This is a genomic window from Dickeya oryzae (genome assembly GCF_020406815.2).
In the GTDB taxonomy this organism is placed as follows: domain Bacteria; phylum Pseudomonadota; class Gammaproteobacteria; order Enterobacterales; family Enterobacteriaceae; genus Dickeya; species Dickeya oryzae.
In genome coordinates, this window is record NZ_CP162670.1 from 2,998,914 (window position 1) to 3,056,584 (window position 57,671).

Annotated in this window: 26 protein-coding genes, 5 tRNA genes and 1 pseudogene (1 of these 32 only partly in view); 17 read left to right on the forward strand and 15 right to left on the reverse strand. The window is 55.6% G+C overall.

The features are described 5' to 3' along the window. Positions 1-1,061: the 3' portion of a methyl-accepting chemotaxis protein gene (locus LF929_RS13230; protein ID WP_210174250.1), read on the forward strand. 676 nt of this gene lie to the left of the window's left edge; 1,061 of the gene's 1,737 nt are visible here — the last part of the coding sequence; its start codon lies off the left edge, out of view; the stop codon is at positions 1,059-1,061. A gap of 49 nt (positions 1,062-1,110) precedes the next feature. Here LF929_RS13230 and dsrB read toward each other — a convergent pair whose 3' ends face one another. Both dsrB and LF929_RS13240 read right to left on the reverse strand, forming a co-directional pair. Continuing rightward, positions 1,111-1,299, reverse strand: a complete 189-nt coding sequence (dsrB, locus tag LF929_RS13235; RefSeq protein WP_038907545.1) for a protein DsrB — start codon at positions 1,297-1,299, stop codon at positions 1,111-1,113. A 50-nt stretch (positions 1,300-1,349) separates the two neighbouring features. Then, on the reverse strand, positions 1,350-1,769 hold the full coding sequence (locus LF929_RS13240; protein WP_038904959.1) for a VOC family protein: 420 nt from the start codon (positions 1,767-1,769) through the stop codon (positions 1,350-1,352). 367 nt (positions 1,770-2,136) lie between these two features. Between LF929_RS13240 and LF929_RS13245 the strand changes: the two genes are divergently transcribed. From LF929_RS13245 to LF929_RS13255, 3 genes are all read left to right on the forward strand, one after another. Then, positions 2,137-3,573 (forward strand): EmmdR/YeeO family multidrug/toxin efflux MATE transporter, encoded by a 1,437-nt coding sequence (locus tag LF929_RS13245; protein WP_210176444.1) that lies wholly within the window; start codon positions 2,137-2,139, stop codon positions 3,571-3,573. A 221-nt stretch (positions 3,574-3,794) separates the two neighbouring features. Continuing rightward, complete coding sequence (locus LF929_RS13250) at positions 3,795-4,172, forward strand: cytochrome b562 (RefSeq protein WP_012884188.1); 378 nt, start codon at positions 3,795-3,797, stop codon at positions 4,170-4,172. Between the two features lie 497 nt (positions 4,173-4,669). Continuing rightward, positions 4,670-5,944: a cellulase family glycosylhydrolase gene (locus tag LF929_RS13255; protein WP_226092948.1), complete on the forward strand. Its 1,275-nt coding sequence runs from the start codon at positions 4,670-4,672 to the stop codon at positions 5,942-5,944. A gap of 73 nt (positions 5,945-6,017) precedes the next feature. On the opposite strand, the gene LF929_RS13260 is transcribed toward LF929_RS13255, so the two are convergent. Beyond that, positions 6,018-7,295 (reverse strand): right-handed parallel beta-helix repeat-containing protein, encoded by a 1,278-nt coding sequence (locus LF929_RS13260; protein ID WP_038907541.1) that lies wholly within the window; start codon positions 7,293-7,295, stop codon positions 6,018-6,020. Positions 7,296-7,916: 621 nt separating this feature from the next. Here LF929_RS13260 and LF929_RS13265 point away from each other — a divergent pair. The 4 genes from LF929_RS13265 to lysC are packed head-to-tail and all read left to right on the forward strand — an operon-like array spanning position 7,917 to position 9,300. Next, on the forward strand, positions 7,917-8,228 hold the full coding sequence (locus LF929_RS13265) for a phage holin family protein (RefSeq protein ID WP_016940938.1): 312 nt from the start codon (positions 7,917-7,919) through the stop codon (positions 8,226-8,228). After that, positions 8,218-8,709, forward strand: coding sequence for a glycoside hydrolase family 104 protein (locus LF929_RS13270; RefSeq protein ID WP_210174244.1), 492 nt, complete (start codon positions 8,218-8,220; stop codon positions 8,707-8,709). The genes LF929_RS13265 and LF929_RS13270 overlap by 11 nt, the downstream gene beginning before the upstream one ends. After that, positions 8,706-9,146 carry an Rz-like lysis system protein LysB gene (gene lysB / locus LF929_RS13275; RefSeq protein ID WP_016940940.1) on the forward strand — a complete coding sequence of 147 codons (441 nt, stop codon included), beginning with the start codon at positions 8,706-8,708 and terminating at the stop codon, positions 9,144-9,146. The genes LF929_RS13270 and lysB overlap by 4 nt, the downstream gene beginning before the upstream one ends. Beyond that, a complete protein-coding gene (lysC, locus tag LF929_RS13280; RefSeq protein WP_318841890.1) occupies positions 9,031-9,300 on the forward strand; it encodes an Rz1-like lysis system protein LysC in 270 nt (89 codons plus the stop codon). Before lysB ends, lysC begins: the two co-directional genes overlap by 116 nt. A gap of 163 nt (positions 9,301-9,463) precedes the next feature. Here lysC and LF929_RS13285 read toward each other — a convergent pair. From LF929_RS13285 to uvrY, 6 genes are all read right to left on the reverse strand, one after another. Next, a tRNA-Leu gene (locus tag LF929_RS13285) sits at positions 9,464-9,550 on the reverse strand. Positions 9,551-9,558: 8 nt separating this feature from the next. Beyond that, positions 9,559-9,632: transfer RNA gene (locus LF929_RS13290), tRNA-Cys, on the reverse strand. A gap of 37 nt (positions 9,633-9,669) precedes the next feature. Continuing rightward, positions 9,670-9,745: transfer RNA gene (locus LF929_RS13295), tRNA-Gly, on the reverse strand. Between the two features lie 141 nt (positions 9,746-9,886). Next, entirely contained in the window at positions 9,887-10,435 is a 549-nt protein-coding gene (gene pgsA / locus LF929_RS13300) for a CDP-diacylglycerol--glycerol-3-phosphate 3-phosphatidyltransferase (protein WP_016940982.1), read from the reverse strand. 57 nt (positions 10,436-10,492) lie between these two features. Further along, a complete protein-coding gene (gene uvrC / locus LF929_RS13305) occupies positions 10,493-12,325 on the reverse strand; it encodes an excinuclease ABC subunit UvrC (protein ID WP_038907538.1) in 1,833 nt (610 codons plus the stop codon). After that, positions 12,318-12,974, reverse strand: a complete 657-nt coding sequence (gene uvrY, locus LF929_RS13310) for a UvrY/SirA/GacA family response regulator transcription factor (protein ID WP_019843896.1) — start codon at positions 12,972-12,974, stop codon at positions 12,318-12,320. The genes uvrC and uvrY overlap by 8 nt, the downstream gene beginning before the upstream one ends. A gap of 642 nt (positions 12,975-13,616) precedes the next feature. Between uvrY and LF929_RS13315 the strand changes: the two genes are divergently transcribed. After that, positions 13,617-13,841 carry a DUF2594 family protein gene (locus LF929_RS13315; RefSeq protein ID WP_016940985.1) on the forward strand — a complete coding sequence of 75 codons (225 nt, stop codon included), beginning with the start codon at positions 13,617-13,619 and terminating at the stop codon, positions 13,839-13,841. A 292-nt stretch (positions 13,842-14,133) separates the two neighbouring features. On the opposite strand, the gene LF929_RS13320 is transcribed toward LF929_RS13315, so the two are convergent. Continuing rightward, positions 14,134-14,209: transfer RNA gene (locus LF929_RS13320), tRNA-Lys, on the reverse strand. 338 nt (positions 14,210-14,547) lie between these two features. On the opposite strand from LF929_RS13320, the gene cycA reads away from it, so the two are divergent. After that, positions 14,548-15,951: a D-serine/D-alanine/glycine transporter gene (gene cycA, locus LF929_RS13325; protein WP_038907536.1), complete on the forward strand. Its 1,404-nt coding sequence runs from the start codon at positions 14,548-14,550 to the stop codon at positions 15,949-15,951. Between the two features lie 96 nt (positions 15,952-16,047). On the opposite strand, the pseudogene LF929_RS13330 reads toward cycA, so the two are convergent. Continuing rightward, a pseudogene (locus LF929_RS13330) lies at positions 16,048-16,311 on the reverse strand (LysR family transcriptional regulator); the annotation flags it as partial. A gap of 383 nt (positions 16,312-16,694) precedes the next feature. Between LF929_RS13330 and LF929_RS13335 the strand changes: the two are divergent. Continuing rightward, positions 16,695-16,770: transfer RNA gene (locus LF929_RS13335), tRNA-Asn, on the forward strand. 303 nt (positions 16,771-17,073) lie between these two features. Here the strand turns inward: LF929_RS13335 and LF929_RS13340 are convergent. Beyond that, entirely contained in the window at positions 17,074-17,448 is a 375-nt protein-coding gene (locus LF929_RS13340) for a helix-turn-helix domain-containing protein (protein WP_038904898.1), read from the reverse strand. Between the two features lie 103 nt (positions 17,449-17,551). Between LF929_RS13340 and LF929_RS13345 the strand changes: the two genes are divergently transcribed. The 3 genes from LF929_RS13345 (at position 17,552) to LF929_RS13355 (ending at position 19,762) form a co-directional block, all read left to right on the forward strand. Beyond that, positions 17,552-18,670 carry an NADH:flavin oxidoreductase gene (locus LF929_RS13345; RefSeq protein ID WP_210177060.1) on the forward strand — a complete coding sequence of 373 codons (1,119 nt, stop codon included), beginning with the start codon at positions 17,552-17,554 and terminating at the stop codon, positions 18,668-18,670. Beyond that, positions 18,633-18,902 carry a tautomerase family protein gene (locus LF929_RS13350; protein ID WP_226092949.1) on the forward strand — a complete coding sequence of 90 codons (270 nt, stop codon included), beginning with the start codon at positions 18,633-18,635 and terminating at the stop codon, positions 18,900-18,902. Before LF929_RS13345 ends, LF929_RS13350 begins: the two co-directional genes overlap by 38 nt. A gap of 239 nt (positions 18,903-19,141) precedes the next feature. Continuing rightward, positions 19,142-19,762, forward strand: coding sequence for a flavin reductase family protein (locus tag LF929_RS13355; RefSeq protein ID WP_038904901.1), 621 nt, complete (start codon positions 19,142-19,144; stop codon positions 19,760-19,762). Between the two features lie 456 nt (positions 19,763-20,218). Here the strand turns inward: LF929_RS13355 and LF929_RS13360 are convergent, their stop codons facing one another. From LF929_RS13360 to LF929_RS13370, 3 genes are read right to left on the reverse strand one after another with little or no spacing between them, the layout of a single operon-like run. Then, positions 20,219-21,082: an HlyD family secretion protein gene (locus LF929_RS13360; protein ID WP_038904902.1), complete on the reverse strand. Its 864-nt coding sequence runs from the start codon at positions 21,080-21,082 to the stop codon at positions 20,219-20,221. Further along, a complete protein-coding gene (locus tag LF929_RS13365) occupies positions 21,079-21,294 on the reverse strand; it encodes a DUF1656 domain-containing protein (RefSeq protein WP_210175913.1) in 216 nt (71 codons plus the stop codon). The genes LF929_RS13360 and LF929_RS13365 overlap by 4 nt, the downstream gene beginning before the upstream one ends. Beyond that, entirely contained in the window at positions 21,284-23,323 is a 2,040-nt protein-coding gene (locus tag LF929_RS13370; protein ID WP_226092950.1) for an FUSC family protein, read from the reverse strand. The genes LF929_RS13365 and LF929_RS13370 overlap by 11 nt, the downstream gene beginning before the upstream one ends. A 77-nt stretch (positions 23,324-23,400) precedes the next feature. On the opposite strand from LF929_RS13370, the gene LF929_RS13375 reads away from it, so the two are divergent. From LF929_RS13375 to LF929_RS13385, 3 genes are all read left to right on the forward strand, one after another. Beyond that, positions 23,401-24,195: a helix-turn-helix domain-containing protein gene (locus LF929_RS13375; protein WP_038904906.1), complete on the forward strand. Its 795-nt coding sequence runs from the start codon at positions 23,401-23,403 to the stop codon at positions 24,193-24,195. Positions 24,196-25,134: 939 nt separating this feature from the next. Next, entirely contained in the window at positions 25,135-55,812 is a 30,678-nt protein-coding gene (locus LF929_RS13380) for a non-ribosomal peptide synthase/polyketide synthase (protein ID WP_368678944.1), read from the forward strand. Positions 55,813-55,894: 82 nt separating this feature from the next. Continuing rightward, positions 55,895-57,559, forward strand: a complete 1,665-nt coding sequence (locus LF929_RS13385; RefSeq protein ID WP_210175408.1) for a cyclic peptide export ABC transporter — start codon at positions 55,895-55,897, stop codon at positions 57,557-57,559. Positions 57,560-57,671 lie beyond the last annotated feature (112 nt).

A 57,671-nucleotide genomic window follows, 5' to 3' on the forward strand; every position in this document is an offset into this window, starting at 1 on the left:
TCTTCTTCTTGCGTGGTACGCTGATTAAGCCGATGAATCGCCTGGTGCAACGTATTCAACGTATTGCTCAAGGTGACCTGACCCAACCGGACGAAGTCTATGGTAAGAACGAAATCGGCATACTGGGTTACAATATCCAGCAAATGCAGGTATCGCTGGTGCATACCGTTTCCACCGTCCGTGACAGCGCAGATTCCATTTATCAGGGAACCACTGAGATAACCGCCGGCAATACCGATTTGTCTTCACGTACTGAGCAGCAGGCAGCAGCAATCGAGCAAACTGCCGCCAGCATGGAACAGTTGACCGCCACCGTCAAACAGAACTCCGATAACGCGCACCATGCCAGCCAACTGGCTTCTAATGCTTCTGGCAAGGCGAAGCAAGGGGGTGAGATTGTCGAAAATGTCGTTAATACCATGAACAGTATTTCCGGCAGTTCACGGAAAATTTCTGAAATCACGAATGTGATCAACAGTATTGCTTTCCAAACGAATATTCTGGCGCTGAACGCCGCGGTAGAAGCGGCGCGTGCGGGTGAACAAGGTCGAGGGTTTGCGGTAGTGGCCGGTGAAGTGCGTAGTCTGGCTCAGCGCAGTGCCCAGGCGGCCAAGGAAATTGAAGGATTGATCTCTGAATCCGTTTCACTGGTGCACAGCGGTTCGGAACTGGTGGATAAAGCAGGCCAGACTATGCACGAAATTGTTCAAGCCGTCACCAATGTGACTGACATTATGAATGAAATCGCTTCTGCATCAGATGAGCAAAGTCGCGGCATCACCCAAGTCGGCCAGGCAATTTCAGAGATGGATAGCGTGACACAGCAGAATGCGGCGTTGGTGCAACAAGCCTCTGCTGCCGCAGCCTCACTCGAAGAGCAGGCCATGATACTGACCCGTGCCGTATCAGCGTTCAAACTTGCCAACGCTATTAATAGCACAGCCCCCACCCGAGCGACATTTACATCGAAGCCTTTACTGGCAACATCGACTACAGCGACGGCGGCGTTAGGTGCCTCTTCCGGTGCAAAATCCAGCCGAGATAATTGGGAAACTTTCTAAGTTCCTTTGGCCGATACAGATAACCGTATCGGCCTGTCTATTTATCGGCTCATTGATGTGGTTCAACAAAGATCCCTTCCGGATTATCCCGTTCATTGAAAAACCAAATGCCTTCGGGATAGTCTTCCAGGGCGATGAGATACATCGTCCCCTCCTGGAAGGGCTCTACTGCCATAATCTTTCCTTTTCTGCGGGCTTCACCATCCGTTTTTACGGTTACCACATCATTTACGTTCACACGTCCACCTTATCCGTCATTCACCTTGAGGCTACGGCCTGTACAACCGTTCATACCAATCCGCCGATAGTATTATCAAACTCAGGCGTATAAACAAAACACAACTTGTTCCCCTCAGGATCACGACAATAAGCCCCATAATAATCAGCCGCATAGTGTGGGCGAAGACCCGGTGCCCCCTCGTCATAAGCACCCAACGATAATGCCGTTTCCCACACGTGGCGCACAGCCTGTGGCGAACTGACTGCAAAGCTTACTTGCGTCCCATTTCCCCAGGTCGCGGGCAAGCCATTGACCGGAATCTGGACATAAAACTGGGGCCAACGTCGCCCAGGGATATGCCACCCTTGCCCAGTTGGACCGCCTGGTTCCTCCTGAACCGGAACGAAGCCTAATTCGGTCAGGATCACCGAATAAAACCGAATCATCATGTCGATATCTCGGGCGCCAAGAATAATGTGACTGAACATCTTTTTTCCTTCTGTTATTCCACATCCCGGTTGTTGTACCAGCCAACCACACCATTGCTCATCATAAATACTACGGTCGAAGTAAACGAATAAGACACATTCCCACTTTTATTTACTACTATGTGTTTTGGTACATCGCCACGGGGTTATTGCTACAGACAGTTGAATATATCGCCATATCTGCTTAAAACACCGTTTCATCTAAATTATTATTTTTCTGATATTAGCATCCCCACCTTGTGCAGCATGCTTTTATAATCGCATCAGTGAATTGTTATCCGGACATGTAATTCGGTCACAATCCACTGGATGAAGAGACTTGAGGCATTCACCACGTGTCCACCAGTAAGACAAAAAGATAGGCTATATGATCTTAAACGCAGCCAAACAGCTGTTAAACACACTAAAAAATACCGCCTGGTACAAAAAACGTCACTCCAACCGAGTCCTGCTCTGGCGCGAAATCACGCCGTTGGCCGTCCCCATTTTCATCGAAGGATTATGTGTGGTACTGATGGGGATCTTCAGTACCTTTCTGGTGAGCTGGCTTGGTAAAGAAGCCATGGCCGCCGTGGGACTGGCGGATAGCTTCAACATGCTGATCATTGCCTTTTTCACCGCTGTCGCGCTTGGGACGGCGGTTGTCGTCGCATTTAGTCTCGGCCAGCGTAACCGTAAACAGGCACGACAAGCCGCACGCCAATCAATCTCATTACTGGTGCTAGTTTCCTTGCTGCTGGTAGTGCTGGTTGAAATCGCGGGACAGTCCATCATCGATCTGATTGCCGGTAGTGCCGAACCCGCGGTCAAATCATTGGCACTGACATTCCTGCGCCTTACCGTCTGGGGTTACCCTGCACTAGCGATCACGCTGGTAGGGTGTGGGGCGTTACGGGGCGCTGGCAATACCCGCTTACCGATGGTTATCAATATCTGGATGAATATCCTAAATATTCTGTTTAGCGGCGTGTTGATCTACGGTGTTTCTTCATGGCAAGGGCTAGGATTTATCGGGGCGGGATTAGGGATCACACTCTCCCGTTACCTGGGGGCGTTTTGTGTCGTGTTCGCACTGACAAAAGGTTTCAATGGTGCACTGCGTATCCCCTTTCAGAGTTATTTCGCTCCGTTTACCACAGTCATCCTCTACGAAGTACTCAGCATTGGCATCCCGGCCAGCATTGAGTCGGTGATGTTTAATGTCGGTAAATTGATCACCCAGCGTTTTGTCGCAGGCATGGGAACGGAGGTGATCGCCGGCAATTTTATCGCTTTTTCGATTGTTGCACTGATCAATCTGCCGGGTAATGCCCTGGGCTCAACATCGACCATTGTTGTCGGTTCCAGACTGGGCAAAGGGCAACGCATGCAACCGGAGCGGCAGCTGAAATATATCTTTTGGCTTTCGAATATTGGCCTGTGTGCGTTAGCGCTACTGTCAGTCCCCACCGCCGGATTGTTGGCTGCAATGTATACCAATGAACCTGAGGTGATTCAGGTTGTTAAACACCTGCTCTGGCTGAACGCGCTATTCATGCCAGTATGGGCGGCATCCTGGGTACTGCCAGCCGGGTTAAAGGGAGCCAAAGATGCCAGCTATACCATGTGGGTAGCACTGGCTGGTATGTGGGGGTGTCGGGTGATCGCAGGTTATATTCTGGGCATCATGTTGGGTTTTGGCGTGGTCGGCGTCTGGATGGGTATGTTTTTTGACTGGATTGTCCGTGGCGTTCTGTTTTATCACCGTATGGTTAGTGGAAAATGGCTATGGCGCTACACTACCCCAAACAGGAACAATCAGTAAAAAAATTACTGGCGGTGATGTCCCACTGACACCAGCGACGAAAAAATCTTCATGGTATGCAATACATTAGCCGGGATGTCATCCACTAACTTTTATCTTTCATCATTATCCTGACGCTGCGATGTAAAATCCATTTGACCATACATAGGTGGTCGTCAATACTGCCGAAAACTAATAAAGGGTATAAACCCCGCCATCAGGCTAACTAACAGGAGTGAGCAATGAAAAAAACTATTATGGCTATCAGTCTGGCAATCGCGGCATCTGCAGTCACGCTGCCGTTCGCCAGTCAGGCTGCAGTCAAAGATGAAATGGGTGCGATGGCAAAGAGCTATAAAGGGGCCTCAAGTGCCACGGATGCCGCCACACTGAAAGCCGATCTGCTGAATATGAAAGCACATGCAACCAAGGCTAAAGCAGACCCGGAATTCAACAATAGCCCAAACAGCAAGGTCTTCAATGAAGGGCTGGACAAACTGCTCAAACAGATTGATGCCGCCATTGCACTGGTTGATGCAGGAAAACTTCAGGAAGCGAAAGCGGCTACTGATGAGCTGAAAAAAACTCGCGCAGAGTACCACAAAAAACTGGGCGTATAACCCGTCGTGATTCTATTGCAGCAGTGAGGTTTATTATCACTGCTGCATTTTTCTTCCCTACCCCACCGATGCTTAATTAACAAAAAAGCGCGAACCCAATCATCGAAGAGTAATATTATCACGCTAATTTCCACAGGAAATTATCACCAATAGTTCTGGTTTTGCCAGAAAAAACCTCGTGTTATTTTAATTTATCGCATTATCTGAACCATAGGGATTTTTATTCCCTGACATGACTGACCGCCGATAAATAGACCTTGGTAATCCTTCATGACATCAATGTCTTTAGATTCTATCGCAGAAAGAAGGATGGATTAAAATACCCACATAGCTAAGAAAACTGGAACTGCTGGATAAACAGACTATAACATTACAGTGTCTTTCATCATATTCGACACTCGATATGGATAAAGACCTTCAATTGATAGCATGCCAATGTTGCGCATTCTATTTATTACTCAACCTAAAATATAACCATCTGAAATGGAGATTCATTCATGCCTCTATCTGATTCGAAAAACAACGCTGCCATCAATAAAAAAGAACACAGATTTCGTCAAAGAATGTTCTTTTCCTGTGGCTGTGTAGGTCTCAGCCTTATTTTCATGTCTACTAATACATGGGCAAGTGTTGAACCATTGTCTGTCAGTGGAAGTAAAATCTATGCAGGAGGAAAAGTCAGAAGTTTTTCCGGTAATAGCTTATTCTGGAGTAATACCGGATGGAATGCGGAGAAATTCTATACGGCAGAGACGGTTGCCTCACTTAAGAAAGACTGGAAATCCAGCATTGTCCGCGCAGCAATGGGAGTGCAGGAGTACGGTGGTTATCTTCAGGACCCGACCAACAACAAAGCCAGGGTTGAAAAGGTCGTGAATGCAGCGATTGCCAACGACATGTATGTCATCATCGACTGGCACTCGCATTCAGCAGAAAATAATCGTAGTGAAGCTATCAGCTTCTTCCAGGAGATGGCCAGGAAATATGGCAATAAGCCAAACGTGATTTATGAAATCTATAACGAACCACTCCAGGTATCATGGAGCTATACCATAAAACCGTATGCGGAAGCCGTCGTTTCTGCGATCCGTGCGATTGACCCTGATAACCTCATTATTGTTGGCACCCCTAGTTGGTCGCAAAACGTTGATGAAGCATCACGAGATCCCATCAATGCCAATAATATTGCTTATACACTGCATTTCTATGCAGGAACGCATGGTGAGTCATTGCGAAATAAGGCACGACAAGCGATAAATAACGGTATTGCGCTTTTTGTTACCGAGTGGGGTAGCGTTAACGCAGATGGAAATGGCGGAGTAAATTACTCAGAGACAGATGCCTGGGTCACGTTTATGCGTGATAACAATATCAGCAACGCGAACTGGGCATTGAATGATAAAAATGAAGGGGCTTCCACCTATTATCCTGACTCTAAAAATCTGACTGAATCAGGTAAGAAAGTAAAATCAATCATTCAAAGCTGGCCCTATAAAACTAGTAATGCAGCCAGAGCGATGGCTGACGACGATATCTCAACAGACATTGACAGCAACAGCGCTAACACACCTGATTCATCGGTTACGACTAATTGTGCCAATGCTAATATTTATCCCAACTGGGTCAGTAAAGACTGGGCTGGTGGCCAAGCTGATCATAACGAAGCGGGTCAGTCGATTGTTTATAAAGGCAGCCTCTACACCGCGAACTGGTATACGACATCCGTTCCAGGCAGCGATGCATCCTGGGCGTTGGTGGGCAGTTGTAACTAGACTGGTTACAATGCATTGATTTAAATATAAAAATAGGGCTGCGCATTGCAGCCCTGATGCACATGTCGTTTGATTAATTACGTTCAAACGCACCAAGATCAGGTGCACTTCCTGAATAACTAATATTGCTCTCCTTCGTACCGGCATTGATCAACTTTGAATTAGCCGACAGACGAAACAATGATGTTTCCGGTAATGTTCCATCGGTATCACGCGCTACTGTAGCCAGCGAGGTATCCAGGCTGACGAAATCAGACTCGGTGGCTGCTGGCCCAGTATCCCACGAGTTGGATTTTGCATCCGCATTGCTTACCGTTACCGAACCAGCCACTGAAATGTTGTTACGAAAATAGTGCTTCTGCCCTGACTGCACACTGTTGCCAAAGCCATAGTTAATACCATTTTTATACGACGTATTATTTATTACCGTCACACCACCAGCATTATTGTTCTGATCAAAGCCTTTACTTACATTGCCAAACGCAACAGAGCGGGTAATTTGGTGATTACCAACCGCTCGATTACCACCCAGTTTAAATCCATTACCATTACCAGCGAATGCGCTGTCACTCCAATAGTTGATACCATTACGGAAAGCCCAGCTATTCTCAATCACGACCTTTTGTGGGCTATCAAATAAGTCAAACCCATCATCTGAGTTTTCCCAAGCCCGACAACCAATAAAGCGGTTACCTGGACCTTGCTTCTGCTTCGGACCAAAACCATCGGCCATGCTACCATTCTTTTTAGGATCATAATTGCGGTAAGCGTCTGAGTTAATAACGGTGTTGTATGAACCACCATTATTGATCTCAAGACCGGTATTACGATTATGATGGAACGCGGTGTTTTCAAACGTATTATGACTACCGATGACATAGGCGCCCTGATAACCAGCCCGTGTTACCTCAACACCTTTGAAATACCAATAATCCCCCGTCACATAGAATCCGTATGATGCCTGTATCCATTGACTGTCTGGAAATGAAAAATCAAATACGGCGCGACCACAATTAGCCGCCGCCACATAAATTGGTGATCCTTCTTTTCCTGATTTATTAAACGTAATGGTATTCCCTTTCCCCTGGCTATAGGGAATGGTATACGTCCCAGGCTTGAGAAGAATCAGCTCACCTGGGTTAACCACTGCCATCGCAGCAGAAAAACTCATTGGAGAATTAAAGCTATTGCCATCATTGCTACCATTACCATTAGGTGCAACGTAATAAATACGTTTAGTACTAATTCCACTGGTGAGATCAGAACTACAATCTGCGGCCAGAACAGATGTACTATTTACCAAAAAGAATGCTGCTAACCCGGTACTGATGAAACAGTTTAAATACTTCATCTCTTGCCCCATTTATGTTGTAAAAATCATTTATCCATTAGCCCCAAGATGCCTAAACCAAACTATGCTATCAGGAAAATAAATCGTTATAGCGCTATCTATCTGACATCAATAGCGGTATTGATGACTGAATGAATCAGCCCCGTCAAAGTTAAGCAACCTGTCTCGGTAAATATTATGTTAAAAGAAAATGATATTCCTTCGACGATCCATGAACAAAGGCTGTGTTGAATACATAGCATCCTGCATATTGGGGTGAAGTGAGTATACTCTTTTTAGGCGATATGAAGATAAAGAAACCCTTGGTGACACTCAGCCACCAAAGAAATTTATCCCTCTAGAAAATGACATTACATCATAAAATAACAGAGATAATACATTTTTAGCCATTCCTCGCTCACCTAAATAAAAATATCGTTATTAGTATATGAATTCAAAAATGAGAAATAGCGCAGTCGGCAACATCCTGTTTGCTGATAACTGAACCATCACCCATCGCTGCCATCACCTTGTACCAGTTGGTTTAATAGCGGGCGTATACCACGAGACAACACGTAAAAACACGCCGTTATCTCTGTTGCTTTATTGCTCCACTTCCAACACCAACGACTGGACTTACACATGAATGAAACTGATAAAAGCATCGTCTCCCTATTTATTATCGGCACGCTGATTGCCGTCGGCAAAGTACTGGCAAGCAGCAAACCCATCACACTCCGACTGTTTGTAGGGCGTGTGATGCTGGGAGGATTCGTCTCGATGATGGCGGGTATCGCACTGGTTCAATTCCCCGACCTGTCACCGGTTGCCATTAACGGCATTGGCGCAGCACTTGGCATCGCCGGTTACCAGGCGATTGAATTGCTTATTCAACGCCGTGTTCAACAACTGAGCGAACAGACCAAACCGGAGGAAAATGACGATGCCCACTAACGCACCCAATCTGACCGCATTTCTGGATATGTTGGCATTTTCCGAAGGGACCGCAACACACCCACTTACTCGTAATCGCGGCTACGATGTCATTGTTACCGGTATTGATGGTAAACCGGAGATCTTCACCGACTACCATGATCACCCGTTTGCTAACGGCCGTCCGGGAAAAATCTTCAACAAGCAAGGGCAACGTTCTACTGCAGCTGGGCGCTATCAACAGCTCTACCGCTACTGGCCGACATACAAGGTGCTGTTAAAGCTGCCGGATTTCGGGCCCGATTCACAAGATACGCTGGCTATTCAGTTAATCAGGGAACAGCGTGCTCTCGACGACATCGCGCAGGGACAGATCGCCAGCGCCATCACTCGGTGTAGCAACATCTGGGCTTCATTACCAGGGGCTGGCTATGGTCAACGCGAACATAGTATAGAGCGCCTCCTTACCGCCTATCAGCAAGCGAGAGGAGAACTGGCATGAAAAGCAGCATGATCATTGCTGCCATCATAATGCTACTTAGCGCTGGAATCGGTGTGCAGTCCTGGCGGCTGCACACCAACCGGCAGTTGACAGAGCAGCAAGCACAAACACTGTCGTTGCAACAAACAGCACTGAATGAAAAATCCAGCCAGTTAACAGCTCTGTCTGAGCAGGCTGAACGTAGCAACATTGAGCAGGCACGTTTACGCGATATGGCCGCAGACACCCAGGTGGCTCTTTCCGAGAGACAAAAAATGATAGTGAGATTACAACATGAAAATGAAGCGCTTAAACGCTGGGCTGATTCTGAGCTGCCTGCTGATATTATCCGGTTGCGCCAGCGCCCCGCCCTCTCAGGTGGCCGTGCTTACCGTGAATGGTTGTCCCAGACTGACTCCCTGCCGGTTTCCACCCGCCAACCCACAAACCAACGGTGAATTAAACACTCAACTGGATGAGACTGAAGCCGCACTGGCAACCTGTGCCGACCAGGTGGACTCAATCATCGAGTGCCAGGCAAAAAGTAATGCTGCAGATGACTCCGCGACGCTACACACGGTTCAATGGACCCTGGCACCGAAAGAGCAGTAATAAAGTTCCATTGTCAGGTGGCTGATTGAAGGCCACCTTTTTTGTATCTGAAAAACGAGGGCCGCCATTTTGGCGCCACTTGCCAAATTACAGGCACAAAAAAACCGCCTCGTGGCGGTCATGTTCTTTTAATTATTTTCTTATATTACAAGACGTTATCGCATGGTGCCCAGAGCGGGACTTGAACCCGCACAGCGCGAACGCCGAGGGATTTTAAATCCCTTGTGTCTACCGATTCCACCATCTGGGCTCAGAATTTGGAGGCGCGTCCCGGAGTCGAACCGAGGTGGACGGATTTGCAATCCGCTGCATGGCCACTCTGCCAACGCGCCCCATTTTTAACACTACAACACTACTACTCAACTAACTTGGAGCGGGAAACGAGACTCGAACTCGCGACCCCGACCTTGGCAAGGTCGTGCTCTACCAACTGAGCTATTCCCGCATTCTACAGAACATATTGTTTATTAAGTAATTTCAATAAACTGTGTTGCTGTCGATGCGGTGCATTCTACTTACCTGACGCAGTGAGTCAATAAAATTATCACCTCACCAGAACCGTTTGCTGTTTTTTAAGGCGAGGCGATCAATGTTCAAGCAAATCACGCCAGGCTGCGCTCAAATACTGGAACATTGACCAGAACGTTAATACAGCCGCCACATACAGAGCCACGACACCCGCCGCCTCAACCATAGGCTCCGGCCGCCACAGTAAACCGACCAACGAGACCATCTGCGCGGTAGTTTTAATTTTGCCAATCCAGGAAACCGCCACACTGCTGCGCTTACCCAGCTCTGCCATCCACTCACGCAAGGCGGAAATGATGATCTCTCGCGCAATCATCGTCGCAGCAGGCAACGTAATCCACCAGGAATGGTAGTGCTCGCAGACCAGCACCAGGGCCACCGCCACCATCACTTTGTCAGCCACCGGATCCAGAAAGGCACCGAAACGCGTGGTCTGCTTCCATAGACGGGCAAGGAAACCATCAAACCAGTCGGTTACCGCGGCAAAAACAAAGATGCCAGCGCATACCATCGGCGCCCAGCTAAATGGCAGATAAAACGCCAGCACAAAGAATGGAATTAGCACAACACGAAACAGGGTAAGCCACGTTGGTATATTAAATCGCATAGCGTCTGGGTAACTGTCTGGCCCGAAAGATAATAGGGTTATGTTGCTACATTGCCTCTAGTGTTTCAATGCATGAAAGATTTTTTCTGCCAACGCGTGCGAAATTCCCGGCACATTGGCAATGTCTTCCACACTGGCATTCATCAATGGCTGCAATCCGCCCATGTATTTCAGCAACATTTGACGACGCTTTGGCCCAACCCCCTCAATCGTTTCCAGCGAACTGGTACTTTTGACTTTAGCACGCTGTTTACGGTGGCCACTGATAGCATGATTATGCGAATCATCACGAATATGCTGAATCACGTGCAATGCTGGCGAATCAGACGGTAAAGCGATACCCTCACCCGTCGCTTCAAAGAACAGTGTTTCCAGACCGGCTTTACGATCACTGCCTTTCGCAACGCCAAGCAGTACAGGGCGAGAGGTATCCCAGGTCACATGCAATGACGCAAAAACATCCCTGGCCTGCGCCAATTGCCCTTTACCGCCATCAATGACGATCACATCAGGAATCTTGCTTTCATCAATTGATTTATCGTATCGCCGCCGGATTACCTGATTCATCGCCGCATAGTCATCACCTGGTGTAATACCCGTAATATTGTAGCGTCGATACTCCGAACGTAGTGGACCCTCAGCATTGAATACGACACAGGAGGCCACTGTCTGCTCGCCCATGGTATGACTGATATCGAAGCACTCCATGCGGTTGATTTTTTCGATCCCAAGCACAGAGGCCAGCGCTGTCAGACGTTGCTGAATTGTCGACTGCTGTGACAGCTTCGTTGTCAATGCAGTGTGCGCATTCGTGCGAGCCAGTTTGAGATAACGTGCCCGGTCGCCGCGAGGTCGGGTTTGAATCTGAATTTTTCGGCCCGCTTGCTCGGTCAGAGACTCAGCCAGCAACTGATGCTCGGGTAGGGAAAAATCCAGCAGGATGTCAGACGGCAAGGTACGAGAAACGCTCCCTTGCAAATAGAACTGGCCAACAAAGGTCTGTACCACTTCTGCCAGTTCCGTGCCTCCAGGAACCTTCGGGAAATAACTCCGACTCCCCAATATTTTGCCCTGACGAATAAAGAGCACATGCACACACGCCATACCGGCATCGAACGCCACACCGATGACATCAAGGTCATCTCCATCGCCAGAGACAAATTGTTTTTCGGTGACACGGCGTACAGCCTGAATCTGATCACGAATACGGGCGGCTTCCTCAAACTTCAGTGCATGGCTGGCCGCTTCCATTCGTTCAATCAGACGGGTTAATACCTGCTGATCCTTACCTGACAGAAACAGACGAACATAATCGACCTGCTGTTGGTATTCCTCTTCGCTAACCAGGCCGCTAACGCATGGCCCCAGACAGCGGCCAATCTGATATTGCAGGCAGGGACGCGAGCGATTGCGGTACACGCTATTTTCACATTGCCGAATGGGAAATAACTTTTGCAGTAGCATCAGTGTTTCACGAACCGCATTCCCATTGGGAAACGGGCCAAAGTACTCGCCTTTGGCATGTTTAGCGCCTCGATGGACAGACAGCCGGGAATGTGTATCCCCGCTGAGGAAAATCATGGGGTAGGATTTATCGTCGCGCAGCAACACGTTATAACGTGGCTGATAACGCTTGATATAGTTGTGCTCAAGCAACAGGGCTTCGGTTTCAGTATGCGTGATCGTCACATCAATCTGACGGATACTTTTTACCAAAGCCTCTGTTTTGCGGCTGGCAACATGAGCACGAAAGTAACTGGAAAGACGTTTTTTCAGATCCTTAGCTTTACCGACATAGATAACCGTGTCACTGGCATCATACATACGGTAAACCCCAGGCTGACTGGTTACGGTCTTCAGAAAAGCCTGGGCATCAAAACAGTCAGTCACTACTAATCAATGTCTCCGCATTAAAGAGCCCATGACGAATCGCCAGATGCGTCAGCTCTACATCGCCATTAATATTCAATTTACTGAACATTCGATAGCGATAACTGTTGACCGTCTTCGGGCTGAGATTGAGTTGATCAGAGATCTCCGTCACCTTCTGCCCTTTCGTGATCATTATCATGATCTGCAATTCACGCTCAGACAAGCACTCCAGCGGTGTTTCCGTCTGCGGCTCCAACTGGCTTAATGCCATCTGCTGAGCAATGTCCGACGCAATATATCGCTTACCGGCATGCACAGAGCGAATGGCGCAAATCACCTCTTCCGGGGTTGCCCCTTTACTGAGATAACCCGCCGCGCCTGCCTGCATCACCTTAGCTGGCAAGGGGTTCTCTGTGTAAATCGTTAGCATTATAACTTTAATTTCAGGGGAAAATCGCACAATTTTGCGCGTTGCCTCAAGACCGCCTATTCCTGGCATGTTCATGTCCATCAGCACAACATCCACACTATTATTACGGCACCATCTGACCGCATCTTCACCGCACTGCGCCTCACCAACAACCTTGAGGCCTTTGATATCGTCAAGAATGCGCCGTATCCCTGCTCGCACCAGTTCATGGTCATCAACAAGAAAAACGCTAATCAAAGAACAATTCTCCAAAAAGAGTAACACTTACAGACGCGTTTGTTGCAGGTGGTACTACATGGTTTAGAAAAAATGAATACACTTTTTAATTAAAAATGTATTTTTTATTCTACTATGTGGTATTATTGTTTAAGCTCCTGAATGATACCGAGTGCGTATCAGACAAGGAACTCTCCACCATCACAGTATTCATATTTCAAACCTGGTTTTTTAGAGAAACAGACGGCATCACCGCCTAAAAATTTCAAAAAATAAATACAATCAAGAGATTATCAAGTTTTACGATTGTAGGCAATCAGTCACACGACGACTTTTTCCCATCATTGTAACTGTCTTGTCACGTTGCTGCACCGACTGTTTACTACAAATAATACACCTGCCCCAAAATATCCATATAAAAGTTGCAATGTTTCTAATCGAACGCATTTAAAAGCCAAAAAACACGTTAACAAAATATAGGCAAAATGTGGCATAAACAGATAAAAACAATACAACTTCACCGCCTGACAGGATTATTTTCCTCGCCAGACAGATTGTCATCTATGGTATAGTAGGCCCAATTTTTGTTATATCGTCGGCAAGCATAGCGTGTAGACCCCTTCAGGAGCCGTGCGCCGACTTCCGTTTGCCAAAGGAGATTCTATGAATAACAACGACTTCCCGACAGCTTCTATACCAGAAACACTGGCTCATGAAGTGAGCTGTCTGAAAGTGCTGATGACGTTGATGCTGAAATCCATCGGTCAGGCTGACGCTGGGAAAGTGATCGTTAACATGGAGAAATACGCGGCTCAACTGGAAGACCCTACCCAGGCTGAGATATTCAATACAACGATTAAGCAAATCAAAACAGTCTACCGTCGCTAATCAAATCCCATCGAACAAGATTATAGCCACAATTGTTCGATGGGTATAAATCATGCTTATCTGATTAATAAAAAAACAGAGATAGAAATAACAATACACAAATACTGACAAGATGTCTTATATTTCACCAACAAACGGAATTTATTGAGTAGACATCGGATCTGTATTTGACCATTTTTATTTAAAATGAAATTTTCTAAATGAAAAAAAAGTGAAAAAAGAAATTATCTTGGTAATTAAACATCGCGTCGTATTCGTATGAGCAGCTAATCACGCTCATGAAAGGAAGTGTTGGTGGGTCGTATAGGGCTCGAACCTATGACCAATTGATTAAGAGTCAACTGCTCTACCAACTGAGCTAACGACCCAACGGGGACGGATTATTCTCCTCTTAACGCCATCTGTCAAATAGTTCATCCTACTTTTTTCACCACAGCCTATTCAACGAACACCTTGTAACCCATCACTATTTTCCCTTCCTGTTTCCCCTCCCGGTTGACTTCCCCCAGTTGCAACCCGATGCAAATAGGTGGGTATCGCTTCCTATCATTCACCGGATGCAGCTTTACCCGATAAGCAGGCGCGATGTTCTCAACTCATCATCAGATGAATACCGTGTTATTATTAATCATTCTGATTTCTTATCACTTGAGGGTGATTCGTTCTCCCCTTTATCACGACAGACAGGATCCGGAAACTACAACAAATGACAGAACAAACGCCTCACTCCCCGGATAACACCGGGCATAGCGACCTGCGGCGCAATCTTACCAACCGCCATATCCAGTTAATTGCCATCGGTGGCGCTATTGGCACCGGCCTATTCATGGGGTCGGGAAAAACGATCAGTCTTGCAGGCCCATCGATCATCTTTGTTTATATGATCATCGGTTTCATGCTGTTTTTTGTTATGCGTGCGATGGGGGAACTGCTGCTCTCTGACCTTAATTACAAGTCATTTAGTGATTTCGCCGCCGATTTGCTCGGACCGTGGGCCGGATTTTTTACCGGCTGGACATATTGGTTTTGCTGGGTGGTAACCGGTATTGCCGATGTCGTCGCCATCAGTGCCTATGCACAATTCTGGCTGCCGGATTTATCACAATGGATTAGCTCACTGCTTTGTGTGTTGCTGCTCCTGACGTTAAACCTTGCCACCGTTAAGCTGTTTGGCGAAATGGAGTTCTGGTTCGCCATGATTAAGATAGTCGCCATCGTCGCACTCATCGTGATCGGTGCCGGACTGGTTATCATGCACTTCACCTCACCTTCTGGTGCGGTCGCATCCGTGAGCAATCTGTGGCAGGACGGAGGGTTTTTTCCTAAAGGGCTCAGTGGCTTTTTCGCCGGTTTTCAAATCGCGGTCTTTGCCTTTGTTGGTATAGAGCTGGTCGGCACCACCGCGGCGGAAACCAAAAATCCTAATGTGGTATTGCCACGCGCTATTAACGCCATCCCCATACGCATCATCATGTTCTACGTCTTTGCGCTGATCATGATTATGTCCGTAACGCCATGGAGTCATATTGCGGCGGATCGCAGTCCGTTTGTTGAAATGTTTGTCCTGGTTGGGTTACCGGCGGCGGCCAGCGTCATTAACTTTGTGGTACTGACATCCGCAGCGTCCTCCGCCAATAGCGGGGTTTTCTCCACCAGTCGCATGCTGTTCGGGTTGGCCAGACAAGGGGACGCCCCGGCACGCTTTGGCCAACTATCTAAACGCGCCGTACCTTCAGCAGGCCTGCTCTTTTCATGCCTGTGCCTGCTTTCCGGTGTGGTACTGATCTATTTAATTCCCAACGTCATGACGGTGTTTACCCTGGTGACGACCGTCTCCGCTATTCTGTTCATGTTCGTATGGAGCATTATCCTGTGCTCTTATCTGGCGTACCGTCGGCATCGCCCACAGCTACACCTCGCCTCTTCATACAAAATGCCATGTGGTATAGTAATGAGTTGGGTTTGTCTGGTTTTCTTTGCTTTCGTTCTGGTATTGCTGACGCTGCAGCCGGATACACGGCAGGCATTGATGGTGACACCAATATGGTTTGTGGTGCTGGCAATCGCCTATCAGCTTATTCGCCGACATAGAATGCAGGCCCAGGCATAAGCCCCAGACACCAAAATAGAGTGTAAAACAGCCAGTGATTCAATACGGTCAGCTACACCTGCTGGTATAGCTGACCGTATCCGATTAAACACTTACTGTTTGTCGTACACCGTTCACCGCGTGCTTTGCTTGTTCACACTGATTCAAAATAGTTTGTGCATGCGAATACAGAATCTTGCCCGCTTCAGTCGGCGTTACGCCACGACGACTACGTACCAGCAATTGCTTCTCCATTTCGCTTTCGAGCGTGGCAACTTGCTGGCTCAGCGCTGGTTGCGCAATATGCAACATTTCAGCGGCCTGGGTCAGGCTGCCAATATCAACGATTTTTACAAAGTATTTGAGCCGTCTCAGATTCATGTGTACCTCCTGAATAGTTACGGCTTAGTAGTAGCAAGAAGCGCGCCAGATCATTTCACTATTATCAAAAAAAGTGCTCCAGTGGCTTAACCCACTTAAAAATAAGTAAAAGCAATGATGGCAGCCGCAACAGTAACAATACTAATTCCCCCATCATGAGCCGCTACCCGCCCATAGCTCAGCCCACTCGCACTAAAATAGTGCAAACGCTGCTATCTGAAAGTGCATTCCTGAACAATGTCGACCATCGGCTGGTGTAAAAAACGTCGACTACCGCAATAATTTCAATAATTTGATTATAAGTTCAGCAAACAGTCATCCCCGGCGCTATCATGCTTTGACAAGCACTCAGGCTGCCGCTATCATCCACACCAATTAGAGATTCCTCTGTAGTTCAGTCGGTAGAACGGCGGACTGTTAATCCGTATGTCACTGGTTCGAGTCCAGTCAGAGGAGCCAAATTCAGAAAAGCAGATGTCGAAAGGCATCTGCTTTTTGCTTTTTATTTAGCACCATAGCGTGAAATATCTTCCCGATGCATTTTCAGTTTTCCCTCTGCATCGGAAAAATGTGAGGGTCAGATTTAGGGTCAGGGTCAACTGACCCAAAAGCGAGATTATCCATCCAGATCTTGATGGGATAATCTGAATCGATATCACCAAATATCAGGACTCGCACTTCCCAAGGGTTAAAACAAGAAATCGCCAGCACGTCAGCAGGCAGAGTGGCACTAAAATAATACATCTCAGTGCCCACCTTTTCTCATTTCATTTCAGCAGCCTGATCAAACTGCTGCCTGGCGGCTTCGACTTCAGGCAATTTATCGAGCGTCCATTGATGTAGTTCACGAAATGGTTGCTGTAAGGTCCGGCCCAGCGGGGTGATTTCATATTGTACTGCCACAGGCGAGAAGGAAAGAATCTGTCGCGAGACCAAACCATTGCGTTCGAGTTTCCGCAGGCACTGCGTCAGAGCCTTTTGCGTAATGCCCTCAAGTCGCCGTTTAATGGCATTATATCTCTGTGGTCCATCATCTAGTACAGCCAGAACCATCATTGACCATTTATCTGCAATTTGGTCAAAGAGTGCCCGACTCGGGCAATCCGATGAGAAACACTGTGGGTGTAAAGTCAGCATAATGGGTTTCCTTCGATATACCTGGGTTATTCAAGGTGCCTAATTGACATCAGGTCTACAAAATATACCTAATATGACTCCCAACACAATGGAGTCGATTGGTATGTCTCACAATAAAACCAGCATTCTGTTTAGTCCCTTTTCTGTCCGTTCTCTTCAGCTTAAAAACCGGATCGTAATGGCACCTATGACACGGCTTTTTGCACCAGATGGTATACCGGGAGAAGCAAATGCGGCCTATTACCGACGTCGTGCAGAAGGAGGCGTCGGTCTGATCCTTTCGGAAGGCACTGTTGTCGATCGCCCTGCGTCCCGCAACGATTCAGGTATCCCCTTTTTCCATGGGGAAGCGGCACTGACTGGCTGGAAAAACGTGATTGATGCTGTACACAATGCAGGTGGCCGCATGGCACCGCAGATCTGGCATACAGGTGCAGCACGTTATATCAACGGCTGGGAACCAGATGCCCCTGTTGAAAGCCCGTCAGGTTTTGATGCGCCTGGAGACCCTCGCGGCGTTGCAATGAGTGAAGAAGATATTGCGGATACAATTTCGGCGTTTGTGAAGGCAGCATCTGATGCTAAACGCTTAGGCTTTGACACGGTCGAAATCCATGGAGCTCATGGATTTCTGATCGACCAATTCTTCTGGGCGGGTACTAACCTGCGTACCGATCGTTACGGCGGTACCACAATAAAAGAGCGTACGCGCTTTGCCAGGGAGATTGTCGCTGCTGTTCGTCATGCAGTCGGCCCTGATTTTCCGATTATCATGCGAGTCAGCCAATGGAAGCAGCAGGATTTCGGAGTCCGAATTGCCGAGACTCCGGCGATGATGGAAGAATGGTTATTGCCGCTGGTTGAGGCTGGCGTCGATATTCTGCATTGCTCGCAGCGCCGGTTCTGGGAACCGGAATTTCCTGAGATTGATGGTGAAAACGGCCTGAACTGTGCGGGTTGGGCGAAAAAGGTGACTGGAGCTGTGACAATTAGTGTCGGTTCAGTTGGACTGGATAACGATGTTACTAATGCTTTTGCTGGAAAGGGAGCTGCGCCTGCAAGCCTTGAGCGACTCGTTGAACGCATGGAGCGTGAAGAGTTTGATCTCATCGCTGTGGGGCGTGCTCTGCTAAGCGACCCTGATTGGGTAACTAAAGTAGAAAGTGGTAATTACTCATCATTAAATGGATTTAATCCGACATCCCTTGCCGGGTTGGTTTAAAGCTGAATTTTTAGCAGAATTAAGCTGTAACACACTTTCTAACTGGCCGAATTGTAAAAGCAGGACAGTGGAGCAGAAACGTAGGCTCGCAGAGTTGATCACCCGATACGCAGTAGAAAAGGCTGGCGTCAGCCAGGACGATGTCACCCTTATAATGCATGCTATTCACTTGAAGAGCATGAGATTCGGCGGTGAAAAACCGGTCTCTGACATCAACCTTTCTATGCGTTGAGTAAACAAGTAAGAAAGACGAATCGGCCCTGTTCTTGAAGACAGGGCCGTAAATTTGCCTTGAAACGGATGTCTCGTTCGTTTATCAGGCGTGGGGCTCATGTGGCTCCAATCCGACACCATTCTCTGGACAGGTATCGGGATGAATGTAACCATCGCTAAGGCCGAGGAATTACTGATGCGTACCGAACCGGAAACACGGACTGCATTCCTTGTGCCCGCTCCTAAAGAGGTAACACTATGACCCACTGGCATTTCTACGAACCGGCGCAAGGGCATTCCCTGCGTCATGACCCGCTCAACGCCATCGTAGCTCCGCGACCGATTGGCTGGATCAGCACAGTATCTAAAGACGGCGTACGCAACCTTGCACCCTACAGCTTCTTCAACCTTTTCAACTACAAGCCACCGATCATCGGCTTTTGCTCACTTGGTGCGAAGGACTCGCTTGCCAACGCGCGTGACACCGGCGAGTTCGTATGGAATCTGGCGACGCGAGAACTCGTCGAGGCGATGAACGCCTCTGCGGCGATGGTACCAGCACATGTCGATGAGTTCGAGTTAGCCAAGCTGGAGACGTTGCCCTCTGCCAAGGTGCGGCCATCGCGTGTTGCAGCTAGCCCAGTGCAGTTTGAATGCGTAGTCACCCAGATCGTACAGCTTGAGGCGCAGGGCGGCGCGGCACTTCCAGCGTGGCTGGTGTTGGGAGAAGCAGTAGCAATCCATATTGACCGGCAATTGATCAAGGACGGCGTGTACCAGACTGCGCAGGCACGACCGATCCTGCGCGGCGGTGGGCCAGCCGACTACTTCGAAATCAGCGCGGAGCAGCTTTTCAAACTTGAGCGACCGATTGATTGACTCGACGTCGAGCGACTAAAGCAAAAAGGCTGAAGGCGAAAGCTGTCGCTATGCATGGAGATGATCTTACCCACCATTAGTGGACACGCGACTAAGTGAGTAAACTCTCATATGTTTATCACTGAGTCATTTGTTGCGATAAGTGTTTCTGCAATAAGGCTTAATTTTCTCTCTCTGATAAACCGTCCAAGACTCTGACCCGTTTCCGAAAAAAACAATCTCTGCAAATGCCATTTTTAATATCCAGATTTGATAGCTACATCATCAATTTTCAGTGGCATTTCGATGTTATTATTGACCCAAACAATTAAGTCCATTACAAATTCTTTTCTGTTCTTCATAACCGTAATCTCAGCGTTACTCTACCAGAAAAATACATTCTCATCGGGCTTATAGATTCAAAAGATGATAATTCTCCGGTTCTGCAGAAATACTCAACAAAGACAATACTTGTCATTATGGTGTGACGGATATACTGGCGGACAGTCCCGCCACCAATTCGATGCCCTCCGGCAACGTGTCTATATGAATCCGAACCGGGATACGCTGCGCGAGCCGCACCCAGCTAAATGTCGGCTCGACATTAGGTAGGCCAAGCTTCCCCGTCTCGTCATTGCTGTCACCTATTCCACGTCCGATACTCTCCACATGACCTGTGATTACCGGCTCAAACCCCATCAGCGAAATGTGTGCAGTATTTCCCACGCGAATATGGTGCAACTTAGTCTCTTCAAAATAGCCAACCACCCAAAAACTTTGGGCATCGATGATGGCAACGTTAGTTTCTCCCGCCATGGCATAGTCGCCAGGGCGGAGCCGCAAATGCGTAACATAGCCCGCAACCGGGGACCGGACAGTGGCATGAGACAAATTAAGCTCTGCAAGGTTCAGTGTAGCCTGTGCCCCCTGATAATTGGCTGCAGCGATACTGGCTGCGCTGGCTGTTTGCTGTAAATCCTCACTGGAAATCATCCCTTTGATCTGAGAGCGTCGCCTGGCCGCATCCTGGCGCATCAGCATCTCATAACGCTTCGCCTCAACATCTGCCTGTGCGCTGACCACTGCCAGCTTCAGCCAGTGCGGGTCGATGGAATAGAGCACATCGCCACGATTAACCCACTGATTATCGCGAACGGCCACATTCAGCACCGGTCCGGAGACATCCGGCGCAATCTGTACCACCTCCGCACGAACCCGGCCATCGCGGGTCCAGGGCGTTTGCGCATAATGTTTCCAGAGAATAAAAGCCAAAAGTGTAGCCACCGCCACCGCGCTTAGCGTCAGCGCGTAGCGGCCCAGTAGAGAAAGTAACGATTTCATGCAAATAACCCCAGCTCGGTCAGTCCCTGCAACAGCAGGTAAAAAGTAATAATACAGATGGAAAAATCGATCATCGGGCGAAGCGGCAAGCGGCGGTAGCCCTTGCTGAACGAGAAAAGCGGCACGATTAACAGCGTACAGGTCATCGCGACGAGGGCAATTATCAGCAGACCTGGTACAAAAACGCCCCCAATATTGAAGTCATTGATCATCGTCTGGCTCCATTTTCTGATCACGTAATGCGCAGTACAGATCAACCAGTCGGTCGACATACTGTCGCGATAGTTCATCTGTAACGGGCAAGCGGCTCTCAATCAGGATGGCAATACGTTGAAGTAAGGTGCCAATGTCTGTCGCGCGGGTAAGGAGAGTGAGTATTTCTGTTATTTCTTTGTTCGCATGCGCATCACATTGGCGTAAGTACATGACACACAAGCCTAGACGTAGAGCGTGCAACAGATGATTCAGTGCTAGTTCAGGTGACTGTCCGCTGCGCTGCAAACGCGGCAGTATCAATGCAGCCCGATCGATCATCAGGTTAGTCCAGTGGGTTTCGTCGATATTCAGCACACCTTTCACGCTGCGGTTAATATCGCGCTGGCATAGTTTAAGCAGGCGTTTTATCGCCGCATCTGCCTGCACGGTTTGCAGAAGGGCCATGCCGAACACCGCAAAGCCGGTAGCAGAGAATAATGCGATAGAGGTATTCACCGCCACGGCAAAATCCCCGCTGTAGTGTGTACCTAACTCGCACAAAATGGGCAGAGTCAGGGTGATCCCCATGGCCATAAACGTGGTGGGTGGTCTGGCCTGGAGCGATCCGGCCAGCAGATATATCGGAGCTAAAACCGCTACCAGCACGATAAAATCACTGACTTGTGGTAGTAGGGCGAAGCTGTAGATCAGGCTCATCACAACCCCCCAGAAGGAGCCGATAATGTATTTCACAATATGCGGGGCGGGCGTATCGAAGCTGCCAAACAGGGTGCAACAGACGCCAAGGATAGAAACCGCCGTGCCGCCATCAGGCCAGGCCGAGAAAATCCACACCAGACAACCGCTCAGGATGATGGCAAAAGCGCCTGACGCCATGCGGGCTGCAGTCATGAAATCCCGGTGGAATACATACCCTTTCACCGTATATTTTTCTGCGTGTGTCGGTGCGATCTTCACGTGATGTATGGCATCAGAAAGACGCTCGCACTGCTGGGTAAGGACAATAACTTCTTTCAGATAGCGTACGAAACTTACCCGCAAAGCATCTTCAAACGTCAGCACTTGCGCCGCGTGCCAGTGCAGCAATTGTTCACTGCGTTTTCTGAGCGCTTCAGCCGCGTTTTTACATTTTCCTTCATCTTTACACACAAGCCAGGCCTGGACATCACTCACCAGGGTTTGTACATCGGCAGACATCCCCGCCATCAGCGACAGGCGATCGCGTAATTCACAGTTGATGATGACTAATCGAGCCAGCCGGTCATGGATCCCTTTTCTGGCTTGCCGGATCGGTACAGAGAGCGCGAAATCATAAGGAATATGATGGCTGATGCCCTGCAGAAACTGCAACGCCAGTGCCATATGCAGCGGCCCGGAAACAGCATCGGGTTTACCTGCTAAAGTGTCTGCGACCCGCTGTCGCGCCGCGTGCAGCGTCTGCGATAATTTACTGTTGAACTGGCCGGAGATGCGCGCGGGCAATACATAGCGATGAATAAGCGCCGCACAGAAGATACCAATCATGATTTCCTGTACCCGAACAATAGCGATGTTAAAAATCGCGCCAGGGTCGGATACCGCAGGAAAGCCAATCAAGCTCGCGGTGTAACCAGCCAGGACAAAGCCATAGGCGCGGGGCGTGCGTTCCAGCAGAGACAAATAGAGGCAGAAGGTGATCCAGCCAGTCAGTATCACGCTGCAAAATACTGGCGTATTCACGAATGCGGGTATAATTAATACTGTCATGCTCGCACCAACTACCGTTCCCGCCAGACGATACAGGCTTCGACTAAGCGACGCTCCGACTGAGGTTTGCGAAACGATATACACGGTGATAATTGCCCAGGAAGGCCGCTCAAGGCCAATTGACAGGGCTATGTGGTATGCGAGCATCGCTGCAGCAAAACTCTTCGCAGAGTAGAGCAGAGCGCCGGCATCATTCAGCAGCACAGGAGAAGCTGCACCGCGTAGCCGATGGCATATCGCGTGTAAAAAATGAAAGTGACTAGCGTTGATTTTTCTCATGCCGGAAATTATTACCGGCTTGCATACCCTCTTAAATACTCTATTCTGTCAAAAAATACCTAAATGTTGCCAATACTATGTTGCCCCCACTCGCCAATACGCTGTTTGATCCGGACTCCACACCCTGCCCCGCAGTCGCGCGTCATCTGGATTTCGTTGATTACGCGGCAGAAGTGCCGGTACATACACACCGTAAAGGGCAATTGATTATTGCCCTTTATGGCGCGGTAATTTGCCGTGCCGAAAATGACATCTGGATCGTGCCGCCCGATTGCGCCGTCTGGATCCCAGGCGGAGTGCCACACAGCGCCAAAGCGACCTGGAATGCTCATCTCAACTATCTGTTTATCGAGCCTGGCACCGCCGCGCTTCCAGAACAATGCTGCACCCTGGCAATTTCTGGTCTTATCAAAGAACTCGTTGCTCGTTTAACCTGCGAGGATGTCGAATACCCACCAGAAAGCCATCTCGCCAGACTGACCAGAGTGACACTTGATGAATTAGCCACCATGCCGCAGCAGAAACTGAGCCTCCCGGTGTCGTCACACCCTAAAATCCGCGCCATGGCTGATGCGTTGGTCAGTCACCCTGACGATAGAAGCACGTTCAAAGCGTGGGCAAAAAGGCTTGCACTCAGCGAGCGTTCTCTCGCGCGTTTGATGCTGCGCGAAACCGGGCTGACATTCGGACGCTGGCGTCAACAACTTCAGCTGATAATCGCTCTTCGGGAACTAGCAAGTGGCGTGTCGGTACAGAATGTTGCGGCAAATCTCGGATATGAATCGGTTAATGCGTTTATCACCATGTTCAAAAAAACAATGGGCAGCACGCCCGCTCACTACTTTGCCGAACGGAAAATAAATGTACCTTAAACTGGTACGCTACGGCATCAGGTTATTACAGGCGGTTTGTGACGAACCAAATCATTACGTCATTGCAAAAGCCTTGTTCATCTCGCAATCAACCACTTCTGACAGAAACCGCCAGGCAATACGTGTTAGCTTATTTGTCAGCGCCGCGGCGGCTTTCATTTTCCCCCGGCGCTCAGTGACATGATTAAGCTATCAAAGCACACGGGAGAAAAAACTGCCCTTGCATAGTCGGGCGTAGCCCCCCTTGATCCGCAGCGATAAAATGGGTTTGAGCATGTGAGCTACCTCTTACATGAGCATTTACTCACTTAGTTGCATGTCCACCATTTCACTATGAATTCACCATCCTAACGATGACGATCTATCTGCTATTAGTCATCAACGCAAAATCAAAAAATAAGTTAACCAACTCATTTTAAATAACCCTCTACAAAAAAACTTTTTCTCTCTTAATTACGGGGTAAATCACATCAGGTGAAATACTTTCAAAAAACTTATTTACATCTGGATGTATTTTATTTTGATTTTTTAAAGATACAAATAAAAACACAACATAAAAATTTACAAAAAATCACCGAGTAAACTTACACAGACATGGAATTATTCATTTGGTCATAAAAGCACACTCATTACAACCGTGATGCCATCAAATATCGAATTGAAATTTCAAGGTCATATCACCACCAGCCACGTCACAATCGCAGAGCGTATTGCGTTGAAATCACGTGTGTTACCCTTTGTTCTATGAGAGCCCCCTAACATTCTCCTAATCATTCCGTCATATTTAATAAACCTACGTTGTATTTAATAATGGGATTGTTAGTATGCAACACGAGCGTTACCGCTTTTTGTTTTGATTTACGTTCCTGCACCTTTATCAAAACAGGTAACTCTGAATTTTTCAAAAGGATGTGTCAGATTAAATAGGGACTAATTCATATGAGTAACAACAAAGAGCGCCGTTCATTAAATAACTCTTCCTCGTTTCCATTATCAACCGCTCAGCAAGGCATCTGGTTAGCACAGGAAGTGAATCAGGATGCACAAGCTAATGTATTCAAAGTTTCCAAATATACCGATATTGGTGGTCAGGTAGATGCCAATATATTGAAGGTGGCTATTGCTCAGGCCATTGAAGAGACCGAAGCGTTCCGATCAGTCATTGATGCCTCTGGCCCCATACCGGTACAGCGAGTGTTGAAAGCGCCACGCTGGGCGTTTCCAACACTGGATTTCAGTACCAAACAGTACCCTGAGCAATGTGCCATCCAATGGATGCGGGAAAACCTGAACCAGCCTTTTGATATTGAGCAGGGGCCACTTTTTTCATTTGCCCTGCTGCGCATCGCGCCTAACCGGTTTTTCTTTTACCAGTGCGCTCACCATGTGGTGATCGATGGTTACAGTGGAACCCTGATGACACGCCGTATTGCCGATATCTACTCGGCACTGATGCAGGGGCAGCCGGTGTCAGAGCACACCTTTGGCAGCATTCAGGACCTGATGACGCTGGAGCAGGATTACCATACATCCAGCCATGTTGAGCGTGACCGTCAATACTGGCTGACGTTGATGCAAGACGCACCGGCCCCCGTCAGTCTCGCCAACCAGCAGGCACGTTGTGCTGATATTGTCAGACGAGCCCAGGCTATGAACCGTCAGGAAAGCCAGCGCGTTCGTGCCCTCGCCCGCCAGCACGATGCCAGCCTTGCGCAGTTATTGACCGCCCTGACCGCCATTTATCTGTACCGGATGACCGGCCAGAACGACCTGGTCATGGGGCTGCCGGTCACGGCGAGGATGACCCGTCAGCATCGAAGCCTGGCGGGCATGTCGTCCAATATCGTCCCGATGCGCTTAACCCTGTCAGCTGACCTGACACTGAGCGAGTGCCTGCAACAGGTGAAAGGCCGGTTAAGCAGCGCGCTACGCCACCAACGCTACCGGGGCGAGCAGTTAAGAACCGACCTCGGCCTGGCGACAGAGAACCGGACATTTTATGCCACCGCGTTCAACTTCCTGCCGCTGTCAGGCGAGGTAACGTTCGATAGCCTGAGCACTGCCGAACACAATCTGGCCTTCGGCCCGCTAGACGACCTTTCCATCACCGTCTCCGACCTCGGTGAGCATGGCCTTGAATTTTACCTGGACGCTAACGCGGCCTTGTACAGCACCGCTGATCTGGACAGCCATCTCCAGCGTCTGCTCTGTTTTATCGCTGAGGCCGACCAGCATCAGGAGCAGCCTGTCGGCGAGCGGGAGCTGTTTGTCCCCGGCGAGCGAGCCCGCATTCTGGAGCAGTGGAATGCCGCTCAGCTCGCCGGTCCTGTCAGCGACTATATCCACCTGCCGTTTGAAGCACAGGCACGTCAACAGCCAGACGCGATAGCGTTGTCACTGAACGGTAAGACGCTCAGCTACGGTGAGCTAAACCACCGGGCCAACCAGCTGGCCTGGTGGCTGCGCCAACAGGGCGTGGGGCCGGACAGTCGGGTCGGTGTTGCGCTGGAGCGCAGTCATGAACTGGTTATCGCCCTGCTGGCAACCTTGAAAGCCGGGGGTGCTTACGTGCCGCTGGACCCGGATTACCCGGAGGATCGGCTGTCCTACATGATCAATGACAGCCAGCCTGCGGTGCTGATCACCAGTCGGTCTGTCCGCGCCCGGGTCAGCCTCCTGTCTGCACAGTCCAGTGCGACTCACCTGATTGAACTGGATGGCGAAACCACACCGTGGCAGCAATGCCCGACAGACAATATCAACCCCAGCGACATCGGCCTGGAGCCTCATCATCTGGCGTATGTTATCTACACCTCCGGCTCGACCGGCCAGCCCAAAGGGGTGATGAATGAGCACCGGGGCGTGGTCAACCGTCTGGCCTGGATGATTGAAGACTACGCCTTCACCGCGCAAGACGTTATTCTGCAAAAAACCCCATTCAGTTTTGATGTCTCGGTGTGGGAGTTTTTCTGTCCGTTATGGGTCGGCGCAACCCTGCTGCTGGCTAAGCCGGAGGGTCATAAAGACCCGTATTATCTGAGCACACTGATTGAACAGGCACGGGTAACCATCGCCCACTTTGTCCCGCCGATGTTGAGCCACTTTATCAGCGTGCTGAAAGCCGGTCAGTGCCCCAGTCTGCGAGCGATATTCTGTAGCGGGGAAGCCCTGCCTGCCGCCACCATCAGGCAAACGGGTAGATATTTGCCCCACACTGAACTGCACAACCTGTATGGGCCGACGGAAGCCGCCGTGGACGTCACCGGCTGGGCCTGCGCCTATGATACCGACAGCATGCTGGTATCCATCGGTCGGCCCAAAGCCAATGTTCGTATGTATATACTCGACCCGCAGGGACGCCCGGTTCCTGTCGGGGTGGTGGGTGAGCTCCATATTGGCGGGGTACAGGTTGCGCGCGGCTACCTGAACCGGCCAGAACTGAGTGCCGAACGTTTCATTCCCGACCCGTTTTCATCTACACCCGGCGCACGCCTGTATAAGACAGGGGATCTGGGGCGCTGGCACGCCGATGGCACCATTGACTATCTTGGCCGTAACGACTTTCAGGTCAAGATCCGCGGTTTTCGCATCGAGCTGGGTGAAATTGAGTCCTGCGCACGCCACTGTGCCGGTGTTACTGACGTCATCGTCATGGCCCGAGCGGATCAACACCATCAGCCACGGCTGATTGCCTGGTTTACCGGTCATGCTGGAGTAGCCGAGCTACATGCACATCTTGCCGCGCAGTTACCGGTTCATATGTTGCCGGGCGCGTATATTCACCTCGATACTCTGCCGCTAACGCCGAATGGTAAGGTCGATCGCAAGGCCCTGCCGGAGCCCACTGAGCACGATGTGGTGCGCACCGAATACGAAGCCCCACGGGGTGAGCGCGAACAGCTTTTGGCTACTCTCTGGCAGGACCTGCTCGGCATCGACCACGTCGGTCGTCAGGATCATTTCTTCGCACTGGGCGGCCATTCCCTGCTGGCGATTACCTTGCTCGAACGTTTGCGCCGGGCCGGTTATACGCTCTCTGTCAGTCAGTTGTTCAAACAGCCAACACTGGCCGCTCTCGCCGCAACGCTCACCCAAACCATCACGACCGACGCTGTACCAGCCAATCAGATCCCCCTGCATGCAGAACAGATCGCCCCGGCCATGCTGCCGCTGGTGGCCCTGACACAGTCGCAGATCGATACCGTAGTGGCCACCGTGCCGGGTGGTGCCCGTAATGTGCAGGATATCTACCCACTGGCACCGTTACAGACCGGTATTCTGTTCCACCATCTGCTGCAACCGGTGGGAGATGCCTATATCACCCGTTCCATCCTGAGCTTTGAGGCACAAGCCGGGCTGGATAATTTCATTGCCGCCTTGCAGGCGGTGATCCAGCGCCACGATATTCTGCGCACAGCGGTCGTCTGGGAAGGGCTGGATGAAGCCGTGCAGGTGGTCTGGCGCGACGCGCTGATGCCGGTGGAAACGCTGGTTATCCAGTCCGACGATGTTATCGGGGCGCTGCACCAGAAATTCGATCCGACGCGTTTATCCATGAACCTTGCTCAGGCACCGATGATCGAGGGGTATCAGGTCGCCGACCCGGCCAATAACCGCTGGCTGTTGTGCCTGCTGCACCACCATTTGTGTATGGACCACACCACGCTGGAGCTGCTGCTCGAAGAGGTGCAGGCGCACCTTGAAGGCAAGGCCGACCAGTTGCCCACTCCGCTGCCGTTCCGGCAGTTTGTCACCCTCGCCCGTCAACAAACGGCTATACCGGCACAACAGTCGGCACAGCAGGACTATTTCCGGGCACAACTCGGGGATATTGACGTGCCCTGTGCGCCGTTCGGGCTGCTCGATATTCAGGGTGACGGTCAGGATGTCGGGCGCATTGAAGAATGTCATTTACCGCTTGAAAGCGAACTGGCGCAACGGCTACGAGCGCAGTCACAACACCGTGGCGTCACCGTAGCCAGCCTGTTCCATCTGGCGTGGGGTCGTGTGGTGCAGGCCACCACCGGGCAGGATAACGTCGTGTTCGGCACCGTGCTGTTCGGCCGTATGGCCGGTGGTGACGGCGCTGATCGGGTGCTGGGCATGTTCCTGAATACCCTGCCATTGCGCCTGTCGCTGGGACAGGTCAGTGTCGAACAGGCGCTACGCCTGACGAAAGACAGCCTGGCCGACCTGCTGAACGTCGAGCACGCCTCGCTGGCTGAAATTCAACAATACAGTGGCGTTGATGCCCAAAACCCGCTGTTCACCAGCCTGCTCAACTACCGCTACGACGGCGGCAGTCAGCAACTGGACACGGCGGAGCGGTCCGGCATCACGGGGATGCACATTCTGTTCAGTCAGGAACGTACCCACTACCCGGTTAATATCTCGGTCAATGACCACCGTGGTGTGGGCTTCAGTCTGGATGTTCAGGTCGACCAACGCATTGGCGCAGCACGCGCCGGTCAAATGATGCTGGCAGCGTTAGCAGAGCTGGCTAAGGCATTAGAGCAGACACCCGAGCAGCCCGTACCGGCGCTGAATATCCTGCCGGATGCAGAACGCCAGCAGGTGCTGTACGGCTTTAATGACACCGAGGCGGACTTCCCGGCCGATCAGTGCATCCATGAACGGTTTGAGCAGCAGGTCGCGCGCACGCCGGATGCCATCGCCGTGGTCTTCGAAGGGCAGTCACTGAGCTATCGCGAGCTGAATGAACAGGCCAACCAACTGGCGCACTGGCTGATTGAATTGGGTGTCAGACCGGATAATCGTGTGGCGATTGCACTGGAGCGCCGCCCTGAGCTTATCGTGGCACTGCTGGCAACGCTGAAAGCCGGTGGGGCCTATGTGCCGATTGACCCGGGTTATGCCTCACAACGATTAAGCGACATGCTGGCCGACAGTGCACCGGTGGCGCTGATTACTACCCGTGCGGTACACACGACACTCATCACGCAGACCACCGCTGAGCTGGCGGTTGTCGAACTGGACAATGAGATCGAACTGAAAAGTAACGCCCAGCCGTGGGCCACCTGCCCGACTGATAATATCGCACCGGCGACCCTCGGCCTGACACCGCGACATCTGGCCTACGTCATCTACACCTCCGGTTCCACCGGTCGACCCAAAGGTGTCATGATCGAACATCGCAGCCTGATGAACTACCTGCACTGGAGCCTGCAAACCTACCCGGACACCGCCGGTGACCGCGTCCCGATGAACTCATCCATCGGTTTTGATGCCACCATTACCAGTGTGTTTGTACCGATTCTGGTCGGTAAAACGCTGTATATCGTCGACAGTCAGGATGAAATCGCGTCGTTGTACCATGCGCTGGTGTCCGGCGAGCCGTTCAGTTTTATCAAGCTGACGCCCTCCTATCTGGATGCCTTAAGCCGTCTGCTGATCAGTGATCCGAACGGTATCGACATCGCCACGCTGCCCGGTTTGCAGCAATTCATTCTCGGCGGGGAAGCCGTGCTGGAGCGCCATGTGAGTTTCTGGCGGCAGCATCGGCCCGATGTGCGCATCGTGAACGAATACGGCCCGACCGAGACTGTGGTGGGGTGTTGTATGCATACACTGACCGATTTGCGCAGCACCGGTGCGGTGCCGATCGGTCGTCCGATCGCCAATACCCGGATGTATATTCTGGATGAACACCGTCAGCCAGCACCGATTGGGGTGGTGGGTGAAATCTATATCGGCGGGATGGGGGTGGCACGCGGCTACCTGAACCGCCCCGACCTGACAGCGGAGCGTTTTCTGGATGACCCGTTTGCTCACGAGCCGGGTGCACGGATGTACCGCGCTGGTGACCTCGCGCGCTGGAATGCTGACGGTACCCTTGACTACCTCGGCCGTAACGATTTTCAGGTCAAAATTCGCGGCTTTCGTATTGAGCCCGGCGAAGTTGAATCGGCGTTGCAGTCATGCGACGGGGTCAGTGACGCGGTGGTCGTCGCCCAACGCACCGATACCGGCGATCACCGGCTGGTGGCCTATTACACGCTCTCGGATACATCCATTTCAGATGCATCCATTTCAGAGGCATCCGTTTCCATTGAGGCACTAAAACAGCAGCTCGCGCGCCGTCTGCCCGATTTTATGGTGCCATCGGCCTATGTGCCGCTGGCGCAGATACCGCTGACCCGGCATGGCAAGGTGGACCGCAACGCTCTGCCCGCGCCGGATGACAGCGCCTTTGTCCGTACTCACTACGAGGCACCACAAACCGCCACCGAACAGGCGATTGCCACGATATGGCAGGACCTGCTGGGGATTGAGCGCGTCGGGCGGCAGGACCATTTCTTTGAACTCGGCGGCCACTCCCTGCTGGCGATTAAACTGATCGAACGCCTGCGCCGGGCGGGGTATACGCTCGCCGTCAGCGAGCTGTTCAGACAACCGACGCTGGCCGCACTGGCCGCCACACTGACAGCCAGCACCACGGCCGACAGCGTACCGGCCAATCGGATCCCCCTGCATTGTGAACAGATCACCCCGGAAATGCTGCCGCTGGTGGCATTAACGCAGGCACAGATCAATGCCGTGGTAGCGACAGTACCGGGCGGTACCCGTAATGTGCAGGATATCTACCCGCTGGCACCGCTCCAGACCGGTATTCTGTTCCATCATCTGTTGCAACCGGTGGGGGATGCCTATATCACCCGCTCCATCCTCAGCTTTGAGGAAAAGGACGGGCTGGATCATTTCATTGCCGCCTTGCAGGCCGTCATTCAGCGTCACGACATTCTGCGCACAGCGGTCGTCTGGGAAGGGCTGGACGAGGCCGTGCAGGTGGTCTGGCGCGAGGCACTGATGCCGGTGGAAACGCTGGAAATCACCGCCGACGATGTCGCCGACGCCCTGCAACAGCGTTTTACCCCGGCGCAGTTGCAGATGAATGTCGCGCAGGCACCGATGATCCAGTGTTATCAGGTCGCCGACCCGGCCAATAACCGCTGGCTGCTGTGCCTGCTGCACCACCATTTGTGCATGGACCACACCACGCTGGAGCTGCTGCTGGAAGAGGTGCAGGCACACCTTGAAGGCAAAGCCGACCAGTTACCGGCCCCGCTGCCGTTCCGGCAGTTTGTCGCTCTCGCCCGTCAGCAGACGGCTATACCTGCACAACAATCGGCACAGCAGGAGTATTTCCGCACACAGCTCGGCGATATTGACGAACCCTGCGCCCCGTTCGGGCTGCGGGATAGCCAGGGCAGCAGTCAGCATATCGACGAACATCACCTGCCATTGTCAGACAGATTAGGACAACGGCTGCGGACGCAGTCACAACGGTACGGTGTCACCGTCGCCAGCCTGTTCCACCTGGCCTGGGGACGCGTGGTGCAGGCCACCACCGGGCAGGATAACGTCGTGTTCGGCACGGTGCTGTTTGGCCGTATGGCCGGTGGTGAAGGCGCAGACCGGGTGCTGGGCATGTTCCTGAATACTCTGCCGTTGCGCCTGTCGTTGGGGCAAGTGAGTGTTGAACAGGCGCTACGCCAGACGCACAACAGCCTGGCCGGGTTGCTGCGTTTTGAACACGCCTCGCTGGCTGAAATTCAGCAATGCAGCGGCGTTGATGCCCAAAGTCCACTGTTCACCAGCCTGCTTAATTACCGCTACGATGGTGGCAGTCAGCAACTGGATGCCACGCAACGCTCTGACATCAACGGTATGCACATTCTGTTCAGTCAGGAACGCTCCAATTACCCGGTCGACCTTTCGGTTAATGACCACAGCGGCAAACACTTTAGTCTTGATGTTCAGGTCGACCCGCGCATCGGTGCCGAACGGGTGGGTCAGATGCTCCTGACGACGTTGAACGCACTGATCGACGCGCTGGAACACACCCCGACGCAGGCAACCAACACGCTGCCCGTGCTGCCGGAAGCGGAACGACAGCGGGTGCTGTACGATTTCAATGCAACCCATACCGTATTCCCGTCAGGTCTGTGTGTGCATGAGCTGTTTGAGCAGCAAGTCGAGCAACAACCGGATGCCACGGCGGTGGTTTTCAACGAACAGTCATTGAGTTACGGCGAACTGAACCGCCTGGCGAATCAACTGGCGCATCGGTTGGTTGAACAGGGTGTCCGGCCGGATAATCGCGTAGCGATTGCCCTGGAGCGCAGCCCTGAACTGATCGTGGCCCTGCTGGCAACGTTAAAAGCGGGCGGAGCCTATGTGCCACTGGATACCACCTACCCGCCAGAGCGTTTAGGCTACATGCTGGCCGACAGTGAACCGGTGGCGCTGATCACCACATCCACCCTGCGCGCGCAGCTGACCTGCCTGTCTGCCGACACAGCGACACCACACACCGTGATTGAACTGGAGCAGGCGTCGCCGCGTCAGACTGTCTACCCGACCGATAATATCCCCCCGGCGCGACTGGGCCTGACACCGGCACATCTGGCCTATGTGATTTATACCTCCGGCTCGACCGGAAAACCGAAAGGTGTGATGATCGAGCATCGTCATGTCGCACATCTGGCGATGTCTCAGGCGCAGTATTGTGCGCTGACCAAACACGACCGCGTGGTTCAGTTTGCCAATATCGGCTTTGACTATTCCGTGGCCGATATTTTCGGCTCGCTGTGCTGCGGTGCCACGCTGGTGCTGCGCACCGATGACTGGATAGGCAGCATGGAGGCCTTCTGGCAGTACTGCCGTGCGTACCGCATCACCTACGCGGATATCCCCACCCAGTTCTGGAAACAACTGTGTCACGCCGGATTAGCACTGCCTGAAACACTGCGAATTGTCTGCACCGGTGGTGAAGCCGCACCAGAAGCGGCGGTACAGAGCTGGTTTGAGCATTACCCTGAAGGCCCGGCGTTGCTCAACTTCTACGGCCCGACGGAAGCAACGGTCAATACAACCGCCCTGCGCTTTCAACCGCAGGATACGGCGGCGATCTCCATCGGTCGGCCGCTGGCCAATATGGCAATCTACATTCTTGACGCAGCCGGACAACCGGTACCGGTCGGTGTCGAAGGGGAACTCTATATCGGCGGCGTGCAAGTGGCGCGAGGCTACCTGAACAAGCCGGAATTGAGTGCCGAACGCTTCCTGGACGACCCGTTCTCAACCGAGCCGAACGCACGCATGTACCGCACCGGCGATCTGGGCCGCTGGTACGCCGATGGTCGCATCGATTATCTGGGCCGTAACGATGATCAGGTCAAGATCCGCGGTTTCCGGGTCGAACTCGGTGAAATAGAAACCTGCCTGCGGGCGGACGCTGGTGTGAGCGACACCGTGGTCATGATCCGCCGCGGCGCTCAGGGTGAACAGCGTCTGATCGCCTGGTATGTCGGCAACGCTACCGCTGAAACACTGCGTGCGCATGTGACGGCGCACCTGCCTGCGTATATGGTGCCGTCGGCCTATGTGCAGCTCAGCGCTCTGCCGCTGACACCAAACGGCAAGGTCGATCGCAAAGCCTTACCCGCCCCGGATGATAACGCCTTTGCCCGCACCGACTACGAGGCACCGCAAACCGCAACCGAACAGGCGATTGCCTCGATATGGCAGGACCTGCTGGGGATTGAACGTATCGGTCGTCAGGATCATTTCTTCGAACTCGGCGGCCATTCCCTGCTGGCGATTAAGCTGGCTGAACGCCTGCGCCGCGCGGGGTATACACTCTCCGTCAGTGAACTGTTCAGACAGCCGACACTGGCCGCACTGGCGACTACGTTGACCGCCACCACCAAGACCGACACCGTACCGGCCAATCTGATCCCTCTGCAGTGTGAACAGATAACCCCGGCTATGCTGCCGCTGGTGGCATTAACGCAGGCGCAGATCGATGCTGTGGTGGCGACCGTGCCGGGCGGTGCCCGTAATGTGCAGGACATCTACCCGCTGGCACCGCTCCAGACCGGTATTCTGTTTCACCATCTGCTGACCCCTGTCGGCGATGCCTATATTTCTCCGCTGCTGTTGAGTTTCAGCGATGAAAACCGACTGACCGAATTCCTCAGCGCCTTGCAGGCGGTGATCCAGCGTCACGACATTCTGCGCACGGCGATTGTCTGGGAAGGGCTGGACGATGCCGTGCAGGTGGTCTGGCGTGAAGCCCTGATGCCGGTGGAAACGCTAGAAATCACCGCCGACGATGTCGCCGACGCCCTGCAACAGCGTTTTACCCCGGCGCAGTTGCAGATGAATGTCGCGCAGGCACCGATGATCCAGAGTTATCAGGTCGCCGACCCGGCCAATAACCGCTGGCTGCTGTGCCTGCTGCACCACCATTTGTGCATGGACCACACCACGCTGGAGCTGCTGCTGGAAGAGGTGCAGGCACACCTGTTGGGCCGTGCCGACCAGTTACCCGCCCCGCTGCCGTTCCGGCAGTTTGTCGCCCTCGCCCGTCAACAAACGGCTATACCGGCACAACAATCGGCGCAGCAGGACTATTTCCGAGCACAACTCGGCGATATTGACGCGCCCTGCGCCCCGTTCGGGCTGCTCGATAGCCAGGGTAACGGCCAGCACATCGACGAACATCATCTGGTACTGTCAGACACCCTGGGGCAACGGCTGCGGGCACTGTCACAACAGCGCGGCATCAGCGTCACCAGCCTGTTCCATCTCGCCTGGGGCCGTGTGGTGCAGGCCACGACCGGGCAGGATAACGTCGTGTTCGGCACGGTACTGTTCGGGCGTATGGCCGGTGGTGAAGGCGCGGATCGGGTGCTGGGCATGTTCCTGAACACCCTGCCGTTGCGCCTGTCGCTGGGGCAGGCCAGTGTTGAACAGGCACTGCGCCAGACGCACGACGGCCTGGCCGGACTGCTGCGTTTTGAACACGCCGCGCTGGCCGACGTCCAGCAATGCAGCGGCGTCGGTGCCCAGAGCCCGCTGTTCACCAGCCTGCTCAACTACCGCTATAACGGCGGCAGCGAGCAGACGTCGGTACAGACAGAGCTGGATGGCATCGACGTGCTGTTCAGTCAGGAGCGCACCAACTACCCGGTCAACGTATCGGTGAACGATCAGGGCGTGGCGGGCTTCAGCCTCGATATTCAGGTTGCAGAGGGTATCGGTGCGGCGCGTGTCGGCGAAATGATGCTGCTCACCCTGACGACACTGGCTGACGCACTGGCGCAGGCACCAACGCAACCGGTGCATGCCCTGACGGTGCTGCCGGACGCCGAACGCCAGCAGGTACTGCATGACTTTAACAACACGGTGGCAGACTTCCCGGTGGATATCTGTATCCATCAGCTGGTTGAGCAGCAGGCCGCACATTCACCGGATACCCTTGCGGTGGTCTTTGAAAGCGCATCGCTGAGCTATGGCGAGCTGAACCGCCGGGCGAATCAGCTGGCGCACTGGCTAGTTGAACAGGGCGTCAGGCCGGATGACCGGGTGGCGATTGCGCTGGCGCGCAGCGTCGACCTGGTGGTGGCATTGCTGGCCACGCTGAAAGCCGGTGGGGCCTATGTCCCGCTCGACCCGGCCTACCCGACGGAGCGCCTGCAGTACATGCTGGCTGACAGCGCACCGGTGGTGCTGATCACCACCACCGCGCTTCGCTCAACCATCACCACTGATAGCGCTGTCATTGAGCTGGATAACCCGGCCCAGCAGTGGTCAGCCTGCCCGGCCGACAATATCGCCCCGGCGGCAGTGGGCCTGACGACCCGTCATCTGGCGTATGTCATCTACACCTCCGGCTCCACCGGGCTGCCGAAAGGGGTACAAGTCGAACACGGCAGCGTGGTCAACCTCTGGGCCGGGCTGGAACAGGCAGTGTATGGCTCCATCGACCCGCAACGCGTCAGCCTCAACGCCTCACCGTCCTTTGATGCCTCGGTGCAGCAGCTGGTGCAACTGGCCTCGGGCCGCACGCTGGTGATTGTGCCCGACGCGATACGCCAGAACGGTGAGCAACTACGCGAGTGGATGACACAGCAGGCGCTGGAGGTCTTTGACTGCACACCGTCACAACTGGCGCTGCTGATGGCCGCCGGGCCGTTACCGGCCTCACTGCGTACGGTCCTGCTCGGCGGTGAAGCCATCGGTGTCGCCCAGTGGCAGGTGCTGGCCTCGCTGGAAGGCATCACATGCCATAACGTCTACGGCCCGACCGAATGTACCGTGGACAGCACCCATACGCGCATCACCGGGCAGACGACCCGGCCGCATATCGGCCGGCCGATGGCCAACCGTCGGGTTTACCTGCTGGATGCGAACCGCCAGCCGGTGCCGGTCGGGGTGACCGGTGAGATTTATATCGGCGGCGTCGGTGTGGCGCGCGGTTACCTGAACCGCCCCGACCTTACTGCCGAGCGCTTCCTGGCCGATCCGTTCTCGACTGCGCCGAATGCGCGGATGTACAAGACAGGCGATGTGGGCCGCTGGCATGCCGACGGCACTATCGACTATCTGGGTCGTAATGACGAGCAGGTCAAGATCCGTGGCTTCCGTATTGAACCTGGTGAAATCGCCGCCGTGCTGACTACCTGCGCCGGCGTCACCGATGCCGTGGTGACGGTCAGCCCTGATCAGCAACTACTGGCCTACTATATTAGTGATGACACTATTAGCGATGACAGTGAAATTAGCGATGACAGTGAAGTCACAACGGAGGCACTAAAAGCGCAACTGGCACAACGCCTGCCTGCGCATATGGTCCCATCAGCCTACGTGCGGCTGGACCGGATCCCGCTGACACCCAACGGCAAGGTAGACCGCAAGGCCCTGCCCGCCCCGGATGACAGCGCCTTTGTCCGCACCACCTACGAAGCCCCGCAGGGCGAGACCGAACAGGCGCTGGCCGCCATCTGGCAGCGCCTGCTCGGCATTGAACGCGTCGGGCGGCAGGACCATTTCTTCGAGCTCGGCGGCCATTCCCTGCTGGCGGTGCGGCTGGTCTCCCATATCCGCTCCGAACTTAACCGTGAACTGCCGCTGGCACAGCTGTTTGCCCACCCGACGCTGCAGGCGCTGGCCGCGGTACTACACGAGGCCGCCCCACAGACCCTGTCGGCCATCACACCGCTGCCCGATGAGGTTACCCCGCCGCTGTCACTGGCTCAGCAGCGCCTCTGGTTCCTGACCCAGCTCGACCCGGCCGCCAGCGCCGCCTATGTGATTCAGGGCGCGGTGCAGTTGCAGGGCGCGCTGAACGTCTCCGCACTGACCCGGGCGCTGGACCGCATCATGGCCCGGCATGCGCCCCTGCGCACCCGCTTTGAGCCGGTACAGGGCGACGCGGTTCAGGTCATCGAACCCGCCGGTCTGCGCCCGTTCCCGCTGGCGATAATCACCGTGGCACCCGGCGACGACCTGCCGCTGTTCGCCCCGGTGTTTGACCTGCGCACCGGCCCGCTGGTGCAGGGGCAGCTGCTCCGTGTGGATACGCAGACCCACCTGCTGCGGCTGGCGCTGCACCACCTCATTGCCGATGGCTGGTCGGTCAGCCTGTTTATCAGTGAACTCAGCACCCTGTACGCCGCCTTTAACGCCGGTCAGTCCGACCCGCTGCCGCCCCTGCGCATCCGTTATGGCGACTACGCTGCCTGGCAGCGCCAACATCTGCAGGGCGCGGTCCTGCAGCGTCAGCAACAGTACTGGGTCGGCCACCTTCGCGGCGCGCCGGACTGCCTGACCCTGCCCACCGACCACCCGCGCCCGCCAACACAGCGTTACGACGGTGCCACCGTCGCGTTTACGCTGGAGCGCGAGCTGACCGACGCGCTGCACGCGCTGGGCCGCCGTCACGGCACCACGCTGTTCATGACCCTGCTGGCAGCCTGGGCCGCCCTGCTGGGCCGCCTCGCCGGGCAGGACGATATCGTTATCGGCACCCCGGTTGCCGGGCGTACCCGCACCGAGCTGGAGGGGCTGATTGGCATGTTCGTCAACACCCAGCCGCTGCGCATCGATTTGTCCGGGCCAGTCGATACCGCCACTCTGCTGGCCCGTGTCAGGGAGACGGTGATTGCCGCGCAGGCCCATCAGGACCTGCCGTTCGAGCAGATTGTCGAAGCCGTCGCCCCCGTCCGCAGTCTGGCCCACAGCCCGCTCTTCCAGGTGGTGTTCGGTGTCCAGAACACCCCGTCCGCCACACTGGCGCTGGACGGGCTGACGCTGACGCCGCTGACACCGGACCACGACACCGCCCAGTTTGACCTGAGTCTCGACATCACCGAGAGCGACAGCGGCCTGAGCGGCCAGCTGAACTACGCCACGGCGCTGTTTGACGCCCACACCATCCGGCGTTTCCTGGCCTACTGGCAGACGCTGCTGCGTGCCATGGTGGCCGACCGCCATCAGCCGGTGGCCCAGATAGCGCTGCTGCCGGACGCCGAACGCCAGCAGGTGCTGCATGACTTTAATGACACGGTGGCAGACTGCCCGGTGGATATCTGTATCCATCAGCTGGTTGAGCAGCAGGCCGCACATTCACCGGATACCCTTGCGGTGGTCTTTGAAAGCGCATCGCTGAGCTATGGCGAGCTGAACCGCCGGGCGAATCAGCTGGCGCACTGGCTAGTTGAACAGGGCGTCAGGCCGGATGACCGGGTGGCGATTGCGCTGGCGCGCAGCGTCGACCTGGTGGTGGCATTGCTGGCCACGCTGAAAGCCGGTGGGGCCTATGTCCCGCTCGACCCGGCCTACCCGACGGAGCGCCTGCAGTACATGCTGGCTGACAGCGCACCGGTGGTGCTGATCACCACCACCGCGCTCCGCTCAACCATCACCACTGATAGCGCTGTCATTGAGCTGGATAACCCGGCCCAGCAGTGGTCAGCCTGCCCGGCCGACAATATCGCCCCGGCGGCAGTGGGCCTGACGACCCGTCATCTGGCGTATGTCATCTACACCTCCGGCTCCACCGGGCTGCCGAAAGGGGTACAAGTCGAACACGGCAGCGTGGTCAACCTCTGGGCCGGGCTGGAACAGGCAGTGTATGGCTCCATCGACCCGCAACGCGTCAGCCTCAACGCCTCACCGTCCTTTGATGCCTCGGTGCAGCAGCTGGTGCAACTGGCCTCGGGCCGCACGCTGGTGATTGTGCCCGACGCGATACGCCAGAACGGTGAGCAACTACGCGAGTGGATGACACAGCAGGCGCTGGAGGTCTTTGACTGCACACCGTCACAACTGGCGCTGCTGATGGCCGCCGGGCCGTTACCGGCCTCACTGCGTACGGTCCTGCTCGGCGGTGAAGCCATCGGTGTCGCCCAGTGGCAGGTGCTGGCCTCGCTGGAAGGCATCACATGCCATAACGTCTACGGCCCGACCGAATGTACCGTGGACAGCACCCATACGCGCATCACCGGGCAGACGACCCGGCCGCATATCGGCCGGCCGATGGCCAACCGTCGGGTTTACCTGCTGGATGCGAACCGCCAGCCGGTGCCGGTCGGGGTGACCGGTGAAATCTATATCGGTGGCACCGGTGTGGCGCGCGGTTACCTGAACCGCCCCGAGCTCACCGCCGGGCGCTTCCTAGCCGATCCGTTCTCGACCGCGCCGAATGCGCGGATGTACAAGACAGGCGATGTGGGCCGCTGGCATGCCGACGGCACTATCGACTATCTGGGTCGTAATGACGAGCAGGTCAAGATCCGTGGCTTCCGTATTGAGCCCGGCGAGGTTGAGTCGGCAGTGCAGGGCTGTGCCGGTGTACGCGAGGCGGTGGTGGTGGCACAGCGCACCGCAACCGGCGATCAGCGACTGGTGGCCTATTACACCCTGTCGGATAAGGCACTCACCGTTGAGGCGCTGAAAGCACAACTGGCGCAGCGCCTGCCCGCGCCCATGGTGCCGTCAGCCTATGTGCGGCTAGACCGGATCCCGCTGACACCCAACGGCAAGGTGGACCGCAAGGCGCTGCCCGCCCCGGATGACAGCGCCTTTGTCCGCACCCGCTACGAGGCCCCGCAGGGCGAAACCGAACAGCGACTCGCGCAACTCTGGCAAGACCTGCTGGGGATTGAGCGCGTCGGTCGGCAGGATCACTTCTTCGAACTCGGTGGTCATTCGTTGCTGGTGGTACGTCTGATTGCCGCACTGCAGAGTCAGGGGCTGAATATCCCGGTGCGGGCGGTATTTGAGCACGCCAGTCTGGCAGAGCTTGCCACGACGATTGAACGTTTTGAACAGGCAACGGTGCCGGAAAACCGGATCACCACCGACAGTCAGCGCATTACACCCGCTATGCTGCCGCTACTTGAACTGACGCAGGAGAACATTGACGGGATTGTGTCCAGCGTTCCCGGCGGTGTCCGCCAGATTCAGGATATCTACCCGCTGACCCCGTTACAGGAAGGGGTGCTGTATCACTACCTGCTGGCAGAGTCGCATGATCCTTACCTGAACAGTTCACTGCTGGCATTTGCGACACAACAACGACTGGAGGCGTTTATCGCCTCGCTAAACCGCGTGATTGCCCGTCACGATATTCTGCGCACGGCTGTGCGCTGGGAAGGCTTGCCGCAACCGGTACAGGTGGTGTTACGGCGTGCCGAACTGACGGCAACGCTGGTGCACCTGCATCCGGCAGCGGGCGACGCTGCCGATCAACTACTTGGCATGAAACCGGGGCGTCTGGATCTGCGTCAGGCACCGCTGTTCAACCTGCTGATGGCAAACGATGAAGCCAATAACCGCTGGCTGTTGTGCCTGCAACATCATCACCTGTGTCTGGATCACACCACGCTGGATATTCTGCTTAACGAAATACACGCGGACGAGCGCGGTGAACTGGAGAAACTGCCCGCCTCGGTTCCTTTCCGTAATCACGTCGCACAGGTGCGCGCCAGAGCCGCCACCACTGACGATAACGCGTTTTTCCATCAGCAACTGGCCGATGTGGAATCCCCCACGCTGCCCGGCGGCCTGACCGAACTGGTCGATATGGATGAAGCTATCCTGCCGCTGCCGGACACACTGGCCGGGCGCATTCGTCGGCAGGCACAATACGAGGGCATCAGTGCCGCCAGTCTGTTCCATCTGGCCTGGGGGCAGGTTATCGGTGCGCTGTCCGGTCGTGATGATGTGGTCTTCGGCACCGTGCTGCTAGGTCGGCTGCAAGACGGTAGCGAACAGGCGCTGGGGCTGTTCATTAACACCCTGCCACTGCGACTGACGCTGGCCGATGTCACTGTCCGGGCCGCACTGGAGCAGACGCATCGTCGCCTGACCGACTTGCTGGCCCATGAACACGCCTCGCTGGCTCTGGCGCAGCAATGCAGTGGCGTTGCCGCATCGCAACCCTTGTTCAGCGCATTGCTGAACTATCGCCATGACCTCACACAATCACATGATGTCACACAATCAAACGACAGCGTTGCCGAAGACCCGTGGCACGGCATCACACTGCTGAAAGCGGAAGAACGCACCAATTACCCGCTTACGCTGTCCGTGGATGATACGCTTAACGCCGGTTTCTCACTCAAGGTTCAGGCCGATAGCCGTCTGGGCGGTGAACGGATCGGACAAATGATGCAGCACGTGCTGACACAACTGATCGATGCGCTGGAGCGGTCACCTGAACAGCCATTGTACCGGTTGTCTGTTCTGCCGGACGCTGAACGGCATCAGGTGCTAACGGGGTTCAATCGCACTCAAACGGCTTACCCGACCGGGATCTGTGTTCATGAACGTATCGAGCAGCAGGCGACACAGCATCCGGAACGGATTGCGCTGGTCTTTGCAGACCAGTCGCTAAGCTATGGCGAACTGAACCATCGCGCCAACCAACTGGCGCACCACTTGCGTGAACTGGGCGTCGGTGCCGATGATCGGGTGGCAATCTGTACTGAACGCCACCCGGAGATGATCGTCTGCGTGCTGGCCACACTGAAAGCCGGGGCCGCTTGTGTGCCGCTGGACCCAGAATACCCCTCCGCACGTCTGGCATTTATGCTCAAAGACAGCGCCCCCGGCGTTATTCTGGTCGATCAGCTCGGACAGGCGGTGTTAGACAACCTGACCGGTACAGCAACAGTGCTGCATCTGACACGGGATGCCGAACGCTGGGCAACACACCCCAGCGACAACCCGTCTCGCAACGAAATCGGCCTGACACCGGATAATCTGGCCTATGTCATCTACACCTCCGGCTCTACCGGGCAGCCCAAGGGGGTGGCGATGCCGCATACGCCGCTGGTCAATCTGCTGCACTGGCAGGCCAGAGAACAGGCAGCCATGACCACACTGCAATTTGCCTCCTTCGGTTTTGATGTCGCGTTTCAGGAAATCCTCAGCGCCCTGACCGGTGGCGGCAAACTGGTGATGATCGCCAGTGAAGATCGCTTACAAATGGACCGGCTGCTGAACGTTATCGAGAAGCACGCCATCGAGCGCGTCTTTTTGCCGGTCGCCGCATTGCAGACACTGGCCGTGACCTGCGCACAAACGCAGCAGGGATTGCCGGTAAAAGAAATCATCACCGCTGGCGAACGGCTGCTGATAAGCAATGAAATCCGCGCCCTGTGCCAACGCTCCGGCCCAATCCGCCTGCACAACCAATACGGCCCGGCAGAAACCCACGTGGTGACGGAGTATCAATGTTCCGGCAACGCCGCTGACTGGCCGCGCCTGCCGCCGATTGGCTACCCGATAGACAATAGCCGTCTCTATATTCTGGATGCGCATCAGCAGCCGGTACCGCTGGGTATTGCCGGTGAAATCTATATCGGGGGTGTCGGTGTGGCACGCGGTTATCTGAACCGCCCCGAGCTTACTGCCGAACGCTTCCTCGCCGATCCGTTTGCAACCGAGCCGAATGCGCGGATGTATCGCACCGGTGATCTGGGTCGCTGGCTGGCCGACGGTGGTATTGAATATCTGGGTCGTAATGATTTTCAGGTCAAAATCCGCGGTTTTCGTATTGAACCCGGTGAGGTTGAATCGGTATTGCAAGACTGCGCCGGTGTGCGCGAAGCGGTGGTGGTAGCACAGCGTACCGCAACGGGTGATCACCGACTGGTGGCCTATTACACCCTGTCGAATGAAGCACTCACCGTTGAGGCACTGAAACAGGAACTGGCGCAGCGTCTGCCGGGCTATATGGTGCCATCAGCGTATATGCGTCTGGATCGGATCCCGCTGACACCCAACGGCAAGGTAGACCGCAAGGCCCTGCCCGCCCCGGATGACAGCGCCTTTGTCCGCACCACCTACGAAGCCCCGCTGGGCGAGACCGAACAGGCACTGGCCGCCATCTGGCAGCGCCTGCTCGGCATGGAACGCGTCGGGCGGCAGGACCATTTCTTCGAGCTCGGTGGTCATTCCCTGCTGGCGGTGCGGCTGGTCTCCCATATCCGCTCCGAACTTAACCGTGAACTGCCGCTGGCACAGCTGTTTGCCCACCCGACGCTGCAGGCGCTGGCCGCGGTACTACACGAGGCCGCCCCACAGACCCTGTCGGCCATCACACCGCTGCCCGATGACGTCACCCCGCCGCTATCACTGGCTCAGCAGCGCCTCTGGTTCCTGACCCAGCTCGACCCGGCCGCCAGCGCCGCCTATGTGATTCAGGGCGCGGTGCAGTTGCAGGGGCCACTGAACGTCTCCGCGCTGACCCGGGCGCTGGACCGCATCATGGCCCGCCATGCGCCCCTGCGCACCCGCTTTGAGCCGGTAGAGGGCGACGCGGTTCAGGTCATCGAACCCGCCGGTCTGCGACCGTTCCCGCTGGCGATAATCACCGTGGCACCCGGCGACGACCTGCCGCTGTTCACCCCGGTGTTTGACCTGCGCACCGGCCCGCTGGTGCAGGGGCAGTTGCTCCGTGTGGATACGCAGACCCACCTGCTGCGGCTGGCGCTGCACCACCTCATTGCCGATGGCTGGTCGGTCAGCCTGTTTATCAGCGAACTCAGTACCCTGTACGCCGCCTTTAACGCCGGTCAGTCCGACCCGCTGCCGCCCCTGCGCATCCGTTATGGCGACTACGCTGCCTGGCAGCGCCAACATCTGCAGGGCGAGGTCCTGCAGCGTCAGCAACAGTACTGGGTCGACCACCTTCGCGGCGCGCCGGACTGCCTGACCCTGCCCACCGACCACCCGCGCCCGCCAACACAGCGTTACGACGGTGCCACCATCGCGTTTACGCTGGAGCACGAGCTGACCGACGCGCTGCACGCGCTGGGCCGCCGTCACGGCACCACGCTGTTCATGACCCTGCTGGCAGCCTGGGCCGCCCTGCTGGGCCGCCTCGCCGGGCAGGACGATATCGTTATCGGCACCCCGGTTGCCGGGCGTACCCGCACCGAGCTGGAGGGGCTGATTGGCATGTTCGTCAACACCCAGCCGCTGCGCATCGATTTGTCCGGGCCAGTCGATACCGCCACCCTGCTGGCCCGGGTCAGGGAGACGGTGATTGCCGCGCAGGCCCATCAGGACCTGCCGTTCGAGCAGATTGTCGAAGCCGTCGCCCCCGCACGCAGTCTGGCCCACAGCCCGCTCTTCCAGGTGGTGTTCGGTGTCCAGAACACCCCGTCCGCCACACTGGCGCTGGACGGGCTGACGCTGACGCCGCTGACACCGGACCACGACACCGCCCAGTTTGACCTGAGTCTGGACATCACCGAGGTCGACAGCGGCCTGAGCGGCCAACTGAACTACGCCACGGCGCTGTTTGACGCCCACACCATCCGGCGCTTCCTGACCTACTGGCAGACACTGCTGCGCGCCATGGTGGCCGACCGCCATCAGCCGGTGGCGCAGATAGCGCTGCTGCCGGACGCCGAACGTCAGCAGGTGCTGCATGACTTTAATGACACGGCGACAGACTGCCCGGCGGATATCTGCATCCATCAACTGTTTGAACAGCAGGCCGCCCGGCAGCCGGACGCCATCGCCGTGATCTTTGACGGCGAATCACTGAGCTATGGCGAACTGAATGAACAAGCCAACCAACTGGCACACTGGCTGATTGAACAGGGTGTCAGGCCGGATGACCGGGTGGCGATAGCGCTGGCGCGCAGCATCGAGCTGGTGGTGGCGCTGCTGGCGACGCTGAAAGCCGGTGGGGCCTATGTCCCGCTCGACCCGGCCTACCCGACGGAGCGCCTGCAGTACATGCTGGCCGACAGCGCACCAACAGTGTTAATCACCACCACCGCGCTCCGCTCAACCATCGCTACTGACGTCACGGTGATTGAGCTGGATACCCCGGCCCGGCCGTGGGCCACCTGCCCGGCCGACAACATCAGCCCGGCGGCGGTGGGCCTGACGCCCCGTCATCTGGCCTATGTCATCTACACCTCCGGCTCCACCGGGCAACCCAAAGGGGTACAAGTCGAACACGGCAGCGTGGTCAACCTCTGGGCCGGGCTGGAACAGGCGGTTTACCATGACGCCGCGTTGCAACGCGTCAGCCTCAATGCCTCACCGTCCTTTGATGCCTCGGTACAGCAACTGGTGCAACTGGCTTCGGGCCGCATGCTGGTGATTGTGCCCGACGCGGTACGCCAGAACGGTGAGCAACTACGCGAGTGGATGACACAGCAGGCGCTGGAGGTCTTTGACTGCACACCGTCACAACTGGCGCTGCTGATGACCGCCGGGCCGTTACCACCGTCACTGCGCACGGTCCTGCTTGGCGGTGAAGCCATCGGTGCCGCGCAATGGCAGGTGCTGGCCTCACTGGAAGGCATCACATGCCATAATGTCTACGGCCCGACCGAATGTACCGTGGACAGCACCCATACGTGCATCACCGGGCAAACCGCCCGGCCACATATCGGCCGCCCGATGGCCAACCGCCGGGTTTACCTGCTGGATGCGAACCGCCAGCCGGTGCCGCTGGGTGTTGCCGGTGAGATTTATATCGGTGGCACCGGTGTGGCACGCGGTTACCTGAACCGCCCCGAGCTCACCGCCGGGCGCTTCCTGGCCGATCCGTTCTCGACTGCACCGAATGCGCGGATGTACAAGACAGGCGATGTGGGCTGCTGGCATGCCGACGGCACTATCGACTATCTGGGCCGTAATGACGAGCAGGTCAAGATCCGTGGCTTCCGTATTGAACCCGGTGAGGTTGAATCGGCAGTGCAGGGCTGTGCCGGTGTACGCGAGGCGGTGGTGGTGGCACAGCGCACCGCAACCGGCGATCAGCGACTGGTGGCCTATTACACCCTGTCGGATAAGGCACTCACCGTTGAGGCGCTGAAAGCACAACTGGCGCAGCGCCTGCCCGCGCATATGGTGCCATCAGCCTACGTGCGGCTGGACCGGATCCCGCTGACACAAAACGGCAAGGTGGACCGCAAGGCCCTGCCTGCCCCGGATGACAGCGCCTTTGGCCGCCACGATTATGAGGCTCCGAAAACCGCCACTGAACAGGCGATTGCCACGATATGGCAGGACCTGCTGGGCATTGAACGTGTCGGACGGCAGGATCACTTCTTCGAACTCGGTGGTCATTCGCTGATGGCAATTAAACTGATCGAACGCTTACGACAGGCGGGGTATACGCTCGCCGTCAGCGACCTGTTCAGGCAGCCGACACTGGCCGTACTGGCAGCTACGCTGACGGGCAGCGACACCACCATGACAGTACCGGCCAACCGGATCCATGCCGACAGCACCCACATCACCCCGGCCATGCTGCCACTGGTTACCCTGACGCAGGCACAGATCGATACCGTGGTGGCGACCGTGCCGGGCGGTGCCCGTAATGTGCAGGATATCTATCCGCTGGCACCGTTACAGAACGGCATTCTGTTCCACCATCTGCTGCAGCCGGTGGGGGATGCCTATATCACCTACTCCATCCTGAGTTTTGCCGAAAAGGACGGGCTGGATCATTTCATTGTCGCCTTACAGGCAGTCATTCAGCGTCACGACATTCTGCGCACAGCGATTGTCTGGGAAGGGCTGGACGACGCCGTACAGGTGGTCTGGCGCGAGGCCGTGATGCCGGTGGAAACGCTGGTTATCGAGTCCGACGATGTCGCCGACGCCCTGCAGCAGCGCTTTACTCCGGCGCAGTTGCAGATGAACATCACTCAGGCCCCGATGATCCAGAGTTATCAGGCTGCCGACCCGGCCAATAACCGCTGGCTGCTGTGCCTGCTGCATCACCACCTGTGCATGGACCACACCACGCTGGAGCTGCTGCTCGAAGAGGTGCAGGCACACCTGCAGGGCCGCGCCGACCAGCTACCGGCCCCGCTGCCGTTCCGGCAGTTCGTCGCCCTCGCCCGTCAACAAACGGATGCGCAGGCTCAGCAGGACTATTTCCGGGCACAACTCGGGGATATTGACGCGCCCTGTGCGCCGTTCGGTCTGCTCGATGTTCAGGGCAGCGGTCAGCACATGGATGAACACCATCTGCCACTGCCAGACGCCCTGGGGCAACGGCTGCGGGCACTGTCACAGCAGCGTGGCATCAGTGTCACCAGCCTGTTCCATCTCGCCTGGGGCCGTGTGGTGCAGGCTACCACCGGGCAGGACAATGTTGTGTTCGGCACCGTGCTGTTTGGCCGTATGGCCGGTGGTGACGGCGCTGACCGGGTGCTGGGCATGTTCCTGAACACCCTGCCGTTGCGCCTGTCGCTGGGTCAGGTCAGTGTTGAACAGGCACTGCGCCAGACGCACGACAGCCTGGCCGGACTGCTGGCTCATGAGCACGCCTCGCTGGCCGACGTCCAGCAATGCAGCGGCGTTGACGCTCAGAGCCCGCTGTTCACCAGCCTGCTTAACTACCGCTATAACGGCGGCAGCGAACAGACGGATACACAGACAGAGCTGGATGGCATCGACGTGCTATTCAGTCAGGAGCGCACCAACTACCCGGTCAACGTATCGGTGAACGATCAGGGTACGGCGGGCTTCAGTCTGGATATTCAGGTTGCAGAGGGTATCGGTGCGGCGCGTGTCGGTGAAATGATGCTGCTCACCCTGACGGCACTGGCTGACGCGCTGGCGCAGGCACCGGCACAACCGATGCATCGCCTGACGGTACTGCCGGACGCCGAACGCCAGCAAGTGCTGCATGACTTTAATGACACGGCGGCAGACTTCCCGGCGGAGCTCTGCATCCATCAACTGTTTGAGCAGCAGGCCGCCCGCCAGCCGGACGCCGTCGCCGTGGTCTTTGACGGCGAATCACTGCGCTATGGCGAGCTGAACCGCCGGGCGAATCAGCTGGCGTACTGGCTGATTGAACAGGGTGTCAGACCGGATGACCGGGTGGCGATTGCGCTGGAACGCAGCGTCGAGCTGGTGGTGGCGCTGCTGGCAACGCTGAAAGCCGGTGGGGCCTATGTCCCGCTCGACCCGGCCTACCCAACGGAGCGCCTGCAGTACATGCTGGCCGACAGCGCACCAGTGGTGCTGATCACCACTACCACGCTGAATAGCCGGATAGCCGCCGACTGCCCGGTGATTGCACTGGATACGCCGATACAACCGTGGGCCACCTGCCCGGCTGACAACATCAGCCCGGCGGCGGTGGGCCTGACGCCGCATCATCTGGCCTATGTGATTTACACCTCCGGCTCCACCGGGCTGCCCAAAGGGGTGCTGGTCGAGCACCGGGGCCTGTGTAATCTGTCGCAGGCACAAATTCGTCTGTTTAACGCAGGGGCAGGCAGCCGCGTACTCCAGTTCAGTTCCCTCAGTTTCGATGCCAGTCTGTTCGATATCGTGATGGCATTGTGCTCTGGGGCAGCGCTGTACCTGCCTCGGGGCCGACTGCTGGGTGAGACGTTGACGCAGTTTATGCAGCAACAGCGTATCAGCCATGCCACATTGCCACCGGCGGCACTCTCCAGCCTCAACCCGGCACAGGCGCTGCCGGATCTGGCCGTGCTGGTGACCGCCGGGGACGCCATCAGCCGTGAAGCGATTGCGCCCTGGTGTGCTGGCCGGGCAGTCTACAACGCCTATGGTCCGACCGAAGCCACCATCTGGGCCAGCACCTTTGCCCTGCATCAGCCTTATGCCGGTCAGCCACCGATCGGCTACCCGGTTGAAAACACCAAAATCTATCTGCTGGACAGTCACGGTCAGTTGGTACCCGTCGGTGTCACCGGTGAGATTTATATCGGTGGCGTTGGTGTCGCGCGCGGCTATCTGAACCGCCCCGATCTGACGACTGAGCGTTTTCTGAATGATCCGTTTGCTCACGAGTCGGATGCACGGATGTACCGCACCGGCGATCTGGGCCGCTGGCAGACTGACGGGACGCTGGAATACCTCGGCCGTAACGACAGTCAGGTCAAGATCCGCGGTTTTCGTATCGAGCCGGGTGAAATCGAGTCCTGCGCACTCGGCTGCCCTCACGTCACCGAAGCCGTGGTGCTGGCGCGAGCGGATCATAACGGCCAACCGCGGCTGATCGTCTGGTATGTCGGTGACGCCGAGGCGCACGTCCTGCGCCGCCATCTCGCCGGGCGGCTGCCTGCCCATATGGTACCGGCAGCCTGTGTACAGATGCTGGCACTGCCGCTGACGCCGAACGGTAAAGTCGATCGCAACGCCTTACCGGCCCCGGATGACAGCGCCTTTGTCCACACCGACTACGAGGCACCGCAAACCGCAACCGAGCAGGCGATTGCCACGATATGGCAGGAGTTGCTGGGGCTTGAGCGCGTCGGGCGGCAGGATCACTTCTTTGAACTCGGTGGTCATTCGCTGCTGGCGATTAAGCTTATCGAACGCCTGCGCCGGGCGGGGTATACGCTCGCCGTCAGCGACCTGTTCAGGCAACCAACGCTGGCCGCACTGGCGACCACACTGACGGGCAGCGACACCACAATGGCAGTACCGGCCAACCTTATCCATGCCGACAGCACCCACATCACCCCGGCCATGCTGCCACTGGTTACCCTGACGCAGGCACAGATCGATACCGTGGTGGCCACCGTGCCGGGCGGTGTGCGCAACGTGCAGGACATCTACCCACTGGCACCGTTGCAGACCGGCATTCTGTTCCACCATCTGCTGCAACCGGTGGGGGATGCCTACATCACCCGCTCCATCCTGAGTTTTGCTGAAAAGGACAGGCTGGATCATTTCATTGCCGCCTTGCAGGCCGTCATTCAGCGTCACGACATTCTGCGTACCGGCATCGTCTGGGAAGGGCTGGACGAGGCGGTGCAGGTGGTCTGGCGCGAGGCCGTGATGCCGGTGGAAACGCTGGTTATCCAGTCCAACGATGTCGCCGACGCCCTGCAACAGCGTTTTACCCCGGCGCAGTTGCAGATGAATGTCGCGCAAGCACCGATGATCCAGAGTTATCAGGTCGCCGACCCGGCCAATAACCGCTGGCTGCTGTGCCTGCTGCACCACCATTTGTGCATGGACCACACCACGCTGGAGCTGCTGCTGGAAGAGGTGCAGGCGCACCTTGAAGGCAAGGCCGACCAGTTACCGGTCCCGCTGCCGTTCCGGCAATTTGTCGCCCTCGCCCGTCAACAAACGGCTATACCAGCACAACAATCGGCGCAGCAGGATTATTTCCGGGCACAGCTCGGCGATATTGACGAACCCTGCGCGCCGTTCGGGCTGCGGGATAGCCAGGGTAACGGCCAGCACATCGACGAACATCATCTGGTACTGTCAGACACCCTGGGGCAACGGCTGCGAACACTGTCACAACAGCGCGGTATCAGCGTTACCAGCCTGTTCCATCTCGCCTGGGGCCGTGTGGTGCAGGCCACTACCGGGCAGGATAACGTCGTGTTCGGCACGGTGCTGTTTGGTCGTATGGCCGGTGGTGACGGTGCTGACAGGGTGCTGGGCATGTTCCTGAACACCCTGCCGTTGCGCCTGTCGCTGGGTCAGGTCAGTGTTGAACAGGCACTGCGCCAGACGCACGATGGCCTGGCCGGACTGCTGCGTTTTGAACATGCCTCGCTGGCCGATGTCCAGCAATGCAGCGGCGTCGGTACCCAGAGCCCGCTATTCACCAGTCTGCTCAACTACCGCTATAACGGCGGCAGCGAGCAGACGGCGGTACAAACAGAGCTGGATGGCATCGACGTGCTGTGCAGTCAGGAGCGCACCAACTACCCGGTCAACGTATCGGTGAACGATCAGGGCACGGCGGGCTTCAGTCTGGATATTCAGGTTGCAGAGGGTATCGGTGCGGCACGTGTCGGTGAAATGATGCTACTCACCCTGACGACACTGGCTGACGCACTGGCGCAGGCACCAACGCAACCGGTGCATGCCCTGACGGTGCTGCCGGACGCCGAACGCCAGCAGGTACTGTACGGCTTCAATGACATTGAGACCCACTTCCCGGCGGATATCTGCATTCATCAATGGTTCGAGCAGCAGGCCGCCCGGCAGCCGGACGCTGTTGCCGTGGTCTTTGACGGCGAATCACTACGCTATAACGAACTGAACCACCGTGCCAATCAGCTGGCGCACTGGCTGATTGAGCAGGGTGTCAGGCCGGATGACCGGGTAGCGATTGCACTGGAGCGCAGCATCGAGCTGGTGGTGGCGCTGCTGGCAACGCTAAAAGCCGGTGGGGCCTATGTCCCGCTCGATCCGAGCTATCCGGAAGAACGGTTGCACTATATTCTGCGTGACAGTGAGCCAGTCGCGTTGATCACCACCACCACGCTGCGTGCCAGCGTGCCGACTGACAGCCCGGTGATTGAGCTGGATGATCCAGCGCAACCGTGGGCTACCTGCTCTGCTGATAATATCAACCCGGCGGCAGTGGACCTGACGCCGCGTCATCTGGCCTATGTCATCTATACCTCCGGCTCCACCGGGCTGCCGAAAGGCGTGCTGGTGGAACATCACCATGTCGTGCGGCTGTTGCGCGCCTCGCAACCGCTGTTCCAGTTCGGTGCCGGGGATGTCTGGACACTGTTCCACTCCTACGCCTTTGACTTTTCCGTCTGGGAAATCTGGGGGGCGCTGCTCAATGGCGGTCGTCTGGTAGTGGTGCCGTATCTGGTCAGCCGTTCGCCGCAGGCCTTCTATCAGTTGCTTTGTGAGCAAGAAGTCACGGTTCTCAACCAGACGCCGAGCGCGTTCCGGCAGTTGATGGCAGCGCAGGCCGACAACGCCGGGCATCACGCATTGCGTTATGTGATTTTTGGCGGCGAAGCGCTGAATCCATCGAGCCTGGCACCGTGGTATGCACGAGCAGCCAATCACCGCACACAGCTCATCAATATGTACGGCATTACCGAAACCACGGTACATGTCACCTGGCAGCCGTTGCAGCCTGCGGATGTTGCGTCCACCGCCAGCCCGATCGGACGTCGCCTGCCGGATTTACGCACCTACCTGCTGGATGCACAGCAACAGCCGGTGCCAATCGGGGTGATCGGCGAGCTGTATGTCGCCGGGGCCGGTGTCGCGCGCGGTTACCTGAACCGGCCAGAACTGACCGCAGAACGGTTCCTTGACGATCCGTTCGCGGCACAAACCGGTGCACGAATGTACCGCTCTGGCGATCTGGCTCGCTGGAATGCTGACGGCACCCTCGACTATCTGGGCCGTAACGATCATCAGGTCAAAATACGCGGTTTCCGTATCGAGCTGGGTGAGATCGAAGCGGCGGTGCGTAGTCACGCGCAGGTCACGGATACGGTGGTGCTGGCGCGCCCCGGTCAGGATGGTGAGCCGCGTCTGGTGGCCTGGTATGTTGGCGACGCTGACGTGCAGGCGCTACGTGATCACATCGCCGGGCAGTTGCCTGCTTACATGACCCCGGCGGTCTATGTGTCTGTTGACGCCCTGCCGCTGACGGCCAATGGCAAGATTGACCAAAAAGCCCTGCCGGAACCGGATGACAGCGCCTTTATCCACCAGATCTTTGAAGCCCCACGTAGTGCCATGGAGCAGATGCTGGCGGAGCTGTGGCAGACGCTGCTGGGGGTTGAGCGTGTTGGTCGCCAGGATCATTTCTTTGAACTCGGCGGCCATTCATTACTGGCGGTGAAACTGGTGAGTGAAATACACAGGCGTGGACTCACGCTTTCCCTGTCCACCCTGTTTGAATCCCCTCGCCTGTTTGAGCTGGCAGCCGCGCTCGGCACAGCAGAAACACAACGCAAGGCCTGGGTAGCGTTGCGTTCATCCGGGTCGCAACGTCCCTTGTTCGTGGTGCCAGAGGCAACCGGCGAACTGCTTTACGGCCCGCAACTGGCGGCAGCGATTGATGCGGATATTCCGGTGTACGGCCTGCTGGGGCCGGATCGCCATCTGCCGAGCTTCACAACGTTGCAGGGGGCGGCAGCCCGTTATGTCGGCATTATCCGCGAAGTGCAACCGCAGGGGCCGTATCGCCTGCTGGGCTGGTCGCTGGGCGGCACGCTGGCGTATGAAATTGCCGCGCAGTTGATTGGACTGAACCAGTCGGTTGAATTCCTGGGGCTGCTGGATACCTGGGCGTTACCACCAGTCGAATCAGTATCGAATACGGCAGAGACGCTGGAGCAGATGAGTCAGGCGCTGATTCAGGATGTCCTGACACTGCGGGGTGAACCGCTGCCAACCGCGGCGCTGGCAACCTGTCGGCAATGGCAGGATTACCATGCACTGGCCTGTCAGCAGGGCGTCATCCCCTCTGACTGGACGCCGACGTATTTCTGCCGCTGGCTGCAACACCGTCAGGATCTGCTGAATGCCGAGTACCGGCCACAGCCGTTGCCGGTTCAGGTTGACCTGCTGGCTGCCCGTGACAGTCTGGCACGAGCAGAGCCGTACCTGCACTGGGACCACATCTTACCGCCGTCCTCGATCCGGGTGACCCCGGTGCCCGGTGATCATATGAGCCTGTTTACCGAGGCTCATGTCGGCACGGTCGGTCAGCAGATATCCCGGGCGATTCAGGCCCGCAGGCTGCCAGAGCCGACAGCCATGCAGCATACTCAGACGCCGGTGATAACGTTACAGGCAGGCCGACAGGCCGGGCCCGTGCTGGTCTGCATTCCCGGTGCTGGTGATAACGTCATGAGTTTTATGGCGCTGACTGCCGCCATGCCGGATGACTGGCAGGTATGGGGCCTGCAGCCGCAGGGCTTGCTGGAAGGCACCACACCCCACAGTTCGGTCGAGGCTGCCGCCCAGTATTATCTGGCGGCGCTGAAGGCGCAGCCGCTCAATGGGCCACTCCATCTGCTGGGCCATTCGTTCGGTGGCTGGAGTGCACTGGAGCTGGCGCGACGGCTGGAGCAGGAAGGCACGCCGGTGGCATCGCTGACGCTGGTGGACTCCAGAGCGCCTCAGGCAGCGAAAGAGTACCCGGACCTGCAGGTATGCATGCGGCTGATCGCGCTGTTTGAAATGCAAGGTACGGCACTGGCACTGACGGAGCCTGAGCTGGCGACATTGACGCAACCGCAGCGACTGGTGTGCCTGCATCAACGCCTGGTCGAGCGTGGTGTGATGTCGGCCAGTAGCCGGGTACAGGATCTGACGGCTATCTTCCGGGTTTTTGCCGCCAACCTGCGCACCGGATACCAGCCGACGTCGCTGCCGGTGGTCACGCCGTCACTGATTCTGGCCGAGGACGCAGACGTCGGCCGGATGACCGGCTGGCAGACGCTGATCCCAGCCATACCGCTTCAGCGCGGCTCCGGTAACCATGTCCAGTTGCTGAAAATGCCACACGTGACGTTTATTGCCGACTGGGTACAGCGGCAATAAGCCACCGTGCTGTCGTTCATCCCCGCCGGTTGTCACAACCGGCGGTTTTATACTGAATAACAAGGGAAAACAGGAAAAACGGATGTTCAAACTTATCGTTGTCCGTTTCAAATGGCAGGTTCTGCTGGCCACAGTGCTGAGTGCTATCAGCGCGCTGTCTGGTATTGGCATGCTAAAGATCATTACCCTGCAGATCGGTGCCATGACCAGCCAGTCCGCTGCCAGCGTCACACCTTTTGTCTGGTTTTTACTGGCGGTTTCGGCGGTATTGCTGTTCGGCCTGATGTCCCGCTATCTGCTGGCCAGGCTGGGGGCCCGCGTCGTTTATGAATTCAGGGACTCACTCACCCGCCGTCTGCTGTCAACGCCTTATGCCATCATTGAACGCATCGGCGGGCACCGCATTCTGGCCGCGCTGAAAACCGACGCGGCCAAGCTGTCGGAAGGCCTGCTGATCCTGCCGGAGTTCATCTACAGCCTGATCACGGTGGTGCTCTGTCTGAGTTACATGAGTTATCTCTCCGGACGCCTGTTTCTGGTTTCAACGGCGCTTATCATCCTGCTCGGACTGATCGCCAGCGTCTTCCTTCGTTATGGGCTGCACCATTTCAAGCACCTGCGCCACTATGAAGATGCGCTGTTTCAGGGCATGCAGATGATGGTCGACGGCAGTCAGGAGCTGAGCATTAATGCCAGACGGCGTCACTTCATTTATGAACGGGTTCTGAAAACCAATTACCGCGATATCCGCCATCTCAGTGTCCGGGTATCGTTAATCTTTACGATGCTGAACAGTATTGGCTCGACGTTGATTTTTTTTCTGGTTGGTCTGGTGGTATTCGGCTCCAGCCTGTATTTCAAAGACATCCCGACCGACTCGGTCGTCGGCTTCGCGCTGGTGATCCTGTATATGATCGACCCGGTGGAAAACGTCGTCAGTTCATTATCCCATTTCAGCGAATTTACCGTCTCCTACCGTAACGTCGAAGGGCTGCCGCTGGCCCGGGACGAGGCCGACATGGCGCCATCAAGCCACCATTCGCTCTCAGAACGGCTGGCATGGCAGACGCTTAACGTCCGCCAGCTCACCTTTCACTATCAGGCAGATGCCGGGGATCAGTACCGCTTTGGTATCGGCCCGATCGATGCACAGTTCCGGCGCGGAGAAGCAGTCTTTCTGACCGGCGGCAACGGTAGCGGTAAATCGACGTTTGCAAAACTGCTGGTCGGCTTGTACCAGCCGGATCAGGGCCAGATCAGTCTGGATGATGACATCGTGTCTGACACCATCCCGCTTACCGAATACCAGCAGGCATTCTCCACGATTTTCGCGGATTTCTTCCTGTTCGATCACGTTCTGGATGAATGGGGTAACCCCGGTGATGATGCCATGATCCAACGCCATCTGACTGACCTGGAACTGAACAATAAAGTGATCGTCTCCCACGGTCAGCTGTCCTCGACAAACCTCTCCTCCGGGCAGAAAAAACGCCTGGCGCTGATCATGTCCTACTGTGAAAACACACCAATCTGTGTCTTTGACGAATGGGCGGCGGATCAGGACCCCAGATTCCGTCGGCTGTTTTACACCGAGATCATTCCCCGCCTGAAAGCGCAGAATAAACTGGTGATTGTGATCACCCATGATGACCGTTACTTTCATCTGGCCGATCAGTTGCTCCGGTTTGATGACGGTCAACTGGCCACAGGGGCACCCGCATCGGCGAGCGGGACATCGGCTGATTGAGGCGATGGCGGGTATTGCGTGCATTTAGCCGCGCAATACCCATATCGTGATTCGAAACACGAATGACGACGAACAGTCTCTTTCTATTTTCTACATGGGATATATTATAAAA

What these genes read in the sequence shown, in the direction of transcription:
- LF929_RS13260 (WP_038907541.1), bottom strand. Translation starts at nt 7,295, where the DNA reads ATGAAGTATTTAAACTGTTTCATCAGTACCGGGTTAGCAGCATTCTTT.
- LF929_RS13350 (WP_226092949.1), top strand. Translation starts at nt 18,633, where the DNA reads ATGGATTTAATCCGACATCCCTTGCCGGGTTGGTTTAAAGCTGAATTT.
- lysB (WP_016940940.1), top strand. Translation starts at nt 8,706, where the DNA reads ATGAAAAGCAGCATGATCATTGCTGCCATCATAATGCTACTTAGCGCT.
- LF929_RS13370 (WP_226092950.1), bottom strand. Translation starts at nt 23,323, where the DNA reads ATGAGAAAAATCAACGCTAGTCACTTTCATTTTTTACACGCGATATGC.
- LF929_RS13255 (WP_226092948.1), top strand. Translation starts at nt 4,670, where the DNA reads ATGCCTCTATCTGATTCGAAAAACAACGCTGCCATCAATAAAAAAGAA.
- LF929_RS13340 (WP_038904898.1), bottom strand. Translation starts at nt 17,448, where the DNA reads ATGCTGACTTTACACCCACAGTGTTTCTCATCGGATTGCCCGAGTCGG.
- LF929_RS13315 (WP_016940985.1), top strand. Translation starts at nt 13,617, where the DNA reads ATGAATAACAACGACTTCCCGACAGCTTCTATACCAGAAACACTGGCT.
- LF929_RS13375 (WP_038904906.1), top strand. Translation starts at nt 23,401, where the DNA reads ATGTTGCCCCCACTCGCCAATACGCTGTTTGATCCGGACTCCACACCC.
- LF929_RS13270 (WP_210174244.1), top strand. Translation starts at nt 8,218, where the DNA reads ATGCCCACTAACGCACCCAATCTGACCGCATTTCTGGATATGTTGGCA.
- LF929_RS13360 (WP_038904902.1), bottom strand. Translation starts at nt 21,082, where the DNA reads ATGAAATCGTTACTTTCTCTACTGGGCCGCTACGCGCTGACGCTAAGC.
- LF929_RS13245 (WP_210176444.1), top strand. Translation starts at nt 2,137, where the DNA reads ATGATCTTAAACGCAGCCAAACAGCTGTTAAACACACTAAAAAATACC.
- LF929_RS13355 (WP_038904901.1), top strand. Translation starts at nt 19,142, where the DNA reads ATGACCCACTGGCATTTCTACGAACCGGCGCAAGGGCATTCCCTGCGT.
- LF929_RS13385 (WP_210175408.1), top strand. Translation starts at nt 55,895, where the DNA reads ATGTTCAAACTTATCGTTGTCCGTTTCAAATGGCAGGTTCTGCTGGCC.
- LF929_RS13265 (WP_016940938.1), top strand. Translation starts at nt 7,917, where the DNA reads ATGAATGAAACTGATAAAAGCATCGTCTCCCTATTTATTATCGGCACG.
- cycA (WP_038907536.1), top strand. Translation starts at nt 14,548, where the DNA reads ATGACAGAACAAACGCCTCACTCCCCGGATAACACCGGGCATAGCGAC.
- LF929_RS13240 (WP_038904959.1), bottom strand. Translation starts at nt 1,769, where the DNA reads ATGTTCAGTCACATTATTCTTGGCGCCCGAGATATCGACATGATGATT.
- LF929_RS13365 (WP_210175913.1), bottom strand. Translation starts at nt 21,294, where the DNA reads ATGATCAATGACTTCAATATTGGGGGCGTTTTTGTACCAGGTCTGCTG.
- LF929_RS13250 (WP_012884188.1), top strand. Translation starts at nt 3,795, where the DNA reads ATGAAAAAAACTATTATGGCTATCAGTCTGGCAATCGCGGCATCTGCA.
- LF929_RS13345 (WP_210177060.1), top strand. Translation starts at nt 17,552, where the DNA reads ATGTCTCACAATAAAACCAGCATTCTGTTTAGTCCCTTTTCTGTCCGT.
- pgsA (WP_016940982.1), bottom strand. Translation starts at nt 10,435, where the DNA reads ATGCGATTTAATATACCAACGTGGCTTACCCTGTTTCGTGTTGTGCTA.
- LF929_RS13380 (WP_368678944.1), top strand. Translation starts at nt 25,135, where the DNA reads ATGAGTAACAACAAAGAGCGCCGTTCATTAAATAACTCTTCCTCGTTT.